This is a genomic window from Paenibacillus sp. IHB B 3415 (genome assembly GCF_000802655.2).
Lineage (GTDB): Bacteria > Bacillota > Bacilli > Paenibacillales > Paenibacillaceae > Paenibacillus_AQ > Paenibacillus_AQ phytohabitans.
Genome location: NZ_JUEI01000088.1, coordinates 1 through 49,140 on the forward strand (window position 1 = coordinate 1; position 49,140 = coordinate 49,140).

Annotated in this window: 36 protein-coding genes; 24 read left to right on the forward strand and 12 right to left on the reverse strand. The window is 51.6% G+C overall.

Annotated features, from left to right (window positions below; translation table 11 throughout):
• Positions 1–144: 144 nt before the first annotated feature.
• Positions 145–600 (reverse strand): GNAT family N-acetyltransferase, encoded by a 456-nt coding sequence (locus QW71_RS29905; RefSeq protein ID WP_039308102.1) that lies wholly within the window; start codon positions 598–600, stop codon positions 145–147.
• A gap of 151 nt (positions 601–751) precedes the next feature.
• Here QW71_RS29905 and QW71_RS29910 point away from each other — a divergent pair, with 151 nt between their 5' ends.
• Positions 752–1,204 carry a MarR family winged helix-turn-helix transcriptional regulator gene (locus QW71_RS29910; RefSeq protein WP_039308104.1) on the forward strand — a complete coding sequence of 151 codons (453 nt, stop codon included), beginning with the start codon at positions 752–754 and terminating at the stop codon, positions 1,202–1,204.
• Between the two features lie 68 nt (positions 1,205–1,272).
• Positions 1,273–2,679 carry an amino acid permease gene (locus tag QW71_RS29915; RefSeq protein WP_083442789.1) on the forward strand — a complete coding sequence of 469 codons (1,407 nt, stop codon included), beginning with the start codon at positions 1,273–1,275 and terminating at the stop codon, positions 2,677–2,679.
• A gap of 101 nt (positions 2,680–2,780) precedes the next feature.
• On the opposite strand, the gene QW71_RS29920 is transcribed toward QW71_RS29915, so the two are convergent.
• On the reverse strand, positions 2,781–3,302 hold the full coding sequence (locus tag QW71_RS29920) for a DUF3231 family protein (RefSeq protein ID WP_039308106.1): 522 nt from the start codon (positions 3,300–3,302) through the stop codon (positions 2,781–2,783).
• 232 nt (positions 3,303–3,534) lie between these two features.
• Here QW71_RS29920 and QW71_RS29925 point away from each other — a divergent pair, with 232 nt between their 5' ends.
• Positions 3,535–4,815: an MFS transporter gene (locus tag QW71_RS29925; protein WP_039308109.1), complete on the forward strand. Its 1,281-nt coding sequence runs from the start codon at positions 3,535–3,537 to the stop codon at positions 4,813–4,815.
• Positions 4,816–4,892: 77 nt separating this feature from the next.
• Here QW71_RS29925 and QW71_RS29930 read toward each other — a convergent pair whose 3' ends face one another.
• Positions 4,893–5,393, reverse strand: coding sequence for a spore coat protein (locus tag QW71_RS29930; protein WP_047014057.1), 501 nt, complete (start codon positions 5,391–5,393; stop codon positions 4,893–4,895).
• A gap of 100 nt (positions 5,394–5,493) precedes the next feature.
• Positions 5,494–7,371 (reverse strand): ATP-dependent DNA helicase, encoded by a 1,878-nt coding sequence (locus tag QW71_RS29935; protein WP_235441594.1) that lies wholly within the window; start codon positions 7,369–7,371, stop codon positions 5,494–5,496.
• 350 nt (positions 7,372–7,721) lie between these two features.
• On the opposite strand from QW71_RS29935, the gene QW71_RS29940 reads away from it, so the two are divergent.
• The 5 genes from QW71_RS29940 to QW71_RS29960 all read left to right on the forward strand — a co-directional run bounded on the left by QW71_RS29940 (position 7,722) and on the right by QW71_RS29960 (position 18,091).
• A complete protein-coding gene (locus tag QW71_RS29940) occupies positions 7,722–8,792 on the forward strand; it encodes an SGNH/GDSL hydrolase family protein (protein ID WP_039308113.1) in 1,071 nt (356 codons plus the stop codon).
• Between the two features lie 235 nt (positions 8,793–9,027).
• The gene (locus QW71_RS29945; RefSeq protein ID WP_039308116.1) at positions 9,028–10,224 is read left to right on the forward strand and encodes an ATP-binding protein; all 1,197 of its coding nucleotides are present in this window, start codon (positions 9,028–9,030) and stop codon (positions 10,222–10,224) included.
• Between the two features lie 24 nt (positions 10,225–10,248).
• The gene (locus QW71_RS29950) at positions 10,249–15,963 is read left to right on the forward strand and encodes a HAMP domain-containing protein (RefSeq protein WP_039308119.1); all 5,715 of its coding nucleotides are present in this window, start codon (positions 10,249–10,251) and stop codon (positions 15,961–15,963) included.
• 210 nt (positions 15,964–16,173) lie between these two features.
• Complete coding sequence (locus QW71_RS29955) at positions 16,174–17,385, forward strand: sensor histidine kinase (protein WP_039308121.1); 1,212 nt, start codon at positions 16,174–16,176, stop codon at positions 17,383–17,385.
• A 70-nt stretch (positions 17,386–17,455) separates the two neighbouring features.
• Complete coding sequence (locus QW71_RS29960) at positions 17,456–18,091, forward strand: serine/threonine-protein kinase (RefSeq protein WP_039308125.1); 636 nt, start codon at positions 17,456–17,458, stop codon at positions 18,089–18,091.
• A gap of 57 nt (positions 18,092–18,148) precedes the next feature.
• Here the strand turns inward: QW71_RS29960 and QW71_RS29965 are convergent, their stop codons facing one another.
• Together QW71_RS29965 and QW71_RS41895 are read right to left on the reverse strand one after the other, a co-directional pair.
• Positions 18,149–18,616: a hypothetical protein gene (locus QW71_RS29965; RefSeq protein WP_039308128.1), complete on the reverse strand. Its 468-nt coding sequence runs from the start codon at positions 18,614–18,616 to the stop codon at positions 18,149–18,151.
• Positions 18,609–18,734: a hypothetical protein gene (locus QW71_RS41895; RefSeq protein ID WP_268794640.1), complete on the reverse strand. Its 126-nt coding sequence runs from the start codon at positions 18,732–18,734 to the stop codon at positions 18,609–18,611. Before QW71_RS41895 ends, QW71_RS29965 begins: the two co-directional genes overlap by 8 nt.
• 430 nt (positions 18,735–19,164) lie before the next feature.
• Between QW71_RS41895 and QW71_RS29970 the strand changes: the two genes are divergently transcribed.
• Positions 19,165–20,688 (forward strand): glycoside hydrolase family 43 protein, encoded by a 1,524-nt coding sequence (locus QW71_RS29970; RefSeq protein WP_039308131.1) that lies wholly within the window; start codon positions 19,165–19,167, stop codon positions 20,686–20,688.
• Positions 20,689–20,779: 91 nt separating this feature from the next.
• On the opposite strand, the gene QW71_RS29975 is transcribed toward QW71_RS29970, so the two are convergent.
• Positions 20,780–21,724: a D-isomer specific 2-hydroxyacid dehydrogenase family protein gene (locus QW71_RS29975; protein WP_039308133.1), complete on the reverse strand. Its 945-nt coding sequence runs from the start codon at positions 21,722–21,724 to the stop codon at positions 20,780–20,782.
• 57 nt (positions 21,725–21,781) lie between these two features.
• Complete coding sequence (locus QW71_RS29980; RefSeq protein WP_039308135.1) at positions 21,782–22,642, reverse strand: helix-turn-helix domain-containing protein; 861 nt, start codon at positions 22,640–22,642, stop codon at positions 21,782–21,784.
• 129 nt (positions 22,643–22,771) lie between these two features.
• Between QW71_RS29980 and QW71_RS29985 the strand changes: the two genes are divergently transcribed.
• Positions 22,772–24,481, forward strand: coding sequence for an ABC transporter substrate-binding protein (locus QW71_RS29985; protein ID WP_039308138.1), 1,710 nt, complete (start codon positions 22,772–22,774; stop codon positions 24,479–24,481).
• Between the two features lie 179 nt (positions 24,482–24,660).
• Here QW71_RS29985 and QW71_RS29990 read toward each other — a convergent pair whose 3' ends face one another.
• Both QW71_RS29990 and QW71_RS29995 read right to left on the reverse strand, forming a co-directional pair.
• Positions 24,661–25,677 carry an alpha/beta hydrolase gene (locus tag QW71_RS29990; RefSeq protein WP_052770449.1) on the reverse strand — a complete coding sequence of 339 codons (1,017 nt, stop codon included), beginning with the start codon at positions 25,675–25,677 and terminating at the stop codon, positions 24,661–24,663.
• Between the two features lie 72 nt (positions 25,678–25,749).
• Complete coding sequence (locus tag QW71_RS29995; protein WP_039308141.1) at positions 25,750–26,646, reverse strand: AraC family transcriptional regulator; 897 nt, start codon at positions 26,644–26,646, stop codon at positions 25,750–25,752.
• 465 nt (positions 26,647–27,111) lie between these two features.
• On the opposite strand from QW71_RS29995, the gene QW71_RS30000 reads away from it, so the two are divergent.
• From QW71_RS30000 to QW71_RS30020, 5 genes are all read left to right on the forward strand, one after another.
• A complete protein-coding gene (locus tag QW71_RS30000; RefSeq protein ID WP_047014058.1) occupies positions 27,112–30,495 on the forward strand; it encodes a DUF5107 domain-containing protein in 3,384 nt (1,127 codons plus the stop codon).
• 37 nt (positions 30,496–30,532) lie between these two features.
• Positions 30,533–32,494, forward strand: coding sequence for a glycoside hydrolase family 2 protein (locus QW71_RS30005; protein WP_039308144.1), 1,962 nt, complete (start codon positions 30,533–30,535; stop codon positions 32,492–32,494).
• Between the two features lie 16 nt (positions 32,495–32,510).
• Positions 32,511–34,865 (forward strand): beta-galactosidase, encoded by a 2,355-nt coding sequence (locus QW71_RS30010; protein ID WP_039308147.1) that lies wholly within the window; start codon positions 32,511–32,513, stop codon positions 34,863–34,865.
• A gap of 18 nt (positions 34,866–34,883) precedes the next feature.
• Positions 34,884–36,170: a cellulase-like family protein gene (locus tag QW71_RS30015; RefSeq protein ID WP_039308150.1), complete on the forward strand. Its 1,287-nt coding sequence runs from the start codon at positions 34,884–34,886 to the stop codon at positions 36,168–36,170.
• Positions 36,171–36,311: 141 nt separating this feature from the next.
• Positions 36,312–36,707, forward strand: coding sequence for a DUF488 domain-containing protein (locus QW71_RS30020; protein ID WP_047014059.1), 396 nt, complete (start codon positions 36,312–36,314; stop codon positions 36,705–36,707).
• A gap of 97 nt (positions 36,708–36,804) precedes the next feature.
• On the opposite strand, the gene hmpA is transcribed toward QW71_RS30020, so the two are convergent.
• Positions 36,805–37,986 (reverse strand): NO-inducible flavohemoprotein, encoded by a 1,182-nt coding sequence (hmpA, locus tag QW71_RS30025; protein WP_039308187.1) that lies wholly within the window; start codon positions 37,984–37,986, stop codon positions 36,805–36,807.
• Between the two features lie 420 nt (positions 37,987–38,406).
• Here hmpA and QW71_RS30030 point away from each other — a divergent pair, with 420 nt between their 5' ends.
• Positions 38,407–38,943 (forward strand): Rrf2 family transcriptional regulator, encoded by a 537-nt coding sequence (locus QW71_RS30030; protein WP_039308153.1) that lies wholly within the window; start codon positions 38,407–38,409, stop codon positions 38,941–38,943.
• Here QW71_RS30030 and QW71_RS30035 read toward each other — a convergent pair.
• Complete coding sequence (locus QW71_RS30035) at positions 38,852–39,268, reverse strand: hypothetical protein (protein WP_039308155.1); 417 nt, start codon at positions 39,266–39,268, stop codon at positions 38,852–38,854. The two genes, QW71_RS30030 and QW71_RS30035, sit on opposite strands and share 92 nt — an antisense overlap.
• Positions 39,269–39,557: 289 nt before the next feature.
• Here QW71_RS30035 and QW71_RS30040 point away from each other — a divergent pair, with 289 nt between their 5' ends.
• Genes QW71_RS30040 through QW71_RS30075 form a run of 8 tightly spaced genes read left to right on the forward strand, consistent with a single transcriptional unit; the run spans position 39,558 to position 48,814 of the window.
• Positions 39,558–43,232, forward strand: a complete 3,675-nt coding sequence (locus QW71_RS30040; protein ID WP_039308157.1) for a nitrate reductase subunit alpha — start codon at positions 39,558–39,560, stop codon at positions 43,230–43,232.
• The gene (gene narH / locus QW71_RS30045; protein WP_039308158.1) at positions 43,222–44,793 is read left to right on the forward strand and encodes a nitrate reductase subunit beta; all 1,572 of its coding nucleotides are present in this window, start codon (positions 43,222–43,224) and stop codon (positions 44,791–44,793) included. The genes QW71_RS30040 and narH overlap by 11 nt, the downstream gene beginning before the upstream one ends.
• Entirely contained in the window at positions 44,786–45,352 is a 567-nt protein-coding gene (narJ, locus tag QW71_RS30050) for a nitrate reductase molybdenum cofactor assembly chaperone (protein ID WP_039308160.1), read from the forward strand. The genes narH and narJ overlap by 8 nt, the downstream gene beginning before the upstream one ends.
• Positions 45,349–46,035 (forward strand): respiratory nitrate reductase subunit gamma, encoded by a 687-nt coding sequence (gene narI, locus QW71_RS30055; RefSeq protein WP_039308163.1) that lies wholly within the window; start codon positions 45,349–45,351, stop codon positions 46,033–46,035. Before narJ ends, narI begins: the two co-directional genes overlap by 4 nt.
• A 50-nt stretch (positions 46,036–46,085) precedes the next feature.
• Positions 46,086–46,544 carry a GAF domain-containing protein gene (locus QW71_RS30060; RefSeq protein WP_039308166.1) on the forward strand — a complete coding sequence of 153 codons (459 nt, stop codon included), beginning with the start codon at positions 46,086–46,088 and terminating at the stop codon, positions 46,542–46,544.
• Entirely contained in the window at positions 46,544–47,587 is a 1,044-nt protein-coding gene (locus QW71_RS30065; RefSeq protein ID WP_039308169.1) for a sensor histidine kinase, read from the forward strand. The genes QW71_RS30060 and QW71_RS30065 overlap by 1 nt, the downstream gene beginning before the upstream one ends.
• A 28-nt stretch (positions 47,588–47,615) precedes the next feature.
• Positions 47,616–48,263, forward strand: a complete 648-nt coding sequence (locus tag QW71_RS30070) for a response regulator transcription factor (RefSeq protein ID WP_039308190.1) — start codon at positions 47,616–47,618, stop codon at positions 48,261–48,263.
• Positions 48,264–48,286: 23 nt separating this feature from the next.
• A complete protein-coding gene (locus QW71_RS30075) occupies positions 48,287–48,814 on the forward strand; it encodes a hemerythrin domain-containing protein (protein ID WP_039308172.1) in 528 nt (175 codons plus the stop codon).
• Positions 48,815–49,140: the final 326 nt, after the last annotated feature.

The window sequence follows — 49,140 nt, forward strand, 5'->3', positions numbered from 1 at the left end:
CGGACCGTTGTTCCAATCGCTGTGCTCTCCAGATTTTTTTCATTCCCCTTAGCGGTGAAAATCCGGAGACCAAGGCGACCGCATTCGCTTTTCCACAATCAGTCCGTCCTCTCCGCTGTTTAAGCGGGAAGCGTGTCTGTAATTTTACAATGCCTTCGTCATAAACACACTGTAAGGATCCTCAATGTAATCCCCAAACGGGCTGCAGGCCTCGAATCCGAATCGTTCGTATAATTTTCGGGCCGCCTCGAAGCCTTCCGTCGATCCGGTTTCCAGACTCAGCCGCACATAGCCTTGCTGCACAGCTTCCTTAAGGATGTGGGCAAGCATTGCAGAGGCGACGCCTTTTCTGAGGTGCCTGGCAGAAGTCCGCATGGATTTGATTTCACCATGGTGGTCCCCAAGGTCTTTAAGCGCCCCGCAACCTAACAATTCGCCGTGTTCCCAGGCACTCCAGAAGGTGATTTCCGGTGACCGTAATTTGTCCAAATCCAGTGCATGTACACTCTCCGGCGGGGATTGCTCAAACATGCTCTGTAAATGCTCGCTGATCAATGCTATGATTTCAGTTCCAGTCAAATTATCGATTCTAATCTCCATGGTATTCACTCCTGAGTGTAAGATGACGATCCAGGGCCTTTCCACATTTGTTTTTTGTGCCAAAAACGCCATAATGAAATAACGATATTCATTAGTATATATAGATTTATTATTGTTGTAAATACAACATTATGGGACGGCAGGTGATCAAGTGAAAGAGATACTTCGTGAGGTTGGAATGATTGCGAGAGCACTGGATTCTATAAGTAATATAGAGTTCAAGGAATTAGACCTTACTAAGGGGCAATATTTATATCTCGTCCGCATCTATGAGAATCCGGGAATTATTCAGGAGAAGCTGTCCGAAATGATCAAGGTAGACCGGACAACTGCCGCACGTGCAGTGCAGAAGCTTGAAGTCCAAGGCTTCATTGAGAAGAAGGATGATGAAACAAACAAAAAAATAAACAGGCTGTTTACAACGGAAAAAGGTGAACAGGCTTACTCTTTTCTGAAGAGAGAAGGGGATCATACGGACAGGGTTGCCTTAGCCGGATTCTCCGGACAAGAATCAGAACTATTATTTCAGCTTCTGCAGAGAGTCCGGAAAAATATTGAGGTCGAATGGGAGTATGTGAAGAAGGGGAATAAAAGAGAGTACTAATTTGTCCGCCCGAGGGGAATTGTAGAGATGAGAACTCTCAAATTCTAATCAGGATGAGGACGGAATTCATGAAGCAAACTTCCAGTAAAACCGAAGAAGACAAGAAGCTTAAATGGTGGCAGCTTAGTTTATTGGGCATAGCAGGGACTATAGGAACCGGATACTTTTTGGGCTCGGGACTGGCCATCTCCATGGGCGGTCCTGCGGTGCTGCTGGCTTACATTTTAGCGGCTGGCGGAACCTATGTTGTATTTGATGCGCTGGCAAGGATGACGGCAGAACATCCGGAGCAGGGCTCCTTCCGGTCCTATGCCAAGAAAGCATTCGGCAGCTGGGCAGGATTCGGAAGCGGCTGGGTATATTGGTTCTCGGAGCTGCTGATTATGGGAAGCCAACTTACAGCGTTATCCATTTTTTCGCGTTTTTGGTTTCCGGCCGTACCGATGTGGGTTTTTGCTGCCGGGTTTGCCGCAGTGAGCCTGTTGATTGTGTTTTTCGGGAATAAGGGATTTGACCGGGTTGAAAATATACTGGCTGTCATCAAAGTGGCGGCGATTCTGATGTTTCTTGTGATTGCTGCTGCGCTTCTGGCTGGCTGGATCGGTGGGGGGAAGTTCACACCGAAGGTACCCCTTGGGTATAAGGCGTTGTTTCCGTCAGGGGGCATCGGATTTTGGTCTGCCTTTATTTTTGCTTTTTATGCTTACGGCGGCATTGAGGTGCTGGGGATTATGTCCTACAGGCTCAAGAAGCCTGAGGAGGCTCCAAAAGCGGGGAAAGTCATGCTGCTCGGACTGGCTGGGGTGTATGTCCTGTCGATCGGACTTGCGGTGATTATGGTGCCGTTAAGCGCTTTTAACCCGAAGGAAAGTCCTTTTGTTCTTGCACTCAGCAGCGATCATCTGGCCTTTGTGCCGCATTTGTTTAACGGGGTGCTGATCATTGCCGGATTCTCCACGATGACAGCCTCGCTGTATGCCATTACCTCGATGATGATCACTCTTGCGCAGGAAGGCGATGCACCAAAGTTATTCTCGAAGAAATGGAAGGATAAGTATCCGTTCTATGCACTATGTCTGATTGCTGCCGGTCTGATAGGCGCTATCATGATGTCATTGTGGCTGCCGGGAAAAGTATATGAATACATTACCACGGCTGCGGGCCTCATGATCCTGTATAACTGGTCCTTTATCTTGCTCTCAGCCGGCCGGCTGCTTAAGCCCAGTTTTCTCAGCGGAGTGAAACGCTGGACGGGCCTGGTGCTGATTGCGGCTGCTGTAGCAGGGACACTGTTTCATGCGCTCAGCCGTCCGGGCTTCTACATCAGCCTGCTGATTGTTTCACTGATTGCGCTGAGTGACTGGATTGTTCAACACTTTCGCGGCAAAAAAGGCGGTACCCATGAATCCCATTCTCTGGAGGGCGGTCCTGAGTTCCGGATCACAGGGATCAGGCTGCGCAAAAACAAGGTTTAATAAAAAACGGTAAAGGTGGATATAGGCCCGCCAAAAAAAGCCAAAAGAAGGAAAAGAAGGCCTGCGAAAGCTCGCGGGCCTTTTCTACATGGAGAGTGCAGTTACACTCTGGCGGTTTCAGGTCTTTTAGTTAGAAGAGGAGGTGGAATCAGCCACCCCTTCTTCTTATTCATGTGCAGAATTTTAACGCCTATGGCTGCTTTGGTAAGGTGGTATTTGGCAAATAAAGCTCCGATATCTTCGCGGATGGATTGTCCCATAGCCTGACTGCATGCTACAAGTCCTGTAGCAGTATCAGCAGCAAGCTTGGCAGCAATTTCAGGATCTGTGAATCGTGCCCCTACAGGAATATCCTCAAGCTTGGCATCCGGCCGGTTTGGCATTACCGGTGCAGAGGCAAGACCCTGCTCTGTAAGCAGCGTATCGCATTCACTGATTTCCAGTTCCGCCTGATCAATTAATGTTCCCAATATTTTTTTGAGATCGTTATCGCCAGCGTGATACATATAAGCTCTGTAACACGACAATGCGCCCTTGGCCATCATCGAGGCTTGCCAGACCGTGAAGATTTCTCCATAGTGCATCGGTTCTTCTTTGGGGTTACCGCCTAAAATTCCTGTCATAAATAAACTCCTTTATTGTTGGATTTAAACAAGAACTAGCATGCCCGTAAAGAACATGGATGTTGCAGCATTTTCACCTATACAATTCAATTTCAAAATATTGCTGCATAATCTAATATTTGCATACCTTGTTCTCTTCAATGAGCACCATCAATATCTCTCTGCAAGGTGTATAAATAATACCGTATGAACCACAATAAGAAGGATGTGATTACAAAGAAGGTGGTTCGCCATGAAAGGTTCAAAAGGAGCATTAATTGCACTAGCTTCCATCCCATTAATCATGACTCTTGGTAATTCCATGCTGTTGCCTATTCTGCCGCAGATCTCCAAAAAACTTGGTATCACTGCTTTTCAGGTCAGTATGATCATCACAGTGTATGGCCTGATTGCGATCTTGATGATTCCGGTTGCCGGTTACTTATCGGATCGTTATGGTCGAAAAATCGTTATCTTACCCAGTCTTATCCTTGCGGCCATAGGCGGAGCTATTTGTGTTGCCGCTGCCTGGTTCTTAACCGGAGTAACTGCTTACTGGGTCATCCTCGGAGGACGTTTAGTCCAGGGGATTGGAGCCGCAGGAGCCTTTCCAATCGTCCTTCCCTTCGTAGGCGATCTGTTTCAGGATGAAAAAGAAGTTAGTAAGGGATTGGGAATCATTGAGACCTCCAACACCTTTGGTAAAGTATTAAGTCCAATCCTTGGCGCTTATCTCGGGACATTGCTATGGTATGCACCCTTCATCGCGATTCCGATCTTGTGTCTGATTTCCTTTGCACTTGTTATGTTTCTGGTGAAGAAACCCAAGTCGGAGGAGAAGGCCGAAAAGAAAAGCATTGGGCAATTCTTAACCGGCATCAAAGAAATCCTGCATGAAAGGGGCCGCTGGCTGTATGCCATATTCGCGATAGGCGGAATCTGTATGTTCGCAACCTTCGGCGTGCTATTCTATTTATCGGAGACGCTGGAGTCGGAGTATAACCTGCATGGGGCCTCCAAGGGGTTTGTACTGGCCATTCCCCTTGCACTTCTGTGTCTGGCCTCCTACGGAAGCGGCAAAATCATCGGCAAAAATAAGCTGTTAATGAAATGGCTCGGTTTCGGAGGTATGGCGGTGCTTACAGCAGCCATGCTGATAACAGGCTTTAGCCAGAATATATATTTCATGGTAGGCTTCTTAAGTTTAAGCGGTGTTGGGATTGGTGTGGTTCTGCCCTGCATGGATGCGCTAATTACGGAGGGAATAGAAAAAGAGAACCGTGGAACGATCACTTCCTTATATAGCAGCATGAGGTTTATCGGGGTTGCGCTGGGCCCGCCGGTCGTGTCACTTCTAATGAACCGGGGGCATTGGGTCTTATTTGGTACTATGGCAGCCGTAGGGGCGGCTGGCGGACTGCTGTCCTTTTTCGCTGTTACGCCAAGCAAAGGGGAGGCTGGAGGCGAGAACAATCTGAAGCAAACCAGCATGAAGCATAAAAAAACAAATCCGATGCGCCAGCGTGTCCGTTAGGTCTGCAGTTCTGAAAGTGTCCTGTCAGAAGAAACACACCGCCAGGGAACTGGCGGTGTGTTTCATGCTGTAACGGGCTACAGGGATAAAGCTTTGTTCGCAGCAGCAACATCGTTGGAAAGTAGCTTAGGAAGATCATAAGCAGGATAGAGCCCGCGTTCCAGCATAAAGTAAAAGATTTTACCGTGGAGCAGGATAGCGGCATTCAGTTGTTTTTGCAAGGTCTCCCGAAGGCTCGGAGTCGCTGTTTCGGTAATTCCGATGGCATAACTGCGTACTGCGGTTTTGGCGAAGCCTAAGAGCAAACCGGCATAGAATGCAGTCATATCCTGATCCTTGGAGCTGTTTCGTGTACCTTGCGGAGCGAGCGGGAAATATTGCAGCAGCTCTTTTAAATTCTGTTCCACAGCACCAATGGTCTCTAAATACAAGGCGTGAAGCTGGGGATCTTTCACATCAGTGTGCACCATCTTAAATAGTGTGAGCTGGTTGGTCTGATAAGCTGTCAATTCATGCAGTTCAAGCGTTTCGTGCCAAGCCAGGTGAGAATACTGCGGCCGTGATTCATAAGTATACAATCAAAATCCCTCCTAACGGTATGCGTTAGCCTATGCAGGAATAAGGTGGGAAGTGATCGTTGAATCCAACAAAATGCAACCCTAAAGCTGCTTGCTACCTCTACTTTTTATTAAGTGCAATCCCTTTCTCCTGTACAAACTTCTCCAGCACCGTGAAGTCCTCGGTAACCCGCTTGAAGGGTAAAGCTCCCAGCACCTTATCCCGGTAGTCCTTATGGGCTGCAGCGGACAGGCGGGAATCGAGGATACTGAGCACACCCAGGTCCGTTTCACTGCGGATCAGACGCCCGGTGCCCTGTCTCAACCGGAGCAGCATGTCCGGCACGAATACGTCTTTCAGGGGGTTCTCAGCCAAAGAGGCCTTATATTCATAGACCGGATCGGCAGGAACCGGGAAAGGGAGCCGGACCACAATTAACTGCGATAAATCGGAGCCTGCGATATTTACGCCCTCCCAGAATACCCCCGTACTCAGCAGAACGCCTTTACTGGCCCGGAATTCAGCGATTACCCCGTCCTGGGACGAGCCTTCCCTCTGCACATGCAGCGCCCAATTAAGCTTCTCGGCGCTTAGCTTCTGATGAATGTACTTCATATCCTCTTTTGCCGAAAAAAGCACCAGTGTCCGCCCGTCCGTCAAATTGCAGAGTCTCAGCATCTCTTTGTACGCTGCTTCCAGATAGGCTTCCCGGTTGTTATGGTTATAGTAGGGAACGTTCTTGGCAATGTACATCAGGGTGTGGTTATCGTAATCAAACGGTGAAGCCTGGCGCTCCATATAATCTCCCCGGTATCCGAGAGACTCTGTCAGATAAGCGTATTGTTCCTCCAGCGTATCTCCGGTCTGGCACAGGGTTGCTGACGTTAAGATGACAGAGGTCTTCCCGTTAAACAAGCTGTGTTTCAGGAATTGGCTTATGCCTTTGGGACAGATACTGACCGTGCTCTCCCCCTGCGTATGGCTTGCCCAGATCAGATAGTTGTCCTCCGCTCCGGCGAGCACAGCAAAGAGGCCGATAAGTCCGTTTATGGCTTCAAAAGCATTGTCAATCTCCCGCTCACGCCGGGAAGTGAAGACGGACAGGCTGAGACTGAACTCTTTCAATACCTGAATTCCCCGCTGCAGCGGGACTCCTGTAATCTCCGATACTTTGATCCGGTCATTGTCCTGCTTGGCTGTGTGCAGCAGATCCGCCTCTACCTGTCTGAAAATATCCCCGGCGCATCTTTTTATAAATTTATACTGTGCCATTAGCTCCTTATCGGCGGATTGCCTGAAAAGAATCTGTAAGGCGTCCTCCAGTATGCGGCAGGTTCCCCGGAAGGTGAATTCGAGCGTTCTTGCATCTCTGACCTTTGCTTCGAGATTATGCGCTTCATCGATTACGATCATCGCCGGCCGTTCCGTAATTAAGCCCTTGGTTCCTTCCTTCTTCTTAATCAGGTCACGGATAAGCAGGTCCTGATTAACGATGATGAAATCCATGTCGCCTGGGCCGGCATTAATTTTCGCCCTCATCTCGTAGAACGAACAGGTGCTCCGGTAATGGCATTGCTCAAATTTGCAATCATTCACACAAACGCCGGACCATACCGCGTCGCTAACACCGCCCTCAATATCTGCCCGCTCATCGATCCCGTAATTCACAATACGTTCGGCAAGCGCAGACAGGGGGGAAGCAGCATCATCCGGCTTGAATAGTTCAGCTGCCCTATACCGGCAGGCATATTGCCCCATACCTTTCCCGACTACGGAGCGGACCGTAGTGAACCCGAGCCGGCTGCCGATGAACCGCAGATCTTTATGGATCTGTTCGGAGAGCTGGATGGAGGAGGTGGCAATAATGACCGGCTGCCGGGAGATCTGGTTAATGAGCAGGCCGGGGATAAGGTAGGCAAAAGACTTGCCGATGCCGACTCCGGCTTCAATCATCGCATTGCGGCTATGTACATAAGCATCCGCGATATCCAGAGACATATCCTGCTGGCCGAGCCTCTCTGTGAGTCCGATCCTGGGAAACCGGTCATACATCCGGAAGATGGCATTGACCAGAGCGGGTTCGATGTCCTTTTTCAGCTCCCGCTTCTGTAATTTATAGAGATCATTTAACCAGCTGATAACGACCGCCCCTTTTCTATAATCAATGATGTTCCTGTCCCGTATCTATTTGGGTGAGGTTGTTATTATCATAGATGAAGCGCTAACAGTCAAGGGTTAGAATGTAATAGATCCGTGGAATGCTCCAGTCTCTTTGCCAGACAGTCCTTGAAAACAAAAGGCGTGCCTGCTACTGTTACTGTTATAGAGCCGAGAAGGAAGGTTTAAAGATGACAGAACATACGCAAGTATTCAAAGCTACGGAGACACATGTGAAATTGACCGGCCGGACGCATTACAGCAATGATGTGCTGTGGCTGGCTCTCTCCGGCAGCGGTATAGAATTTTCATTCTATGGCACCAAAGCGGAGATTACCTTAAAAGCTGATAATATTGCCTTAACCGGTAATAATCTGGCCAGGATTGCCATCTGTGTAAACGGAGTACAGGTCATTGACGATCAGCTGGACACGCTGCTTAGAACGTATACGATATTTGAGAGCGAGACGGAGCAGGAGGTCAGGGTAAAGGTCACCAAGCTGTCTGAGGCGGCAATGTCAACGGCTGGGATTCAGGAGATTGCTGTCCATGCAGCGGATGGAATCAAACCGGGTCCGGCAAAAGTACATAAGATCGAATTCATCGGCGATTCCATTACCTGCGGCTACGGCGTGGATGATGAGGATGGGCTGCACTCCTTCTCCACAGCTACAGAAGATGTCACCAAAAGCTATGCCTACCTGACGGCCCGCCATCTTGATGCGGACTACAGTATGGTTTCGTATAGCGGCTATGGCATTATTACAGGATACACAGAAACCGATCAACGGCTGCTGACACATCTTCTTCCGGATTATTATGAACGGGTAGGCAAGTCCGAGGGTAAATTTGACGGCGTTCTGCTGCCCCAAGATATTCTTTGGGATTTCAACAGGTTTGTGCCAGATCTGATTGTCATCAATCTCGGAACGAATGATGATTCTTACACCAGAGACGATACCGGCAAGCAGACGGAATATGCCAGGGAGTATGCTGAATTCCTCAAAATGGTCAGACGCAATAACCCCCGTACACCCATTCTGTGTACGCTGGGCATCATGGGAGACAGATTGTACCCTTATGTCGAACAGGCAGTGAAGGGATATATTCAAGAAACAGGAGACAGCAATATTTCTGCCATGAAATTTGACGTCCAGGAGGCAGCGGATGGATACGCCTCCGACTCCCATCCTTCCCAAGCTACCCACGGCAAAGCGGCCCGGAAGCTGACGACTCATATCAGGGGGCTTATGGAGTGGTGATATAGAGAAGCTTGATTGAGCAGAATAATATCTGCTCTGAATATTGCCTAAAGGAAGAAAGCGGCCCGTCTCCGGACGATCGCTTTTTTGTTTTTCCTACACTGGTGAATACATAGAGAACAATGGGAAAGCTATAAGGGTAAAGGGAGTTTCGTTATTTGAAATTATGGGTATATAAGCTATATTTTCGAAATATAAACGTCAGCAAGCCACAAGTCGGAAAGTGAGGGTCCTCATGGATTTCCCAGTCAACATCCTTCTCGTAGACGATCACCCCGAAAACTTGCTTGCCATTGAGGCTATTCTAAGCGGAGAACCATATCATCTGTTTCGGGCATATTCCGGGGTAGAGGCTTTGCGCTGTTTATTGGAAGAAGAATTTGCCGTCATCGTCATGGATGTGCAAATGCCGGGACTGGACGGGCTGGAGACGGCACGCCTCATCCGGACCCGGGAGAAAAACAATTACGTGCCTATCATCTTTATGACAGCGACCAGTAATACAATGGAGGATATCTTCGCAGGCTATTCGGTCGGCGCTATGGATTATATGACGAAGCCCTTCGTCCCGCAGCTGTTCAAATCCAAAATCGAGGGGTATGTCAGCATGTATGAAGCTAACAAAACCCTGCAGATCCAAAGCGACATGCTCAAGAAACAAGCGAAGCAGATGGAGAAAACGAATCAGGAGCTCAGAGAGGCAAAGGAAGCGGCGGAAATCGCATCCCGTGTGAAATCGGAATTTCTGGCCATGATGAGCCATGAGATCCGGACTCCGCTGAATGGGATCATAGGCATGTCTGATCTGCTGCTCACCTCCGATTTGCCGGAAGAATACGCTGAGATGGCAGGAATTATCCACACGAGCAGCAATGCACTGCTTTCGGTCATCAATCCTATTCTCGATTATTCCAAAATTGAATCCGGAAAGATGGAAGTGGAAGAGGCGCCGTTCTCTCTTCAGGACTGCCTGGCTGAAACGATAGATTTGTTCACAGCCAAAACCAGGGAACGGAATCTGGAGATGGCTGTGACCGTAGATCCTTCGGTTCCGCCTTATATAATGGGAGATATGACCCGCCTCCGTCAGGTATTGAATAATTTGGTGGGCAATGCAGTGAAATTCACCCATGAAGGCAGTATTTACATAATGGTTAACAAGCTGTCCGAAGAGGCGAATACGCTTACGCTTGAATTTACAATTAAAGATACGGGGATCGGAATTCCCCCGGATAAGATAAACGAACTGTTCCAGCCCTTCTCCCAGCTGGATGCCTCTACAACACGCAGGTTCGGAGGCACAGGACTTGGATTATCGATCAGCAAATCTTTAGTTGAATTAATGGGCGGCAGCATCCGGGTAGAACCGTCGAATGAACCTGGGGCCACCTTTGTTTTTACCATTACAGTCAAGACAATTCCAAGTAAATAATGCATAAGGGGCAGGGTTGATACTATGAGCGATCAAAACCAAAGCAAAGAGATAAGCGGGGATCAGATTGACGCCGGCGAATTGCTCAACGCCTTAATGGCGATGAAGAAAGGAAACTTCTCCCACAGAATGCCCTATGACCGCACGGGAGTAGCCGGTAAGGTAGCGGATACCTTCAACGAGATCATGGATATTCAGGAGAGTCTGGTGAATGAAGTCCAGACAGTAGCCAGAGTGGTCGGTAAAGAAGGTAATCTGTCGCGCAGATTCGTGCAGAAGAATCTGGGCGGCTCCTGGGAGACCATTACCGATTCGCTGAACGGGATGGTTATTGACTTAATTCAACCGACCAGCGAGATGGTCCGGGTGATTAACGCCGTAGCCAAAGGCGATCTGTCCCAGAAGGTGGAGCTGGAGATCGAAGGACGGCCGCTCACTGGTGAATTCCAGCGGACGGCAAGCAATATTAACATGATGGTGAATCAGCTCAGCACGTTTGCCTCCGAGGTTACCCGGGTGGCACGCGAGGTCGGCACGGAAGGCATTCTGGGCGGGCAGGCAGATGTCAAAGGGGTATCGGGAACCTGGAAAGACTTAACCGACAGCGTGAATTACATGGCGACTAACCTCACGGATCAAGTGCGTAATATCGCGGCGGTAACGACTGCTGTGGCGAACGGTGATCTGTCAAAGCAAATTACAGTAAATGCACGGGGAGAAATCCTTGAGCTCAAAAATACGATCAACACCATGGTGGATCAGCTCTCCATGTTCTCTTCAGAGGTTACACGTGTAGCGCGTGAGGTTGGCACGGAGGGTAAGCTTGGCGGGCAGGCAGACGTGAAGGACGTGTCCGGTACGTGGCGGGATCTAACCGAAAGCGTAAACTACATGGCCTCGAACCTGACCAATCAGGTGCGTAACATCGCGGTTGTGACCACTGCGGTGGCAAACGGCGATCTGTCGAAGAAGATTACTGCCGATGTCCAGGGCGAAATTCTGGAGCTCAAGAACACCATCAACACGATGGTGGATCAACTGTCGACCTTCGCCTCCGAGGTTACCCGGATGGCGCGAGAGGTAGGTACGGAAGGGATCCTTGGCGGACAGGCAGATGTCAAAGGCGTATCCGGCACCTGGCGGGATTTGACGGAAAGCGTAAATTACATGGCCTCGAACTTAACCAATCAGGTGCGTAACATTGCCGAAGTAACAACCGCTGTCGCTAAGGGCGACTTATCCAAGACGATAACTGTCGATGCGAAAGGCGAGATTCTCCAGTTGAAGAGCACCATCAATATTATGGTGGATCAGCTCAGCAACTTCGCCTCCGAGGTGACGCGGGTGGCGCGGGAGGTCTCCACGGAAGGAATCCTCGGCGGTCAGGCGGATGTGAAGGGCGTATCCGGCACCTGGAAGGATTTAACGGACAGCGTTAACTTTATGGCGGGTACCCTGACCGATCAGGTGCGTAATATCGCTGAAGTGACGACGGCGGTTGCCAAGGGTGACCTGTCCAAGCAGATCACGGTAAATGCGACCGGAGAAATCCTTGAGCTCAAGAACACCATTAACACCATGGTGGAGCAGCTCTCTACCTTCGCTTCCGAGGTTACCCGTGTGGCGCGTGAGGTGGGTACCGAGGGCATGCTGGGCGGACAAGCCCAGGTTAAAGGCGTTGCCGGGACCTGGCGGGATTTGACCGAGAGTGTAAACTATATGGCCTCGAACTTGACCAATCAGGTGCGTAACATTGCTGTTGTAACGACGGCAGTAGCGAACGGAGATCTGTCCAAGAAAATCACTGCCGATGTACAGGGCGAAATCCTGGAGCTCAAAAATACCATCAATACGATGGTGGACCAGCTCTCGATGTTCTCCTCCGAGGTGACGCGTGTAGCCCGCGAGGTAGGTACAGACGGCAAACTGGGCGGACAGGCGCAGGTGAAGGGCGTCGGCGGCACCTGGAAAGACTTGACCGAAGGCGTTAATAATATGGCCCGGAATCTGACGGATCAGGTGCGGAATATTGCAGACGTTACGACAGCGGTAGCCAAAGGGGATCTGTCCAAGAAGATTACCGTAGATGTCAAAGGTGAAATTCTTGAGCTGAAGAATACAATCAACACCATGGTGGACCAGCTCTCGATCTTCGCCTCCGAGGTTACGCGTGTAGCGCGCGAGGTCGGTACGGACGGCAAACTCGGGGCGCAGGCGGAAGTTAAGGATGTTTCCGGCACCTGGAAAGATCTGACCGATACGGTCAACTACATGGCCAGCAATCTGACCATTCAGATGCGCAACATTGCCGGCGTTACGACAGCGGTAGCGAACGGCGATCTGTCCAAGAAGATTACGGTAGACGTTAAAGGCGAACTGCTTGAGCTGAAAAACACGATTAATACGATGGTGGACCAGCTGAATTCGTTCGCTTCCGAGGTTACGCGTGTGGCGCGCGAGGTCGGTACAGACGGTAAGCTGGGCGGACAAGCCCAGGTGCGCGGCGTCGGGGGGATCTGGAAGGATCTGACCGACAACGTTAACATTATGGCGACCAATCTGACGGATCAGGTGCGCGGGATCGCCAAGGTTGTGACTGCCGTTGCGAACGGTAATCTGAAGCAGAAGCTGACCGTGGAAGCCAAAGGTGAAATTGCCGAGCTGACTGATACCATCAATAATATGATCGAGACACTGGCGACCTTCGCCGACCAGGTGACCACGGTGGCGCGGGAGGTAGGCGCCGAAGGGAAGCTGGGCGGACAAGCCAGTGTGCCTGGAGCAGCAGGAACGTGGCGTGACCTGACTGACAACGTTAACTACATGGCGAGTACGCTTACCACGCAGGTGCGGGCCATTACGAATGTTGCCACGGCGGTAACGAATGGTGATCTGTCACGGGCCATCGACGTATCCGCCTCCGGAGAAGTCGCGACACTCAAAGACAATATTAACGAAATGATCCGGAACCTGAAGGAGACGACCCGTATCAATACAGAGCAGGATTGGCTCAAAACCAACCTGGCCAAATTCTCACGGATGCTGCAAGGGCAAAGAGATCTGTATGCGGTGAGCCGTATGATCCTGTCCGAGCTGGCTCCGCTTGTATCTATGCAGCATGGGGTCTTCTACATCAATGAACCTTCTAACGGTGAAGCTGTTCTGAAGCTGTTCGCCAGCTATGCTTACCAGAGCCGCAAGCATCTGGCGAATGAATTCCGGGCCGGGCAAGGGCTGGTCGGCCAGTGTCTGATTGAGAAGCAGCGCATTCTGCTTACCAACGTGCCGGGCGACTATGTTGTAATTTCGTCCGCATTGGGAGAAGCTACCCCGCTTAATATTATTTTGCTGCCGATTATTTTCGAAGATCAGGTGCTGGCGATACTGGAGCTGGCCACCTTCCGCCCTTACAGTGATATCGACATCGCCTTCCTGGATCAGCTTACAGAATCCATCGGCATTGTGATCAACACCATGCAGGCGAACCAGCGTACGGAGGAATTGCTGATCCAATCACAGTCGCTCACCGAGGAGCTCCAGAAGCAGCAGATGGAGCTGCGGAGTACGAATGACGAGCTTGAGGATAAAGCAAAGCTGCTGGTGCTGCAGAAGGCGGAAGTGGAGAGCAAGAATCATGAGGTAGAGGTAGCCAAGCGTTATCTGGAGGAGAAAGCGGAACAGCTTGCCCTCACGTCCAAGTACAAATCCGAGTTTCTGGCCAACATGTCGCATGAGCTGCGTACTCCGCTGAATTCCCTGCTGCTCCTGGCAGAACAGCTGGCCGAGAACCCGGATGAGAATCTTCATGAGATTCAGGTGAAGTTCGCGAAGACCATTCAGGACTCCGGACTTGAATTGCTTAACCTTATCAACGATATTCTGGATCTGTCCAAAATCGAATCGGGCACGATTACGCCGGATTACAGCGAGGTTTCTCTGGCAGAGCTGACAGACGGGCTGGACCGTACCTTCCGCCATATGGTGGATGCCAAGAAGCTGGACTACCGGATCATCATTGATTCCGGCGTGCCGGCCAGAATAGCAACGGATTTCAAGCGGATTCAGCAAATTCTGAAGAACCTGCTGTCCAACGCCTTTAAGTTCACGGAGCAAGGGCAGATCATGCTGCAGATCCGGAAAGCAGGCGAGGGCTGGCATCCGGAGAATGAATCGCTGACGCGGGCCAAAACGGTGATCTGCTTCTCAGTAAGCGACACGGGAATCGGTATCCCGCCTGAAAAACAGCAGATTATCTTCGAAGCCTTCCAGCAGGCGGATGGCAGCACGAACCGGGAATACGGCGGGACAGGCCTGGGTCTTGCCATATCCCGCGAGATCGCCGAGATGTTAGGCGGAGAAATCACCCTGTACAGTGAAGCGGGCAAAGGGAGCGTCTTTAATCTGTACCTGCCTACTGAAGCGGAATTCACCGAACCGGAGATCCCCAAGGCACATGTTCCGGAGGTGATCGATATCACCCCATCCAAACGCAGAAGTACTCTGGCTAAGCTGGCAGATGACACGTTCCTTGATGACCGGGATCAGATCGAGCCGGGAGACCGTGTCTTCCTGATTATTGAGGATGACCAGAAGTTCAATGAAATTATGCTTGATCTGCTCCATAAAAAAGGAATCAAAGCCGTGATTACATCCAGCGGCTATGATGTGCTGGAGCTTGTTCATAAGTACCAGCCGATTGCTATAACACTCGATCTGCATCTTGGCGGAGACGCCGACGGCTGGCTGGTACTCGAGCAGCTGAAGAACGATATTGAGGTGCGGCATATTCCGGTTTGTGTGATGACGGTCGATGAGGATGAGGTACTGCTGTTACAGCGGGGCGCTCATGATTACTTCCGCAAACCGGTGACCAATGAAGAGCTGGAGAACGCGCTCGACCGTCTGAACCAGTTTGCGGATAAGAAGACCAGAAATCTGCTGGTGGCGGTCCAGAATGAGGAAGAGCGCAAGCAAATCATTGAGCTGTTAAGCAACCCTGATATCAGTCTCACGGCAGTGGACACGGCACGCAAAGCGTTGAACCAGATGAATACCAAAGAATTCGATTGTGTGGTACTGGACAGCGGCCTGCCGGAGATGAATCTCATCCGGTTTATCCGGGATATGTACAAGAACGCGAAGAACAAAAAGGTTCCCGTCCTGGTTCACATGAGCAAGAAGCTGACACCGGCGGAAGAAAGCGAGTGGGATGAGCTGGTCAAAATGGCGGTGCTCAAAGAGGTGAAATCGAATCTCCAGCTGATCGATGAAACGACCCTCTTCCTGCACCGCAAGGCGGAGAACCTGCCGTCCGGTTCAAAGGATAAGCTGGTTAAGCTGCATCACTCGGATGAAATGATTGAGTCTAAAAAAGTACTTGTAGTGGATGATGATATCCGGAACATCTTCGCACTCACTTCCATTCTGGAACGTCATCAGATGAAGGTCATCCCTGCGGAGAACGGGCAGGATGCCATCACTCTTCTGGAACAGACACCGGACATCGAAATTGTCCTGATGGATATCATGATGCCGGGGATGGACGGCTATGAAACGACCCGTGCCATCCGGCTCAAGCCGGAATTCAAGGACCTCCCCATTCTTGCGCTGACGGCGAAAGCGATGAAGGGAGACCGGGAGCTGTGCCTCGAAGCAGGCTGCTCAGATTACATTACCAAACCGGTCAACAGTGCACAGCTGTTATCTATGATGCGTACATGGCTGGATAACGATAACTAAGACTTATAAAAACAGGAGCCGACCCCAAAGCCGTGAAAAGGCTGCTTGGGTCAGGCTCCTGTTTTATTTAGGCGGATATCCCAGTCAAAGGCACTCTTACCCAGTCTGAGCCTGATATTTTAAAATTGAAATAAATATGGATTTGCTCTATTTTTAAGCAGGAAAATATAAACATATATTGAATACATCATGCAAAGAGGGAGGATGGAAATGGGATACAGTGAAAATCAGTTGCGCTCGTCATTAACACCGGCAGTTCCAATGATTCTGAACACTCATTATCACTCTGTAATCATGAAAAACCCCCAATTCGCCTGGTTCATAGAGACGCATAAGGAATTGTTAGATGCAACCTTCACTATGACCTTAATGTCTATAATAGAAGCATTGTTCCTGGGGCCTTCTGATTATGAGAAGTACCTGCACACACAGGAGCAAGAGGGGTTTGCGCAAGGGGCTTTTACTGCAGAGATATTCGGCGACCATTTTGATATCCTGCTTGAAATGAGCAAAGATTTGAACTTAACCGCCCAGAATATAATGTTCAGGAGCATTGAAGCACTTGTGGATGATTCGGCGAACCGGCTGTTTTTCTATAATAGGCTGATGGAATCCAACTGGACCCGGTTTACCGGCTTCGCTCAAGGTTATTTGTCTAATAAAAACCAGCAGATCGACAATCTGCATGAACAAAAAATCGCGGTTATGGGACAGATGGCCGCAGGCATGGCACATGAAATCCGTAATCCGCTGGCTTCAATCAAAGGCTTCGCCCAGCTTGTGAATAATAGGCTTAATGAGCCTGAGATCAAAGCTAATGAACTTCGTGCTTATATGGATATTACAATTAAAGAGATCGATACGCTGAACGGCTTAGTTACGGACTTCCTGATGCTGTCGCGGAAAGGGGATCATGCGAAGAATAGCGGCGTAGTGTTTAATGTAATCGAGGTTATACATAGAGTGAACAACATTGTGAATCAGCTCATACTTAGCGGCGATATTATTCTGGCAGTGGATTATTCTGATGAAACTATTCTGACTTTCGGAAATGCCTCACAGCTGGAGCAGGTCTTCCTGAATATTTTGAAGAATAGCATTGATTCCTTCACCGCATGCCAAGGCAGGATAGATATTACAGTGACCACGGCGGATGAGACCCATGAAATCATGCTGATCTTCAAAGACAATGGCGAAGGGATACCGCCGGATAAATTAAAACGGATCTTCGATCCGTTCTATACCACCAAGCAAAAAGGGACAGGCATCGGCTTGTCCATCTGTAAACAATTAATCGAAATGTACGGCGGCCAGATTAGGGTAGATTCGGAACTTCAGGCAGGAACCAGCGTGAGGGTAACTTTGCCGTGGGTGTGCGAATCCAATGAGCGTGTGGAGGGTGGTCTGTTGAATGCCCAGTAGGGAGCTTTGGTGTGTTGGTGTACACTAGAAGGATAGAGCAATTATCGAACTGAGCTGCGGGGTGAGTGGAATGGAGAAGCTGATAGAACGGATCAAGGGTGAGTTATTGGCAAAAGCAACGATAGAGAGTATTGATCCACTGGAACCCGTGAAGGTCCGCAGCGTGCCGAAGCCCTGGAAGGTGCTGGGAACCGGGAATTACGCTGCCGTATTCTATCATCCGGAAGCTCCCGGTTATGCAGTGAAGGTGTACGCCCCGGGCAGGCCGGGCCTTACGGAAGAAGCAGAGGTGTACCGCCGCCTCGGCCGTCATCCGGCATTCTCCGAATGCTATTACAGCGGACCGGACTTTCTGATCCTGAAACGGCTGCAAGGAGTTACCTTCTATGACTCGATGAAAAGGGGAATTCTCATCACCGCGCAGGCCATAGAAGATATTGACAGCGCGCTGGGTTATGCCCGTTCCCGCGGACTCCACCCGCATGATGTCCACGCCAAGAATGTGATGGTTCAGGACGGCCGCGGCCTGATCGTAGATATATCCGATTTCCTGAAGGATGAGGACTGCAGCATGTGGGAGGATTTCAAGAAGGCGTATTATCACCTGTACCGGCCTGTTGCCTCCCGCTGGATGTTTCCGGTTCCCCGGCCCATTCTGGAGATCGTCCGCAAGGGCTACCGCTTGTGGCGGCGGTTGAAGGAATAATCGATAAAGTGGCAGTCCAGGGCGTTAGTTTCGCCACCGGGGCTGCCACTTGTTCGCTTATCGGAGAATGGAATAATAAGCGACCGATTCGTCGATTAAGCGGGATAACGTCAACTCACGGAAGCGGCTGTTTACCGGGTATGGAGTAAAGGCGGCGTGAGGGTTTCCCTGATGCGCATATCCTCCGTGCCCCGCGGTAACAGGAACCCTGACCTGAAGAATGCCGGATAAGGCGGATTGCAGCAATCCAAGCTGACCTGTTGCCCACTCCTGTTCCTTGCGGCGCAAGGTTACCACTATCTCCTCCACTGTTGAATGGTGAATACATCTCAGAGGAGCCCCCCATCTCGTCAAATCAAAGGATTGTCCACTTCGTGTAATCTCGCATGCCCCGTAATGAATTTGTTCTCCCCAAGTGAGCCGCAGCAGCAGATATAATGAACCGGCCCGGACCGGACTGTCGGAGAACGAAGGAGTGGTATCAAATGCAAAGAGTTCAATCTGCGATAGCTTGTTACTATTCATGGATGCTGCCCTCCTCGTACCACAGCACACCAAAGCTAGTAAACTCCAGGTTTACCGGATCCAGCATATGCGGATGAATGCCCAAATAATAGGTTTTCGATGTCTGTATCTCTGCCACTCTTCAAGACTCCCCCCAGTTGCTCACAGGAACTCAGCATAGGTGTTAATGGGAATCATACACGCAGTTCTTTTCCATGTAAAAAGCGCAACCGGCGTTAAAAGTCAGCCATAGCACATATCCGGGCAGAAAGTGAAAATAATCCTGCTTATTCTTGGTGTCAGCATGGTTTTTCTTCCGTATACGTAAGTTTGTTGCCTTCTTAACGGGATCTTAACTGATGGCAGAATAGTCTTATAAGTTCTTAATCCCGGGGCGGGAGGCCCGAGATCGTCTTGAACACCTTGCCGAAATGCTTGAGGCTCTCGAAGCGGACAATGTCTATATTCTCCTAATCGGGTGACTTGAAAATTAAGGTTTGATATAGCCGGGTCCATTTACAATGGTAGGGATAGTTACAGCTAATTGAAAATGGACAGGAGCGCGGCCAATGCAATATACCAACCCCGTAATACCCGGATTTCATCCCGATCCCAGCATCTGCCGGGCAGGTGACGATTATTATCTGGTGACCAGCACATTTGAATATTATCCGGGAGTGCCCATTTTTCACAGCAGGGATCTTGTTCATTGGCGTCAGATTGGACACTGCCTTACAACGGCCGGACAGCTGCCTCTGGAGAATGCAGGGAGCTCCGGCGGAATATATGCCCCGACGCTCCGCTATCATAACGGCTGGTTCTATATGGTGACTACCAACGTTAGCGGAATGGGCAATTTCTTCGTCAAGACACAGAACCCGGAAGGTCCCTGGTCACAGCCGTACCCGGTTGCGCAGAGCGGCATCGATCCCTCCCTGTTATTCGATGAGGACGGATGCGTCTACTTTCAGTCCGCCCGGGAGGGTGAGCAGGGGAACGGTATTTACCAGTGTGAGATTGATATCGAAACCGGGTGTATGCTGACAGAGAGCGTGCTGATCTGGAAGGGGACCGGCGGCGCTCATCCCGAGGCTCCGCATATCTACCGGATTAACGGCTGGTACTATTTGATGATCGCCGAGGGCGGGACAGAATACGGGCATATGGAGACTATCGCGAGAAGCCGCCAGCCTTACGGGCCTTATGAAGCTTGTCCACTTAATCCGATTCTGTCCAACCGCAGTATGCACAGCAGCATACACGCTACGGGTCATGCGGACCTGATTGAAGCGCAGGATGGCAGCTGGTGGGCGGTTTGCCTGGGGATCAGACCGGTCTCTTATCCGATGGGGCATCATTTGGGCCGGGAAACCTTTCTGGCTCCGGTGACCTGGACGGCTGAAGGCTGGCCGGTTGTAGGGAATGGCAGCCATATCGAAGCCGTCATGAATTCGCCGGAGCTGCCGGAGGTCCGGTGGCCGGAGAAGCCTGTGCGGGACCACTTTGACGGCACCCGTCTTGGCTTGGACTGGACGTTTTTGCGCAATCCGGCAGAGGGAAGCTGGTCGCTGCAGGAACGGCCGGGGCATCTGGTGCTGCATGGCCACGAGGCCACGCTGGATGAAGCGGCTGCGCCTGCTTTTGTAGGCCGCCGCCTCAGTCACTTCACGGCCAATATAGCAGCAGCGCTGGACTATGAGCCGCTTCATGAAGGAGAAGAAGCCGGGCTTACGGTGTATAAGAATGAGAGGCATCATTATGAGCTGGTCCTCCGCACTGCGAACGGCCGGAGAGTCGCCGTGTTCCGGCGGACGGTCGGTTCGCTTCGGGTGGAGCATGTAGAGGAATGTCCGGCCGGGCCGGTTATTCTGAGGATTAAGGCGCTGCCCGGCAGCATAGAAGCCTCGGTTCAAAGCCCGGAGTCCGGGGTGACAGAACTGGGCAGCGGAGAGACACATCATCTCAGCACAGAAATCTCCGGGGGATTCACAGGCGTATTCGTTGCGATGTATGCAACGTCAGGGTCTGGGCTGGCCGCTCCGGCAGCGTATGACTGGTTCGATTATGAGCCGTTGGATCAGCCCGCGGTATAGAGTATGGGGCAGCGGTTCATGCAGATTTGCTGTATGGCCCGCTGCAACTGCTGCCTGGCGGCAGGATCCCCCGTTCCCGCTCGGGTTTAAACTATAACTGATTGAGCTTGCTTTCAGGCTCTTCACCATTTCCTACACGTTTTATATTACTTATGAAGAAATCATATCTTTTTTTATGAAATTTTCGCCCATCAGGCATTCCTGCTGTATGGGGAGTAAGGATCACATTACCCAGATTCCGGAGCTCACTGTCAATGGGAAGCGGTTCAGATTCAAACACATCCAGGCATGCGCCTGAAATATCCCCGTTTTTTAATGCATCAATCAAGTCCCTTTCGCCAACAATCCCGCCCCGGGCTGTATTGATAAAAAGACTGGTATTCTTCATTTTGCTCAATGCCGCTTTGTTGATCAGCTGTTTGGTTTGCGGAGTCAAGGGTACATGTACACTGACTATGTCCGATGTGCTTAGAAGAGTATCGAAATCTGTCATTTTCACAAAACCGTCAGATTGAGGAGCAGCATGTCTCGCATAAGCCAGCACATTCATATCAAAAGCCCTGCAAAACGCAGCTACTTTTTTGCCGATAGCGCCCAAACCGATAATCCCAATCGTTTTGCCGTTTAATTCACTCCCTGCATAGTCCAATTGATGTTCATCCATCTTGTTTTTCATGAAATGATCAAGAAACGGTATGTTTTTATAATAAGACAATATCAGTGCCATTACGTGCTCGGCCACTGCCTGTGCATTCACTCCTGCAGCATTGGCCACCCAAATACCGAGCTGTGTACAGGCAGGGATATCTACATTATCAAATCCTGCACCCGTCTGTACCAATTTTAATTTTTTTGCGTTAGCAAGCAGGCTGTGATCCACTTTAATATGTTCAGGGATGAGCACTTGGCAATCTTCAATATGATGCAGCATTTCTTCTCCGGGCGGTACAACCACAACGTTCCAGTCTTGCGGAAAATACCTTACAATATTTGATTGTGCGGTCTCGTTAAAATAGCCAACGATGAGAATCTTCATTACTAAACCACCTTTCATATTTTTAAACATACTGAATAATTTTGTAAAACACAAATACTACTGCTGATTGCGGTAAGCCTTCGGGGACCTGCCGTACGTTTTTTTGAAGAGGCGGGTGAAGTAGTTGCTGTCATTAAATCCGCAGCTATAGGAGATTTCGGTAATGGGGTGTCTGGTTTGCCTGAGCAGAGAGCAGGCCTGTTCCAGCCGGAGGCGCTGAATATAAGCAATCGGTGTAGTCTGATAATACGCCTGGAAGATCCGGTTCAAATGCCGGACAGAGATATCTGATTTGGCGGCAATGGTATCAAGGGTAACCGGTTCACGATAGTGATCCTCGATATAGGAGATCGCACTGGCGAGGTGCATCAGGCTGTTGTCCACGCCCTTCTCCTGAGTGTCATAATGTCTGGACAGATAGACGACAAGCTCCATGAATCTGGAGGCGAGCATGGTCTGATAGCCGTGGTGCTTCTGCTCATATTCGGTAATCATGCCGGCCACAAGCGATGAGACAACCTCCAGGCTGACGATGGGGAGGTTCATTTTGCTTTTATAGGCGTTAATGCTGCGGTAAAAGGGTTCTAAGACAAACAGCGCCTGATAGCCGTTCAGCGTTCTTAAGTCCGGTCCGGCCAGCTTGAGCATGTCGGCTTTGTACATAATGTTGCAAATTTTGAAATCATGGGGGTCCTTATAGGCATGCGGGGTGCCCCCGTTAATAACGAATACATTGCCTTTCTTGATAAAAGCCTCTTCCTCATTGACGATATGTGCAGCATGTCCGTTCAGTACAATGACAAGCTCGGAGAAGTCGGCGTGCTGATGGAGGGAAGTATCTTCTTCGTGCCCGCCGTATTGAATAAAGAACGGGAAATGCTCATCGGTCGTAAACCAGTTCAAATATACATTGCTCATAAAGCCCCCGCCTCTGAAATACGTGTTTGTCTATATAATGCTAGTCTGCGACTTGAAAATCAAGGTTATCCGCCAACATCGGCGCTAAAATGAGACTGTAAACGCATTCAACAAAAGGGGATGAGAGAGATGAGAGCAATACTTTCAAGAAAACTAGGCACAGCGCTTCTGGCAGGCTCGCTGCTTATTTCGGCAGGCTGCAGCAGCAATGCAGGCAATAACGCCGGGAATACTTCAAACGGGAACACCAGCGGAAATGATACTGATCCGGTCACCTTTACCTTTTTTGGTGCCGATGCCAATCCGAACTGGAACAAGATGCAGGATGATGTCGGCAAAGAGATTACCGCCAAGACAGGGGTTACCCTGAATGCGGAATTTGATGTCGGCAGCGGCGGCGGTCAGGACAAAATTTCCATGATGGCCGCCAGCGGGGATTATCCCGAACTCATCTATGCCAAAGGCGAGCTCGGCAAGCTGGTGGATGCGGAAGCCTTCCTTGATCTGACCGATCTGATCGATAAATATGCGCCGAATATTAAAAAGGTCATGGGCGATAACGTGAACCGGATGAAATACAGCAAGGATAATCAGGCGATCTATTCGATTCCGACGAATGTGGGCGTTGATCAGCAGGTGTTTGATGCGACCAACGGCTTCCAGATTCAGCACCGCGTATTGAAGGAGCTTGGGTATCCGGAAGTCAGAACGGTGCAGGATTATGAGAATGTGCTTAAGGAATATGCGGCCAAGCATCCGACCACGGACGGGCATCCGACGATCCCGATGACAGTGAATGCTGACGGCTGGAAGGTTATGATTACGGTCACTAATCAGGGGGACATCACTACAGGCGGAACCAATGACGGCGAATATTATGTGAATCCGGAAACGTACGAGACGATGCTGCATTATAAGAAACCGGAGGAGAAGGAGTACTTCCGCTGGCTGAACCATATGTATAATGAAGGGCTGCTCGATAAGGACTCTTTTGTCCAAAAGGATGATCAATACAAGGCCAAAATCGCCAGCGGCCGGGTTCTGGGTCTCACCTCTGTGGAATGGGAATATCAGGATGCGGAGAATGTCCTCAAAACCGCCGGTAAAGACGAGTATACGTACGCGCACTTCCCGGTGACGCTGGGTGAGGAGTATAAGGATCATGCGATGCAGTCGGTCGGAGTGGACGGCTATGGCATCAGCATCACTACTGCCTGCAAGGATCCGGTCCGCGCGATCAAATTCCTGGACTGGCTGTCCTCGGAAGAAGGCCAGGTGCTGAGAAACTGGGGCATTGAAGGCAAACAATACAATACGGACAATGGACAACGTGTCATACCTGCTGACATTCTCGGCCAAAAGGTTAACGATGCCGCGAACTTTACCAGGAACACGGGGGTCGGCTTATACTCCATCTTTGGTGTCCGCTACGGTGACGGTGTGAAGGATTCCACGGATAACTACTATACCACGAACTTCCCGGAACAGATTCTGGCCGAATATTCGGATGCGGAGAAGGAAAGCCTGGCCGCGTATAAAGCGGCAACCTGGAAGGATCTCTTCCCTGCGGAGGATGAATTCCCGGTCAAAGAGTGGGGCGCGCTGTACAACATGCCGGTACCAACCGATGGGGGCTACCAGGTCATCTATCAAAAAACACAGGATATCGTCCACAAACGCATACCGGAAGCCATCCTCGCCAGCACAGCCGAGTTCGATACAATCTACGATGATTTCATTGCAGAGCTGAACAAAGCCGGTGCTGAGAAGATGGAGAAGGAATATACGGAGCTGGTAAAAGCGAGAGTGGAGCTGTTTACCGGGAAGGATGTTGAGTAGGAGCATATGAAGAAACAGCGGCAATCCGGGACGGGGAAATAAGGTCCCGGATTGCCGCTGTTTGATTTAGCTGCCGCGCTCAATTTCTATGGCTGCGATTTATCGTTTAGAAATTTATCCGGGACGGGGAAATAAGGTCCCGGATTGCCGCTGTTTGATTTAGCTGCCGCGCTCAATTTCTATGGCTGCGATTTATCGTTTAGAAATTTGACAACCTCTTCATAGGCGATTTGCGCAGGCTCCGTCTGTAGTTGGTAGATATAATCATGAGGCAATTTATTTCCGCTGCCTGTCCAATAAACACTTGTAACGTCAACACCCTTAGCTCTGAGAACGGCGTCCATTTCGTAGGTTTGAGGTTCCAGAGGATCAGCATCACCTGCGGTTATAAATGTTGCCGGATATTCGGAGGTGATATTTTTTACAGTTGAAAGCTCGTCTAATCTGGAGTAGTTTTCGTAATCTTTCTGTCCAGTGTAACTCCAGGCATATTTTCTAAACCCGGGGAAGTTATCCCGTGCTACAGTATCAAAGTCATATACACCATTCAATAACAGTAAGCCTTTCACGTTTGCAGCCGGTATATCCAAATTTACCCCGACTTGCTGTTCAAGAGTGGGATTAGTAATCATCGCTCCCAGCTGACTTGATATTTGCGCACCCGCTGAGTTACCGCCGATGAAGAGCTTTGCAGGATCTGCATTGTATTCCTCAGCATGAGTCTGCAGATAATGGATTGCTGCTGCGGCCTGCTGTATGGGAGCCGGATATCTGTACTCAGGAGCGAGCGAATAATCCAAGGAAGCCACAACATATCCTTCCGACGTTAAGAGTTTCGAGAAGGAACCCACTTGTTTCGCAGTACCTACGGTCCAGCCGCCGCCATGTATGAATAAAATCAGGGGCTTAGGCTTGTCTGATTCAACGCCAAAGGTATACATGGTTATCTGCGCATCGGGTAAACCCTCGACAGGAATACTGATTACGTCACTAACTTTAACATCTATGATTTGTTCAGCGTACGGACCCACATTTACAGCATTCTCCTGGGTACTAATTAATGCTCTAAAAATAGCCACAAAAGGACGCGGTGTTAGCTGGTTTACAACGACAATTGCGATGATCAGGATAGCTATAATACTTAATGTGATTCCGGTTTTCCTGCCGATCCTGAATTTTTGAACTGATATGTTCATGGTGCCCTCCTAATGAGATTTCTTTGGGTCGAACCGGAATTTAAAAGGTACATTAATCGTTGTGAAGGAATGTTAGCCCTTTGGTATTTTCCGGTAGCTTGAAGGAGAGAAGCCCGAAATCTTCTTAAAGAGCCGGGAGAAATAATAAGGATCATGAATACCCACGGCCGAGCTGACCTCTTTAATGCTCAGTTCAGTAAGATCCAGAAGATGACCTGCCCGTTGGATCTTCAGCCGCAGGAAATATTCAATTGGAGAGACTCCGGTTTCGGAATTAAACAAATAGATCAGATGCTGCTTCGACACTCCCACATGATTAGCCAGCTCAATTAGTGAAATAGAGCCGCCCATATGCCCATTCATGTATTGAACCGCCTGCTCCAGATAAGTTTCGCGTTTCTTCTCTTGAGCCGATTTTCCGGCATTAAGCCCAATTCCTGAGAGCAGCTGCCTTACGGTCTGCGCAACATGTACATGTGTAGTCAGCGCATAAGTCCGCTCGGCCAGCATCTCAAAGGCAGGGATGAACCATTCAATTAAACGGGCTTTACCGCTTGGTGATAATGAGAGGGGAGCATTAGATAAACCGAACAGCTGCACCAGTCTATTCGCGTGGCTTCCTTTGAAATGAAACCAGTAGATACTCCAGGGGTTCTCCTGCATTGCCCCATACCTGTGTGCGGTTTCGGGAGGAATAATCATCATGTCTCCCTGCTGCAGGTGCATGCGTTCTCCATGATTCAGCTCGATCCAGCCCGCTCCGGCTTCGCAAAAGATAAAGATATGCGACGGGCTGCCTTCCAGGCGTTCCCTGAAATGATACTGGGCGTTAGGGAAATAACCGATGTCCGTAATAAATAAGGAAGCAGTCAGCTCCTCCTGCTCCAGCTCCTTCATCCAGTATTCCGGAAGCACATATAGCTTCTCCTCGACAAACCCTTCAGGCTTGCGAATATGGTCATGACTCATTTCTGCTGCCCTCCCCCTGTTAAGGGAATATATAGAATCACTAAGCAATAAACGAAAAGCGAATAGGAACGGAGGGGAAATTTGGAACTGTAGGAGCGGTAGCGACCGCCTTTGTCACCGGATTTCAAACCGCGGACAGCGGCAATAATCAAGAAATCTGGTGACAACAGCGGCCGGAAGTCCAAATGTTCACCGCAATTTGGAACTGTAGGAGCGGTAGCGACCGCCTTTGTCACCGGATTTCAAACCGCGGACAGCGGCAATAATCAAGAAATCTGGTGACAACAGCGGCCGGAAGTCCAAATGTTCACCGCAGTGACGAACACGCTTTAAGTTTAATGCTTTTGGGCTTCTCATATATTTTCGAATAAGAATATAATCCATCACTTCCCGCATTTCGTCAATTGGAACCTTCCCCGGCAGACGCTAAAGTATAACTATCAAGATTAGGGAGGCAGTTTAAGCATGAAGCAAGAAGCTGTAGAGCATACATTGGAGGCGGCTCCAGCCGGGTCTGGCGGAATCCAAGTTCAGGTGTGGGAGACAAGTGTGTTGATTCCTACGTATGAGGCGGGAGAAGCTGACCCCAATCCTATGTTTCTGGAGAAAAGAGTCTATCAGGGAAGCTCAGGCCGCGTGTATCCTCACCCGGTAATCGAGTCCATCTCGGATGTGAAGGCCGATAAAAACTACAAGCTGGTGATCCTGGAGAATGAATACGTCCGGATTGAAATTATGCCGGAGATAGGCGGCAGAATCTACCGGGCACTCGACAAGACCAATAATTACGACTTCGTCTACTATAACCGGGTCATCAAGCCGGCACTTGTTGGCCTGGCCGGGCCGTGGATTTCCGGAGGGATTGAATTCAACTGGCCGCAGCATCACCGCCCGAATACCTTCGGTCCGGTAGAATACCGGTATGAGCAAACCGAAGATGGAAGCGCTACAGTATGGGTCAGTGAAATTGACCGGATGTACGGCACCAAGGTTACCGCCGCCTTCAAGCTATATCCGGGCAAAGCTTACCTGGAGATTAATGCTCAAGTTTACAACCGGACACCTCAGCCGCAGACCTTCCTGTGGTGGGCGAATCCGGCGGTGGCGGTCAATGATCATACGCAATCGGTGTTTCCTCCGGATGTAACTGCCGTATTCGACCATGGCAAGCGCGATGTATCCCGGTTCCCGATCGCGACCGGCACCTATTACAAACAGGATTATTCGGAAGGTGTAGATATTTCCCGCTACAAGAATATCCCGGTTCCGACTTCTTATATGGCTTATAAATCCGATTATAATTTCGTCGGCGGCTATGATCACGGCGTAGAAGCTGGGCTGCTGCATGTGGCGAATCATCATGTTTCGCCCGGCAAAAAGCAATGGACCTGGGGAAATGGAGAGTTCGGCCAGGCGTGGGACCGTCAGTTGACCGATGAGGATGGCCCGTACATTGAGCTTATGACTGGCGTATACACGGACAACCAGCCTGACTTTACCTGGCTGCAGCCTTATGAGGAGAAGACCTTCACGCAATATTTCATGCCTTACAAGCAAATTGGGGTCGTGAAAAATGCTTCAATTGACGCAGCTGTCAACTTGGAGATTGATGCTGAATCCGGTCAGGCATTGGTTAAGGTGTATGCGACCTCAAAGCTGGAGCAGGCAGTCGTAGAACTGAGCGGGGCAGCCAACTGCTACCTGCGTGAGACGGTGGATGTGTCCCCGGTGGATGTGTATCAGACAGTTATAACACTGGAGAACGGTGAGCAGGAGCATGACTTGAAGCTGTCCGTCCGGAATGCGAAAGGCCGACTGCTGATCTCCTATCAGCCGAAACGTCCGGATATTGAGCGTATTCCCGATGCTGCCAAGCCGCTCGCGGCGCCGGAAGAGCTGCGTTCAGCAGAGGAGCTGTATCTGGCAGGCCAGCATCTGGAGCAATACCGGCATGCTACGTTCGAGCCGGAAGCCTACTATCTGGAGGGCTTGAAGCGGGACAGCGGAGATATCCGGCTGAATGTGGCATATGGAATCCTGCTGCTGCGCCGCGGACTTTACAAGGACGGTGAGCAGCATTTCCGCAAAGCGATCGAGCGGTTGACCTGGCGGAACCTTAACCCTTATGACAGCGAGGCTTACTATCAGCTGGGTGCCGCACTTCGCGGCCAGAACCGTTTGGACGAGGCCTATACTGCTTTTCACAAATCAGTCTGGTCGGCAGCCTGGCAGGATGCAGGTTACTTCTCTCTGGCGCAAATTTCAAGTCACAAGGGAGAGTATGCGGAAGCGCTTGACCAGGCGGAACGTTCGCTGATCCGCAATTCACGCAATTACAAAGCCCGTAATCTGAAGGCAGCTATGCTCCGCAAGCTTGGATTATTGGAGCAGGCCAAGGCATTCGCTATGGAAACTATGGATCTGGATATCGCTGATTTCGGTGCCTATAACGAGCTGGCGCTGGCACTGCGTGCACTGGAAGACACTGCTGGTGCTGAAAAGGTTCTGTCCGAACTGCATCTGCTTATGCGCAGGGACGCACACAACTATCTTAATCTGATCTCAGACTATATGGACAGCGGCCTGCTGCAAGAAGCCATTGAGATTGGCGAAAGAGCTGTTCCTGCCGGAAGCTCCGTGTATCCGGTGCTGCATTACGCTCTTGGAGAGCTGTATGCACGTACGGGGCAGCTTCAGAAGGCGGAAGAGCAGCGCCGTGCCGGCCAGTCCGCAGCTCCAGCCTATTGCTTCCCTAACACTTTGTTTGAGCTGGCACTGCTGGAGAGCACCGTTGAGGCCAGTCCGGAAGATGACAAGGCGCATTACTATCTGGGCAACTTCTTTTATGATAAAAAACGCCCGGAGGAGGCAATCGCAAGCTGGGAGCGTTCACGGGAGCTTCGGGGGGATTACGCTACTGTTCACCGTAACCTGGGACTCGCCTATTTCAACAAGCAGGATAACCCGCAGGCGGCCATGGCTTCGCTTGAGCAAGCGTACGCCTGCTCTCCGGAAGATGTGCGGATACTGTTTGAACTGGACCAGCTCCGCAAGAAGCTGGCCTGGACCTCAGCTGAGCGCCTCGCCATTCTTGAAACGAAGCGCGGCCAGGTGGAGCGGCGTGATGATCTTTTCGTCGAATATGTTACGCTGCTTAATAATCTTGAACGGTATGATGAAGCTCTCGCAGCCTTAAGCTCACGGAATTTCCACCCTTGGGAAGGCGGGGAAGGCAAAGTAACCGGACAATACAAGTTCGCCCATACGGAGCTTGGCAAACAGCATCTGCAGGCTGGACGTTACGGGGAAGCGGTTGCCCGCTTCAAGCAGGCTCTCGTCTATCCGCTGAATCTGGGGGAAGGCAAGCTGGAGGGTGCCCGGGAGAACAATATCTACTATTACCTCGGTATGGCCTACGAAGCTCTGCAGCAGAAACAAGAAGCCGTCGCCAGTTATGCCATAGCTTCACAGGGGCTGGATGAACCGGCAAGCGCGATGTTCTACAACGATCAGCCGCCGGAAATGATTTTCTACCAGGGGCTGGCGTGGCTGAAGCTGCATAATGAGAAGGAAGCCAAACGCCGCTTCAATAAACTGATTGATTATGCGGAGAAGCATATTTTTGATGAGATCAAAATGGACTACTTTGCGGTGTCGCTGCCGGACTTCCTGGTGTTTGAGGATAACCTGGACCGCCGCAATGTGATTCACTGCCGGTATATGCGCGGACTGGGATTGCTTGGACTCGGACGTACCCTAGAAGCTGCTGAGGAGCTGGAAACGGCTCTATCCATGGAGCCTAATCATCAAGGTGCGATGATTCACCGCCGCTTATGTGTACAGAAGTGAAGGAACAGATCGGGTTAGAATACACAGGTGAAAGGATGTGGGTATCCTGATTAATGAAGGACGTTACACTACAAGACTGGAAGAGGGCTGGAAGTTCCAGCCAGGCCCTGTAACCCGAGGCGAGCAGGAAGGATGGCAGGCTTCAGGCTTGCCGTCCCCGGTTACGGTCTCCGTTCCGCATACCTGGAATGTACAGGAGGGTCTGGAGGAATACCGCGGGGCAGGCTGGTATGAACAAATGTTAACAGTCCCTGACGAGTGGAAGGACTGCCGGATACGGCTTTCCTTTGAAGGGGCTTACCGTGATACGGATATCTGGGTTAATGGTGTAGAGGCAGGCAGCCACTACAATTCCGGCTATACCCCATTTGAAGCGGATCTGACCCCATATATTCATGCGGGAGGCGGGAACCGGCTTGTGATTCGAGTGGACAACAGCAACAGTGACGTGGCGTTGCCCCAGGGCAACAGCTTTGACTGGGCCGATGACGGCGGGCTGATCCGGCCGGTAACGCTTGTCGTCACAGGATTGGCGTCCATTCAGCAGCTCAAGGTGGAACCGCTGGTCATCTTCGCTGACCAAGGCGGACATACGGACGGCAAGCTATCTGCACGCATCAAGCTATGTGAACCATCAGCCGTTGCGCTCAGTGCAGACATTGCCGTCTACCGCAAGGATATCCGCATTTGGCAGGGAACGGAAGAGATCACTGGCGGAGCGTTGTCCTGGAGTTTCACAGACATCCTGCTGCCGGAGGTTGATTTGTGGCATTTTGACCATCCGGACTTATATGAGCTTGAGATTGTACTGCGCACTGGGGATCAGGTCCAGGACCGGGTAGTCCGCCCGTTTGGCTTCCGGGAGATTATTGTTAAGGGACATGAGCTGTGGCTGAACCGCGAACCGGTCCGGCTGATGGGTGTGGAGTGGATGCCTGGCTCGAATCCGGCGACTGGAATGGCCGAGAAGCAGGGAGATCTGATTGCGATGCTTGAGCGGTTGAAGGAAGCGAACTGTGTCATTACACGATTCCACTGGCAGCAGGGAAATGATTTGCTGGACTGGTGTGACCGCAATGGCCTGCTCGTTCAGGAGGAAATTCCGCATTGGCAGCAGCCGGCAGAGCCGGGGAAGGACACCTTCGCGCTCGCCCTGTCTCAAGCCAGGGAGATGATTGGCAGTCATGCGCATCATCCGTGTATCTTTGCCTGGGGGATGGGGAATGAGCTGGATGGCCAGTCTGACGTGACCCTGCGTTATATGGAGCAGCTGAAGGCGGAGCTTCTGCAGCTGGACTCGAGCCGGCTGATCAATTATGTAAGCAACAGTGTTCTCTATCAGCCTGACAGGGATGCCACTGGTGCGGGTGATCTGCTGATGTGGAACGAATATATCGGAACGTGGCATGGCGATTTGGATGAGCATAAGGTCATCCGGCAGATTATTGCCGATTATCCTGATAAGCCCATTGTTGTGGCTGAATATGGGCTTTGTGAACCGGTGTTTGAAGGCGGGGACACCAGAAGAACCCGGTTGCTTATCGAAAAAACAGAAATCTACCGCCAGTATCCCCAGTTCGCGGCATTAATCTTCTTCAGCCTAAATGATTACCGCACGCAAATGGGTGAAGAGGGTGAAGGGAAGCTGAAGCAGCGGATCCATGGTTCTGTAGACATTTATAACCGGGTGAAGCCGTCGTTTGCTGCCTTGCGTGAGATCTCTTCACCGCTCTTGCTGGCAGAAGCTCCTGTATGGCACGGAGATGAGCTTGAGGTAACCCTGACATGCCGGAAGGATATTCCCAGCTATGCCGCGCGGGATTATTATTTAACGGTGTCCTCAGCAGGCGAGGAAGGAACCAGATTAGTCATTCCAGATATGCAGCCGGGAGATCTCCTGACCTTGAACATCCCTGTGCAACCAGCGCCCGGACAGCAGCAAGTGCTTACCGTGTATCGGCCGAACGGGTATAGTGTGGTTGAACGGGAATTGAACTAAGGAGCGGGAGACCCTAATGAAGAAATACCGTATTGCTGTAAGCGATGACAAGAAGAATATCTTTGCCGGTCACATTAAGCTTGGCGGTGTGAACCCTTCGGGCGAACGGATCAGCTTTACGAACTATTATATGGAGAAGAACGGGGAGCCGTTTTTTGGCGTGTGCGGTGAGTTCCATTTCTCCCGGTATGATGAAGCCTACTGGGAAGATGAGATTATTAAGATGAAGATGGGTGGCGTTAACATCGTCACGACTTATATTTTCTGGAATCTGCACGAGGAAGTAGAAGGTGTCTTCGAATGGGAAGGCAATAAAAGCTTGCGCCGGTTCATTCAGCTATGTGATAAGCATGAGCTGTATGTCATGATCCGTATCGGCCCCTTCTGTCACGGGGAAATGCGAAGCGGCGGCATGCCGGATTGGCTGTTCGGCCGCCCGTTCGAGGTCCGCTCCAATGATGAGGGGTATCTGGCCTATGTGCGGAGGCTGTATGCGGAAATCGGTTTGCAGGTGCAGGGCTTGCTGTATAAAGACGGAGGCCCGATTATCGGTACCCAAATCGAGAACGAGCATAACCATTCCTCGGCGCAGTGGGGCCTCACGACCGGCATTAACAATATGTGGCTGAACGGCGGCAGCGGCGGTAATGAGCACATGCTGCTGCTGAGAGACATGGCCATTGAGGCAGGAATAGATACGCCTATCTATACTTGCACTGGCTGGGGCGGCGCTACGACACCAGTACCGGATATGCTCCCATTATGGGGCGGATATGCGTACTGGCCGTGGATTTATTATGAAACAGACCGCTTCGACGGGATTAAGGAGCATCCGGCGACACCGGAGTATATTTTCCGCGACAAACATAATAATGACCTTCCAAAGAGCTACAATTTCGAGCCCTTCTACCAGCCGGAAGACTATCCGTATGCCTGTTGTGAGATGGGCGGCGGGATGGTTCAGTTCTATAAATACCGGTTCGAGTTTCCGTATAACAGCGTTCCGGCCATGTCTGTCATGAAGACGGCGGAGGGCTGCAATATGCTCGGATACTACATGTACCATGGCGGAAGCAATCCGAAAGGCAAGGTAAACCCCTTTATGAACGACTTGGCGACGCCGAAAATCTCCTATGATTTTAATGCGATGATTGGCGAATTCGGGCAGGTGCGTGAATCGTATAAACGGACGAAGCTGCAGCATTATTTGTTCACAGAGTTCCAGCATCAGTTCGCTTTGACCAAGACGATCCTGCCGGGTGACACCTCGGAGAATGATCCGTATGATGTGAGCGAATTACGCTATGCTGTCCGTTCGCATGAGGGCTCAGGCTTCCTGTTCCTGAACAATTTCCAGGATCATGTGGAGAATCACGATCTGCAGGATATGAACGTCAGCATTGAGCTTCCCGGCGAGACCCTTACGATTCCGGCTCAAGGAGAGCTGACGCTGGGCAGCGAGAGCTTTGCGATTCTGCCGTATAACTTCGATCTGGCCGGAATCACGCTGAAATATGCAACCGCGCAGCTGATCACGAAGCTGGACGTAGCGGATGAGGTATATTACTTCTTCTTTGTGCCGGAAGGCATGAAGGGGAGTTATGCGCTGCAATCGGCCGATGTGGCGGATATTGAGACCGAAGGCGGTCATACCAGGCAGCTTGAGGATATGACGATCATTGAAGTGGAGAAGCAGAATTCGGGTATCGTGCGTCTTGTGTCTGCAGCAGGCAAGAAAGTTGTCATTTACACTATGACGGATAAGCAAAGCTTAGGGTTCTGGAAAACCGAAGTCCGCGGTAAGCAGCGTGTCCTGTTCACAGACGCCAATCTGCTGGTATCCGGGGATGAGATCAAGCTGGAGCTGGCGGATCGGGAGGAAGTTACGCTAAGCGTGGTCCCTGATTTTGAAGCGGGTTTAGGTTTAGTATCGGGCGGAGAGCTGGTGGAAGCATCAGAGGACGGTTTATTCACAACCTACAAACTGCTCGCACCGAAGAAAGAAATTGCTTTTACATGGACGAAGGTCAAGAATGAACGGGCGGTTCTGGAATTCGCATCCGGCTCTCTGGACGGTGTCAAAGAAGCCTTGCTCCAAATAGATTATACCGGCGATATCGGTTATGCCTTCATTGACGGAGAGCTGATTAACGACAACTTCTGCAACAATACGACATGGGAAATCGGACTCAAGCGGTTTGAAGAGCGGCTGGTTGACAAGGGAATGTATCTCTATACATCACCGATCCGCAAAGGGACTGTCGTGAACAGTAATACGACGATGGCAGGCTGGAATGAAACCGCTGCTGAGCTGATTGCCGATATAGCTTCGGTCCGCGCTGTGCCTGTATATGAGATTGTAATCAGATAATATAAGGGAGGGACATCAATGGATTCTGTATTTAAACATTTACCGCGCAAACTGACCATCACCATGTGGGATTTCTCCTGGTACACGATGACCCTGCCCGGCGAGCCTTATCACGATTTGGCCGCACGCTTCCAGGAAGCGGTGGATAGAGGCTACAATACGGTCCGGATCTGTGCGATGCCGTTCTTATTGTTCACGGCGGAAGGTAAACGGCCGGGCCCGTTACATTTCGGCAGCCTCGGAGAAGTCGGGCAGCGGACACGCTGGTATAACTGCCGGGGCGGTGCCGAGCTGGACGGGCATGCCCACCTGCTGGAGCTGTTCAGGCAGGCCAAGGCACATGGCGTCTACATCATGCTGTCTTCCTGGGAATATCAGCAGAGTCCGAGCTTCCTGGCGTATCCCGCGCTGCGCGACGAACTGGCCGCTATCGCTCCTAAGGAACGCTTTATGGCAATCGCCAGATCCATGGATCAGCTCATCCGGTTGGTTACAGAAGAGGGCTTCGCCAGTCAAATCGTCTATGCCGAGCTGCATAACGAGGTGGAATTCGGACAGCTTACCGCTGTCGGCGTGGAACGGGGAATCAGTGGCACGGATACGCCTAAGCTGGTGGAAGCGATGCAGCCTTACATAGAAGAAGCGGTGGATTATCTCCGGGCGCAGCATCCCGATATCCTGATGACGGCCAGCTATACGCTGAATGAAGCCTATCCGAAGGCTTATGTGGCCCGCAATATGCAGGTCGCCCATTATCATCTCTATATTAAAGGCGTATTAAATGAACTCATGGATGCAGCCGGATTAAATGATGAACAAATGACATTTCCGAATGCCTTTGTCCGGTCTTTATTAAGAGAGGATGCGCCTCCCTTTGAGAAGTGGACACTGCCGGCAGGGCAGGAATGGCGGATGGAGGGCAATCCGGTCGGGATGAAGCTCATCTACCTGCATGATTGGGCCGACCCGGACCGGTGGGACCTCTATTTATACGACCGTTACGGTGCCCATAAGCTGGCTATGCTGCAAAAGGCGGATATGCGCCTGGAGGAAGCTCATGAGTGGGCGGCTCATTCCGGCATTCCGGTCGTCATTGGTGAGGGATATGTGGGTTACACACCGCTGTTAGCTGGCTTCGAGGAGGGTCCTGTCGGCAAATTCATTGCCGAGTACTCGCTGCGCAAAGGCATGGCGCTGGGCTTCTGGGGAATGACGCTGTGCTCCAACTGCGCGCCTCATCATCCATTCTGGAATGATATCGCCTGGCAGCAGAAGTGGAACCGGTTCATTCTTGAGGCAGAGTAGCTGCAGCATATGGGCAGTCCTGCCTGGTACGGTACCGCAATCTAACGGGCAGCCTGGCATTGGCAGGGCAATTTGCCCCATGGTATATTGAGTGTACTAAACAACGGTCCGTTTCAGTATGGATAACAGGAGGGAGACTAGATGTTGGAGCATTCCTGCCGGAAGTCAGCTGACCTTCCTTACTCTATATATCTGAAGCGCGTTTATGAGCCGGCGGCTCCGGAGGACGGGTACCGGATACTGGTGGACAGGCTATGGCCGCGGGGAATTACGAAACAGCAGGCTGCCATAGACGAGTGGATGAAGGAGCTTGCTCCAAGCCCCGGGCTGCGTCAATGGTTCGGTCATATACCAGAGCGGTTTGCGGCATTCAGTGACAGCTATATCCGGGAGCTGGAGGAAGATCCGGCGCGAGGGAGACTTGCTGCGGAGATCGCAGAATTAGCGCTGGAGCAGGACGTTACACTGGTATATGCCGCGAAGGACCCTATACACAATCATGCGCAGGTACTATATAAATGGCTGCTTTCCCGCTAAAAAGCACACGAACCGCCCCGAATCGTTAATGATTTGGAAGGCGGTCCGTGTGCTTTTTGATATACCGGGTTCAGGGCTGCGTACTTAGACCCGCAATCTATTTGCTGCTCAATTGAAGGGCCGGTCCGAAGAACTCGTAATGAATCTGCTCTTCCTTCATCCCGAGTGCCCGCAGCTCTCCGATCATCGCTTCCATGAAAGGAACAGGGCCGCATACGTAAGCATCTCCGGTAACATCTACATAGCTCTTGAGGATTTCGCCAGTGATGACGCCATCCGGGCCGCCGGAGTAAAAGGTTCTGGTCTGTACATTGCTCATGGCCGCAGCATGTTTCTCAATATCCTTAACGAAAGCGGCGAGCGATTCATTCCGTGCAGAATGCAGGAATACGGTCTTTCGGTCCGGTGTTACAGCCGCAACGGTCTCGAACATGCTCATCATGGGGGTAATGCCTACGCCGCCGGAGATGAAGGCTACAGGTGTGGTTCTGGTAACATCGAGCAGAAATTCGCCTGCCGGAGCGCTGACTTCAACAATGTCTCCTTCGTTCACCTGGTTATGAAGATAGACGGATACCACACCATTCGGATCATTCGTCTCTTCACGTTTCACGGAAATACGGAATTCATCTGCCCGGGGAGCCTGCGACAGGCTGTATTGGCGGATCATGGTGTATTGCTCTCCAGGAATCAGCACACGGATAGAGATGTATTGGCCCGGCTTGTAATCCGGTACGCCTAAGCCGTCCGCCGGCTTCAGATAGAACGATGTAATACTGCCGCTTTCCTGAACTTTACGCACAACGGTAAAAGGCTTGAAGAAGTTCCAGCCATTGTCCTGTTCGCGCGCTTCCTTATACATGCTGTCTTCGACGCCGATAAAAGCGCCTGCAATAACTCCGTATGCTTCTTCCCAGGCTGTAATAATCTCATCCGTAGCTGCATCGCCCAGCACTTCCTTGATGGCTTTTAGCAGAAATTCCCCGACAATCGGGTAATGCTCCGGCTTGATGCCGAGACTGACATGCTTGTGTGCGATCTGGACTACCGCCGGAAGAATGTTCTCCAGGTTATCTATATGGACTGCCGCGGCGTAGACCGCATTGGCCAGTGCCGCCTGCTGGCGGCCTTGCGCCTGGTTGGCGTGGTTAAATACATTCAGCAGTTCCGGGTGGGCTTCGAACAGATTCCGGTAAAACACCGTTGTAATAGTGGTGCCGTGTTCCGCCAGGACTGGCGCTGTGGATTTGACAATGTCACGGGTTTGTTGTGATAAAATAACGGTCATCCCCTCTCCATATAGTACAAAATTAATATATACGCTTTTTAAGATAAAAGATATATTTAAAATACCACTTTAACAAAATAGACAAAAAAATATGATATCATCTGTTAATAATATCACTTACATAAGGCGGAATCCGTGTTCTCCTTCTTCGCTTGTTGGCTGTATGTGTCCGTTGGACAAGCTGGGGTGTTATGGGCGTGGTATAGTTGGGTAGGGGGTAAGGCTGGTTTCAACGGGAGGGCGTAATAGGTGGATTTTCTCCACTTGCTGATCTACAGAAGAGTCCATAATCACAATTCTTCCAAAGAGGCCAAACCGGCGTTATATAGATGCTGTTTTTCCACTTGCTTTCGTATAATCGGCAGAAATCCGTTGACTGCATTGCATTTGTAAACAGAATGGAGAGAAGAGATGAGGCTGACGTTATATACCGACTACTCCTTGCGAATCCTCATGTATCTCGGAGCGAAGCAGCGGGAAGAGCTGACAACTATACAGGATATCTCCAGCGCATATGGCATCTCCAAGAATCATCTGATGAAGGTCTCGCATGAACTCGGCAAGGCGGGCTATATTGAAACGGTCAGAGGGCGCGGGGGAGGGATCAGGCTTGCGCTTGCGCCGGAGAAGATCAATATCGGGGAGGTCGTGCGCCGGATGGAGGATGATTTCTATCTCGTCGAATGCTTCCATCCTTCAGGCGGCAGTTGTCCGATCTCCCCGGTGTGCGGACTCAAAGGCGTGCTGGGCAGAGCCCTGCAAGCTTATCTGCAGGTACTGGGCGAGTATACGCTTGAGGACCTGTTGATGAATAGAGATGATCTGCGTGCCATTCTGCAGGAGAGCAGCAGCCGTGCTACTCCGCGAACAGAAGACGTTCCTCATCCCGGCTATGAACCGCGTTCACTACCAGCAGTGCGTGGAACTGGTGGACCACCTCAGGAGTGAGGCCTTGTTCCGCCAGCATTACTTTGACATCCTTTACTATAATCCGCAGTAAATCATGATCACGTGCAAGCCGGAGAACTGCGTCTTGCAGGCCGGGATTCTTCCCGGCCATCTCCTGATAGAATCCGTCTTCCTCCGCATCGGCGTGGCTGATAATCCGCGTCTCCCAGTACTCGATTAAATGCTCGGCGGCCTGGTGCGCCACTTCGAATTCCTTCGCTTCCAGCAGTTCCTCCATTTCTTCCGTCTTAGCTGCAGCACCGGAGAGCCCGCCCTGATGAATAGCATGGTGAGCGTGCAATTGGCGCAGTGAGGGTCCTGGCATGTTGCTTCATCCTCCCGTTTTTTTGTCAGTATAGCATACAGATTTGTAGTGTAATTCCCGCTAAGGCATTCCCCGGACAAGAAAGAGGGAAGTCCCTAACAGGCCCCCTGCCGGGTACAATAAACGGCCAGAACAAAGCTTTTCTCCTCAGCGGGAAAGGCTTGTTTGCATTGGATTCAGATCGAGGGAATTCCCGAGGTTCAATAGGTGTTTCCCTAATGGGAAGCAGGGCCGGGGAGATCCATAATGGACTTAACTGAATAGATTTTGGAGGGAGTGTTCCTGAGCGATGAAGAAGAAATTCAGCCTAAACTTTTTTAAACCGGTGGAGAGCTATTCCGGGAACTGGTCCATTCTTGAAGAGAAAAACAGGGATTGGGAGAATATGTACCGCCAGCGCTGGTCTCACGATAAAGTAGTGCGCACCACTCACGGAGTCAACTGTACAGGCTCCTGCAGCTGGAAGGTGTTCGTGAAGAACGGAATCATCACCTGGGAGAACCAGCAGATTGACTATCCTTCCTGCGGGCCGGACATGCCGGAATTTGAGCCGCGCGGCTGTCCCCGCGGAGCTACCTTCTCCTGGTACGAATACAGCCCGCTGCGCGTGAAATATCCGTATATCAGAGGGAAGCTGTGGCGGCTGTGGCAGACGGCGCTGCAGGAGCATGACAATTATGTCGACGCCTGGGCCAGCATTGTTGAAGACCCTGAGAAGGCAAGCCAGTACAAGAAAGCGCGCGGGAAAGGCGGCCATATCCGTGTGGCCTGGGACGACGCGCTGCGGCTTATCTCCGCACAGCTGATCTATACAATCCGTAAATACGGCCCCGACCGGATCGCCGGCTTCACCCCGATTCCGGCTATGTCGATGGTCAGCTACGCCTCGGGGGCGCGGTTCATCTCTCTCCTCGGCGGTCAAATGCTGAGCTTCTATGACTGGTATGCCGATCTTCCTCCGGCTTCACCGCAGATCTGGGGGGAGCAGACGGATGTGCCGGAATCTTCGGACTGGTACAACGCCGGGTACCTGATGATGTGGGGCTCTAATGTACCGCTAACCCGCACGCCGGATGCCCACTTTATGACGGAAGTACGCTATAAGGGAACCAAAGTCGTGTCGGTCGCGCCGGATCTCGCCGAGAATGTCAAATTCGCCGACAACTGGCTGGCTCCGAATCCAGGCTCGGACGCGGCGCTTGCCCAGGCCATGACGCATGTCATCCTGCAGGAGTTCTACCAGGAACGCCAGGAGCCGATGTTCCTGAATTATGCGAAGCAATATACAGATATGCCGTTCCTGATTCTGCTTGACCCTCATGAGGATGCCCTGAAGGGCGGACGTTTCCTGCGGGCGAGTGATCTTGGAGATACCTCCCCGCACTCGGACTGGAAGCCGGTCATCTTCGACGAAGCAGCGGGTGAGATGATGGTTCCGAACGGTACGATGGGGCAGCGCTGGGAAGAGGGCAAGAAGTGGAACCTGATTCTCGAGCGGGAGGACGGCAGCAGGGTCGAGCCAGCCCTGACCATTGAAGACCATGGGGAAGAGTGGACGGAAATCGTGTTCCCGTTCTTCGATAATGCGGGCAACGGCACGTTCAGACGGATGATTCCGGCCCGGACCATACGGCTCGCCGACGGTACAGAACGTTATGCCGCCACAGTCTATGATCTGATGATGAGCCAGTATGGCATCACGCGCAGAGAGAGTCCGCTGAATGCCAAGGGGTATGAGGACGCCGGATCTCATTATACCCCGGCCTGGCAAGAGAAGATTACGACGGTGAAGGCAAGTGTCGTCGTGCAGATCGCCCGCGAATTCGCCCAGAATTCGCTGGATACGGGCGGGCGCTCCATGATCATCATGGGCGCAGGGATCAACCACTGGTTCAACAGTGATACCATCTACCGTTCCATTCTGAATCTGGTGGTGCTGACCGCCTCCCAGGGTGTCAACGGCGGCGGCTGGGCGCATTATGTCGGCCAGGAGAAATGCCGCCCGATTGAAGGCTGGTCAACGGTTGCCTTTGCCAAGGACTGGCAGGGTCCGGCACGCCAGCAGAACGCGACATCCTTCTTCTACTTTGCAACAGAGCAATGGCGTTATGAAGAGAGCGGCACTGATTCGCTGAAATCGCCAACGGGCGGGGAGGTAGCTTACCAGCATCCGGCGGACTATAACGTGCTGGCTGCACGTCTCGGCTGGCTGCCTTCCTTCCCGCAATTTAACAAGAACAGTCTGCTGTTTGCCGAGGAGGCTGCGCAGCAGGGCAAGAAGACGAATGCAGAGATTATCAGCCACACTGTGGAAGAGATCACCTCGCGGAAAACACGGTTTGCCGTGGAAGATCCCGGCGCTCCGGAGAACTTCCCCCGCTCCCTGTTCATCTGGCGCTCGAACCTGATCTCCAGCTCTGCCAAAGGGCAGGAATACTTCATGAAGCATCTGCTTGGAGCCTCCGACGGTCTCCTGGCCGAGCCGAATGAAGAGCAGAAGCCGGAGGAGATTGTCTGGCGCGGGGATGTGGAAGGCAAGCTCGACCTGATGGTTGCCCTGGATTTCCGGATGACCACCACACCGCTCTATGCGGATGTCGTGCTGCCGGCCGCAACGTGGTATGAGAAGACCGACCTGTCGTCCACCGACATGCATCCGTTTGTGCATCCGTTCAATCCGGCCGTGAATCCGCTATGGGAATCCCGTTCCGACTGGGATATCTACCGCCAATTGTCAGAGGTATTCTCCGAGATGGCGAAGTCGCAGCTGCCCGGCGTCTATAAGGATGTTGTGATGTCACCGCTGGGCCATGACTCCATCAGCGAAATTTCGCAGCCGATGGGTCTGGTCAAAGACTGGGCCAAGGGCGAAGTCCCGGCCATCCCGGGTACAACCATGCCGAACTTCACGATTGTGGAGCGGGATTACACCCAGATTCATGACAAATACACCTCACTCGGACCGAATCTGGCAACCGGCAAAGCAGGCGCGCATGGCATCAGCTTCTCTGTCGCTGAAGAATACGAGGAACTCAAGAAGATCAGCGGCGTGCATTACGATGAATCGATTAAGAACGGACTGCCAAAGCTGCTAACCGCCCGTCAGGCCGCAGATACCATTCTTCATCTGTCTTCAGCCACCAACGGCCGCGTATCCCAGAAGGCTTATGCTGCGGCAGAGAAGGATTCAGGTGTAGAGCTGCGCGACATCTCGGCAGACCGGGCAGCTGAGAAAATTACGTTCCAGAGCATTACCGCACAGCCGCGCGAAGTGATTCCGACCCCGGTATTCAGCGGCTCGAACAAGCAGGGACGGCGTTATTCCCCGTTCACCACGAATATTGAACGTCTCGTTCCGTTCCGGACCCTGACGGGAAGACAGCATTTCTACATTGACCATGAAATCTTCCAGCAGTTCGGCGAAGCGCTGCCGGTCTACAAGCCGACGCTGCCACCGATGGTGTTCGGGCCGCGCGACAAGGAAGTGAAGGGCGGGCAGGATGCCCTGGTTCTGAGATATCTGACACCGCACGGGAAATGGAATATCCACTCGACCTATCAGGATAATCAGCATATGCTGACGTTGTTCCGGGGCGGTCCAACGGTGTGGATCAATAATGAGGATGCTGCGGCCCATCAGATTGCCGATAATGACTGGCTCGAGGTCTATAACCGCAACGGTGTCGTAACGGCACGTGCGGTAGTCAGCCACCGGATGCCGAGAGGCACCATGTTCATGTACCATGCCCAGGACAAGCACATTCAGGTGCCGGGTTCTGAAATTACGGATACGCGCGGCGGAAGCCACAATGCGCCTACCCGGATCCATCTGAAGCCTACCCAGATGGTCGGCGGATATGCACAGCTCAGCTACGGCTTCAACTACTATGGTCCGATCGGCAACCAGCGTGATGTCTACGTAGCCGTCCGCAAAATGAAGGAGGTCAACTGGCTTGAAAATTAAAGCGCAAGTGGCAATGGTAATGAACCTGGATAAATGCATCGGCTGCCACACCTGCAGCGTGACCTGCAAGACGACCTGGACGAACCGCAAGGGTGCGGAATATATGTGGTTCAATAACGTGGAGACGAAGCCCGGTATCGGTTATCCGAAACGCTGGGAGGACCAGGAGCTCTACAAGGGCGGCTGGCAGCTGCGCAAGGGCCGGCTTGAGCTGAAGTCCGGCAATAAGCTGTCCAAGATCGCACTCGGCAAAATCTTCTACAACCCCGACATGCCGGAGATGAAGGATTATTATGAGCCGTGGACGTACAACTACGAGCATCTGACGAATGCGGGGGAACAAAAGCATTCCCCGGTGGCGCGGGCCCATTCCGCTGTAACCGGCGAGAAGATGGATCTGGAATGGGGACCGAACTGGGAGGATGATCTGGCGGGAGCCCATGTAACCGGCCCGCTGGACCCGAATATCCAGAAGATCGAAGAAGAAATCAAATTCAACTTCGAGAAATCGTTCATGATCTATCTGCCGCGCCTCTGTGAGCACTGCCTGAATCCAAGCTGTGTCGCCTCCTGTCCTTCCGGTGCGATGTACAAGCGGGATGAGGACGGCATTGTCCTCGTGGATCAGGAAGCCTGCCGCGGCTGGAGATACTGCATGACCGGCTGTCCGTATAAGAAAGTGTACTTCAACTGGCAGACCAACAAAGCAGAGAAGTGCACCTTCTGCTTCCCGCGCGTGGAAGCCGGGCTGCCTACAGTATGCTCCGAGACCTGTACCGGCCGGATCCGCTATCTCGGGGTGCTGCTGTATGACGCCGACAAGGTTCTGGAGGCGGCATCCACGCCGGACGAGAAGGATTTATACAAGGCGCAATGTGATTTGTTCCTGAACCCGCATGATCCGGAGATTATGGCGCAGGCGAGAAAAGACGGCATTTCCGAGGACTGGCTGGAAGCCGCCCAGAACTCGCCGGTCTATAAGCTGGCGATTGAGCACAAGCTGGCCTTCCCGCTTCACCCGGAATACCGCACACTGCCTATGGTGTGGTATGTACCGCCGCTTAGCCCGATTATGAATTATTTCGAAGGCAAGGATTCGCTGAAGAATCCCGATATGATCTTCCCGGCCATCGAAGAGATGCGTACGCCGATCCAGTATCTGGCGAACATGCTGACGGCCGGCGACACGGAGACTGTGAAGGAAGCTCTGCAGCGGATGGCGATGATGCGCTCCTATATGCGCGCCCAGTCCACCGGCCGGGAATTCGATCTTACCCGTCTGGACCGTGTCGGCATGACCGCACAGCAGACAGAGGAAATGTACCGGCTGCTTGCGATTGCCAAATATGAGGACCGGTTCGTCATCCCGACCTCCCACAAGGAGCAGCACATGAATCCTTACCGTGCCCAGGGCTCGGCCGGTTACGGCAGCGGGATGGGGGACATGGGCTCCGGCTCCGGCTGTGACGGCTGCGGACCGGCCAGCCCTTCCGGCGACACCATGAAGACCGGCAAGGAAATGTATGAAGAGAATTTCTACGGGGGGATTTGGCGTGATTGATCTGATCAAACTGCATGATTACAAGGAATCCTTCGGTTATTTCGCCCTGCAGCTGATGTATCCGGAGAAGCTGGACTTTCATCCGGCTTTTCTGGAAGAGGCGTTTGACAGCACTCATCCGGGTTATGCCCACGTGCATGCCTATTGGAAGCAAATGCAGAGCTTCAGCCTGGATGAGATCCAGGAGAGCTATGCTGCCACCTTTGATTTTCAGAAGGACTGCGCGCTGTATATGACCTATTTCAAATTCGAGGAGGCCAAGGAACGGGGGCAGATGCTCGCCAAGCTGAAGCTTCTGTACGAAATGTTCGGCCTTGCCATGCCGGAGGGAGAGCTGCCTGATTATTTACCGCTGATGTGTGAATTTATATATGCCGCCCAGTGGCTGGAGGTTCCGGGAGCGCCGGAGAATTTCCGGATGCTGATGGCGATTCTTGAGGATGGCACCTACCATCTGCTCAAGGCGCTGGAGCGGAATGAAAGTCCCTATTACCATCTGGTTAAGGGATTGCGCGAAACCTTCAAAGCTTGTGTTGAACAGGAGGCCCTGAGTCAATGAATATGTCAGGTCAGTTTTTATGGGTCATTTTTCCCTATATGTGTCTGGTGGTCTTTTTCGGCGGCCATATCTTCCGTTACCGTAAGGATCAATTCAACTGGACAGCCAAATCGAGTGAATTTATTGAAAAGAAACAGCTGAAATTCGGCAGCATTCTGTTTCATCTCGGTATTATGCCGGTTATTCTGGGCCATATCGGCGGGCTCGCTGTCCCGAAATCGTGGCTGGAGGCCGTCGGCGTGAGTGATCATCTCTACCACATCGGCGCGGTATATATCGGGGGAATCTTCGGCGCAGCTACCCTGCTCGGGATGCTGATCCTGACCTCGCGGCGCTTTACGCTGAAGAATGTCCGCCGGCTCAGCAGCGCATCGGACCTGATCGTCAACTCCCTCCTCCTGTTCATCGTGTTTATGGGGATGTACTCCACGATTGTAACGAATGCCGTACAGCCTGAGTTTGATTACCGTGATACGATTTCTGTCTGGTTCCGCGGTTTATTCATGTTCCGGCCGGACCCGTCGCTGATGGGTGAGGTGCCGTTTTCCTTCAAGCTTCACATTCTGTCAGGGTTTGCGATCTTTGCCTTTTGGCCGTTCACCCGGCTCGTCCATGTATGGAGTGTTCCGTTGAATTATGTAGGCAGAAGTTATATCCTATACAGAAGAAATAAATCGAATTAACGGAAAGAGCCGGGTGAATTTCTTTCCCTGTTCAAATGAGGAGAGAAACGATGAACAATAAGGTGGATTACCAAGTCGAGCTTGACCGGATGCGCATAGCTTTGGGGTATGACTTCATGTCGCTGGCTTTTGCTGAACCGGCGGAATATGACTATGTCATCCGGTGGAAATACGCCTCAGGGAACACAACGGACCGTTACAAACGGATTGTCCTTCAATCCGGCAGAGGGATTGCAGGCATCGTGTTCAAGACCGGCAAGCCTTTCTTAATCCCGTCTGTGCAGACAGATGTGCAGCCGGACACCTTGTTTAACTATCCCATTACCAAGATGGAGAATCTGAGCAGCATCGGGGCTGTGCCGGTGTGGAATGATGCCCGTGTCGCAGGCGTGCTTCTTGGCGGTTTCAGGGGCGAACGGCAGGTGACCCCTGACATGCTGGGGGACCTGGACAAGGCAGCGCGTAAGGGGATTGGAGACTTGAACGGAAAGGAATTGTTGCTCAGTTGATGACACCCGGAACGGATCTGCAGAGTCTGCTCATGACGAAGCTGTTTGAGAACAGCTCGGAGGCGATGTTCTTTTTTGACCGGCAAGGGAAAGCCCTGGCCATGAATCCGGCTGCCGAGAACATCGTGGACAAGGATATTCTGAAGCAGCTGTATCAGGGGAATCCTGAGGCGCTTTGCGGGACCTGCCGGGGATACACGAGTGAGACGGAGCTCCGTACCTGTCTCAATTGTTATTTTCATACACCGGACTCCGAGGAGTTCACCTCATACCAGGTATATCTGGAGACGAAGGATAAGGGGGTTGTCCCTTATGCGGCCACCTTCCACACCATAGATGACGAGAAGGGCATCAGAGTATTTATGCTTAGGGATCTGACCAGACAGTTCAAGACGCAAGAGAAGTTCTACCAGAACAAAATGATGAAGCATATCATTGAGGCGCAGGAGAATGAACGCAAGCGGATCTCCCGGGAACTGCATGACAGTGTAGCCCAGGAGCTGATGAGTGCCGTGATTGATCTGCGTGTGCTGAAATATATGACAGCTGATGAGCAACTGCTGAAGAAGATGAAGCAGACCGAAGTCTCCATGACCAGGCTTCTGAATGATATCCGCAACCTTTCGGTAGAGCTTAGGCCGGCTGCCCTGGATGATTTCGGCCTGGAGGCCGCATTCCGGTCACACTTCAAGCGGGTGGAGCAAACCTATGGCCTTGTGATTGATTATGAGTCCCGGCTCTCCGAGAAACGGTATGGGAGTGAGATCGAAACCGTCATGTACCGTGTGTGCCAGGAAGCGGTGCTGAACGCCCTGAAGTATGCGCAGGTTGACAGTGTTAAAGTTTCACTTACCGAAAAGGACGGCGTGCTGCTGCTTCGGGTAGAGGATAAGGGAACCGGCTTTAATCAGGGTGACGAGCCGGATGGAACCGGACTTGGCCTGTTTGGCATGCAGGAGCGGGCGGAGCTGGTGGGCGGCACCTTCAGCGTAGATTCAGAGACAGGCAGGGGTACGACAATTATTTTACAGGTACCTGTATGATTTGCGCGAGGAAAGGAATGAGCTTCTGATGAAGATCGTCATTGCAGACGACCATGCGATCGTACGCAGCGGATTCTCCATGATTCTCAATTTTCAGAATGACATTGAAGTGATCGGAGCGGCGGCAGACGGCAGGGAAGCTTACACCATGGTAGCCAAATTCCGGCCGGACATTCTTATTATGGATTTAAGTATGCCTCCGGGTGAGAGCGGGCTGACTGCTACCGGCAAGATTAAAGAGGATTACCCCGATACCAAAATCCTGATTCTGACGATGCATGACGATGATGAATACCTCTTCCATGTGCTGAAGAACGGGGCCTCCGGTTATGTGCTCAAGAGTGCGCCGGACGAGGAGCTGCTGCTGGCCATCCGGACCATTTATGAAGGCGGCACCTATATTCATCCCAAGATGGCAACCTCGCTGGTCCGTGAGTTCATCAAGCAGGATAAAACCGCAGGCACAGAGGATCTGTTCGAGCTGTTATCCAAGCGGGAGCTGGAGATCCTGCCGCTCATTGCCAAGGGATACGGTAACAAGGAAATCGCCGAGAAGCTGTTCATTTCGGTAAAAACAGTGGAAGCCCACAAGGCAAAGATTATGGAGAAATTAAACCTTAAAAGCCGGCCGGAGCTGGTCGAGTATGCTTTGAGGAAAAAAATGCTGGATTTCTGACCGGCGAATGGAGGTAAGCCTTGATGCCGGAACATGAAGGGCTCAAGTTTACGGTGCCCGCCATGCGCATTCTTGAGAATGAACACCGCTATTTATCCTTTCTGATGGAAGAATGGCATGAGATCGTACTTTGGTTTGAGGGGGAGCAGCCCGCTCCGGAAGAAGCCAGAGCTCAGCTTCATAAGCTGCGTAAGGCGGTTCTGGAGTTTACGGACCCGCTGAAGAAGCATACCGTGAAGGAAGAAACGCATTTTTTCCCGCTGCTGGGCCGTTACATCGGTTTTGAACAAGGGCCGCTGGCCGGCATCCAGGAGGAGCACCGCGAGATTGACGGGTATATAGGACATTTCCTGCATCACACAGAGGGCAATGCCGATCTGATGACGCTTGAGGATATCCGTGCTGCGGTGAAGGATGCAGGGGAAGCCTTTGAGGTGCTGACGGTACACTTTGTCAAAGAAGAGACGGTTATCTTTCCGATGGCTGAGCATCAGCTGAGCGCGAAGGACAAAGAGCGGTTAAGCCAACAGCTGAATACGCTTATTACGTGAGAATGCATGAACAGGCTGCTCCTATGTGGGGCGGCTTTTTTTGTGCACAGGAAATTAGACAACAAGAAATCTGGATAAATCCGGGGAGGCAGATTAAGTCACTTGCAACAGCATGGGTTAGGTTTAAATGCAGCGTCTTCCGCAGCGTCTTCCGAAAATAATTGGATTTTCTCCACTTGTCAGTGAACAAAGCCTCCCCTGTCAAACAGCAGTTGGAAAAACAGCACTTAATATGCTGCAAACAGTCAGATTAGAGGAAATAAATAAAATTAAGTGACGTTTATCCAACTGCTATGAACGAATTTGTCAATTCCCCTGTTCCTTCC

What these genes read in the sequence shown, in the direction of transcription:
- QW71_RS29955 (WP_039308121.1), top strand. Translation starts at nt 16,174, where the DNA reads ATGGGATACAGTGAAAATCAGTTGCGCTCGTCATTAACACCGGCAGTT.
- QW71_RS30065 (WP_039308169.1), top strand. Translation starts at nt 46,544, where the DNA reads ATGACACCCGGAACGGATCTGCAGAGTCTGCTCATGACGAAGCTGTTT.
- QW71_RS29935 (WP_235441594.1), bottom strand. Translation starts at nt 7,371, where the DNA reads ATGTCTCTGGATATCGCGGATGCTTATGTACATAGCCGCAATGCGATG.
- QW71_RS30075 (WP_039308172.1), top strand. Translation starts at nt 48,287, where the DNA reads ATGCCGGAACATGAAGGGCTCAAGTTTACGGTGCCCGCCATGCGCATT.
- QW71_RS29980 (WP_039308135.1), bottom strand. Translation starts at nt 22,642, where the DNA reads ATGAGCAATGTATATTTGAACTGGTTTACGACCGATGAGCATTTCCCG.
- QW71_RS29975 (WP_039308133.1), bottom strand. Translation starts at nt 21,724, where the DNA reads ATGAAGATTCTCATCGTTGGCTATTTTAACGAGACCGCACAATCAAAT.
- QW71_RS29915 (WP_083442789.1), top strand. Translation starts at nt 1,273, where the DNA reads ATGAAGCAAACTTCCAGTAAAACCGAAGAAGACAAGAAGCTTAAATGG.
- QW71_RS29970 (WP_039308131.1), top strand. Translation starts at nt 19,165, where the DNA reads ATGCAATATACCAACCCCGTAATACCCGGATTTCATCCCGATCCCAGC.
- QW71_RS30020 (WP_047014059.1), top strand. Translation starts at nt 36,312, where the DNA reads ATGTTGGAGCATTCCTGCCGGAAGTCAGCTGACCTTCCTTACTCTATA.
- QW71_RS30010 (WP_039308147.1), top strand. Translation starts at nt 32,511, where the DNA reads ATGAAGAAATACCGTATTGCTGTAAGCGATGACAAGAAGAATATCTTT.
- QW71_RS30000 (WP_047014058.1), top strand. Translation starts at nt 27,112, where the DNA reads ATGAAGCAAGAAGCTGTAGAGCATACATTGGAGGCGGCTCCAGCCGGG.
- QW71_RS29920 (WP_039308106.1), bottom strand. Translation starts at nt 3,302, where the DNA reads ATGACAGGAATTTTAGGCGGTAACCCCAAAGAAGAACCGATGCACTAT.
- QW71_RS29945 (WP_039308116.1), top strand. Translation starts at nt 9,028, where the DNA reads ATGGATTTCCCAGTCAACATCCTTCTCGTAGACGATCACCCCGAAAAC.
- QW71_RS30040 (WP_039308157.1), top strand. Translation starts at nt 39,558, where the DNA reads ATGAAGAAGAAATTCAGCCTAAACTTTTTTAAACCGGTGGAGAGCTAT.
- QW71_RS29985 (WP_039308138.1), top strand. Translation starts at nt 22,772, where the DNA reads ATGAGAGCAATACTTTCAAGAAAACTAGGCACAGCGCTTCTGGCAGGC.
- QW71_RS29960 (WP_039308125.1), top strand. Translation starts at nt 17,456, where the DNA reads ATGGAGAAGCTGATAGAACGGATCAAGGGTGAGTTATTGGCAAAAGCA.
- QW71_RS30060 (WP_039308166.1), top strand. Translation starts at nt 46,086, where the DNA reads ATGAACAATAAGGTGGATTACCAAGTCGAGCTTGACCGGATGCGCATA.
- QW71_RS29990 (WP_052770449.1), bottom strand. Translation starts at nt 25,677, where the DNA reads ATGAACATATCAGTTCAAAAATTCAGGATCGGCAGGAAAACCGGAATC.
- QW71_RS30015 (WP_039308150.1), top strand. Translation starts at nt 34,884, where the DNA reads ATGGATTCTGTATTTAAACATTTACCGCGCAAACTGACCATCACCATG.
- QW71_RS29965 (WP_039308128.1), bottom strand. Translation starts at nt 18,616, where the DNA reads ATGAATAGTAACAAGCTATCGCAGATTGAACTCTTTGCATTTGATACC.
- narI (WP_039308163.1), top strand. Translation starts at nt 45,349, where the DNA reads ATGAATATGTCAGGTCAGTTTTTATGGGTCATTTTTCCCTATATGTGT.
- QW71_RS29925 (WP_039308109.1), top strand. Translation starts at nt 3,535, where the DNA reads ATGAAAGGTTCAAAAGGAGCATTAATTGCACTAGCTTCCATCCCATTA.
- QW71_RS29995 (WP_039308141.1), bottom strand. Translation starts at nt 26,646, where the DNA reads ATGAGTCATGACCATATTCGCAAGCCTGAAGGGTTTGTCGAGGAGAAG.
- QW71_RS30035 (WP_039308155.1), bottom strand. Translation starts at nt 39,268, where the DNA reads ATGCCAGGACCCTCACTGCGCCAATTGCACGCTCACCATGCTATTCAT.
- QW71_RS29950 (WP_039308119.1), top strand. Translation starts at nt 10,249, where the DNA reads ATGAGCGATCAAAACCAAAGCAAAGAGATAAGCGGGGATCAGATTGAC.
- QW71_RS29940 (WP_039308113.1), top strand. Translation starts at nt 7,722, where the DNA reads ATGACAGAACATACGCAAGTATTCAAAGCTACGGAGACACATGTGAAA.
- QW71_RS29905 (WP_039308102.1), bottom strand. Translation starts at nt 600, where the DNA reads ATGGAGATTAGAATCGATAATTTGACTGGAACTGAAATCATAGCATTG.
- QW71_RS30030 (WP_039308153.1), top strand. Translation starts at nt 38,407, where the DNA reads ATGAGGCTGACGTTATATACCGACTACTCCTTGCGAATCCTCATGTAT.
- QW71_RS30070 (WP_039308190.1), top strand. Translation starts at nt 47,616, where the DNA reads ATGAAGATCGTCATTGCAGACGACCATGCGATCGTACGCAGCGGATTC.